This window comes from Pseudomonas fluorescens, assembly GCF_001623525.1.
Taxonomy (GTDB): Bacteria; Pseudomonadota; Gammaproteobacteria; order Pseudomonadales; family Pseudomonadaceae; genus Aquipseudomonas; species Aquipseudomonas fluorescens_Q.
Map to the genome: position 1 here is coordinate 1,143,988 of NZ_CP015225.1, position 56,567 is coordinate 1,200,554.

Sequence of the window (56,567 nt, forward strand, 5' to 3'; positions counted from 1 at the left end):
GATCGGCCACGGTGTTGTCCTCGCATAGGCTTGGACGGAAACGTTGCGACAGATGATGGTCAAGGACAGCCGAAAAGCTGAATGCGGTCTGTTCGGTTTGGTTCGAAATGGTTGATTTAGAGACGCTCGACAATGATGCCAGTGGCATCAAATCTACTGACGTCCAGGGCGTTTGCCACGTAGCTGGCGCAGTTCATCCAGGCACGCTTGGGCGAGGGCAGAGGCGGGTTCGCCCTTTTTCCTAAGTTGGCGCGGGGGAGCGGGTGGCGGTTCTGCAATGGGTAACGATTCAGCCTGACTTGCCCAAGGGTGGAAATCGCCTTTCAGCGCCCGCTGGATCAGGCCCATCAGATACGCCGCGGGTTTGCGGACGCGTCCTGCCGCACAGCGTGCGCCCGCTTCGTTGAGCACCGCCTGCCGATCTGTTGGTTTAAGCTTGTTCAGCGTCATGGTGACGGCCTGCCGCTCGCTCGGACTTAGGTGCAGCGGATCAGGCCAGTGCAGGTTATCCACTGCTGGGGTCGCGCGCGGTACAGTACGTATACTTTCTTTTAATACAGTACAGGCGGCATTCGGACTCCGAACGGTGCCAGAAACATGGGCGTTCAGACCCGGTTCGGAATCCGAACGAGGTCCCGCACGATTCCGAACGGGGTGGTCGCCACCCAGTTCGGAATCGTGTAACGCTTCATCGGTAGCCTGATCCAATCCTTGTTGTGTCCAATGTTCATTCCAACTGTCGAGCCGGGTGGGGAGTCGACCCAGATCGATATCGGTGTCTTGGCGGATTTCTTCCAAAACATGCTGAGCGACAATTCGCACCGCCTTGGTTGCATGATCGAGGGCGTGTCCTGCGAGCTCCAGGTAATCCTGATCCAGCTCCATGGCTTCGGCGGGGGTTAACGGTTCATCGTGCAGGACGTACAGAGAACCTTGTAGGCGCCCGCTGAGCTGATCGCGGCCACGAGTTACTAAACTGAGCCAGCGAGTCAGCCTGAGCATCGTCAAGACGCGAGCGATGGTTTCACGGGAGGCTGACGCACCGTAGGGCACGCTCGACAAGTAAGGCTGCAGATCTTCATAGCGCGGCGTGACCACGCCCTGACCTTGCAGCATGAGTCGAAATACTTGCCAGGCATTCCGTTCCAATGGCGTCAGCCGACTATCCAGCAGCAGCCGACGCGGCACGACTTCGTGAGATTGACCACTGAACAAAAAGCCCGCCTGCAGGGCCTGGTTGGAAGGAGGTTCAGTGGTGGGGCGTGCGGGCCAACGTTCACTTAGTTGTTGGGTGCATTGCTGCAGGACACGTTGCCAGCGACCGGACGGGACAGTGTTCATGTCCTGTTACTGTAATGGTCGATCTGCTGCCAAACGATGGTCAAGCTGATCTGTTGCTCCTCCGCCAACATCATCATGGCGTCGAGTTGATTTTCAGCACCGTCCTGATCGCGTAGTTGGCACCAACGCTGCCAGAGCGCATGTTCCTGCGCTTCACTCAAATTCTGTGGGCGGCCCTTACGGGTTTCTATCTTGAGCAGACGTCGGCGCAGGGCGGTTTCCGAATGCGCCAAGCCGAAGCACTGATACATGATGGTACTGCTAGCACCGAGCTTTAGCGCTCGGTTGATTAAGCGCTCGTTATGTTCGTCGCGTTCGGCCTGGTCGATCAACCGATGCAACACCGGCGAATCAATCTTGACCTCAACCCAGGGGACGGTGGCATGGGCCAGGCGTGACAATGTGGTCGGCGGTAATGATTGCAGCAGGTAGATGTCCTCTTCACCCAGTCCGAGTGCTTTGCAGCGTTGCAGATTACCCAGGCGCAACTCGTGAAGGACCTGAGTCAACATGGCCTGGTTGAGCACATTGAAGGACAGGTTCATGGCAACTCCTTCGTTGAATCGTCTTCATGAGTAAGCGTTAGGTCAATCAGACGACGGGCCAGACGGATCAGGCGATACAGTTTAATTAACAAGCTGTCGGGCAATCGCTCCAGTCCTACGTCCACGGCGGGACGATCGGCCAGCGGGAGTTGATAGACTCCCAATAGCAGTTGCCCGAACAGGGCTGAGGGCAATTGCTTGCGATCCTCCCAGTTCACTTCGTCTTGGGCACGCAGCAGGGCCAAGAGCAATAGGTGAACGCCGGCCGCACGAGGCGCTGCAAGATCAAGTTGCTCGATGCTGAGGGCGAAGCCCAGGCCGTGCTTCTGGTCGATGATGCTCTCGGGGCGTCCGGCATAGGCCGCCATTTCCCGAGCCAGGCCGGCAATGGCCAAGCGCAGTTGTTCGGGGGTATCCAGTGTTGGTGCGATGATCCAGATGTCGTCGATCGGACAGGTTACGACGGTTTTTGTTGGTTCGGAGGCAGTGGCGCGATCAATCTGCCCGCGGATCTGCTGGACACGTGACGGAGGGCTGACTGCTGATACGACATTCGTTACGGGCAGCGTGAGCTGTTCCTCTCGCTCTGTTTCGGTCTGCGTCCAGTTTTCAGCTGATTTGGGTTGCGGCTCGGATGGAGGAGGCTCGGCCGCGGGCTCATCAACGCTCGGCAGAAGGTTGTTCTGCGGGGGCGTGACGACTACGCCGGGCGTCTGGATAACCCGTTGGGTATCGCCCAGCTCCAGGGCCAACATGCGGTAGGACTGTCCGAGTAAGCGACTCATGCGTTCGAGCAGTTCATCCTGGATTTGCTCAAGGTCGAAAGACTCTGGGTCGGCATCGAATTGCCCTAGGGTGTCGAGCCAAAGCTCGGGAAAAGCGATGGTGTCGGTTAGATAACGATTCCAGGTTCGTTCCGCCTGGCTACGCAGACCAATCAGGCGTTCAATTTTTGGTTTCCCTAATCCGGCGTACAGGGTTTGTGGAATGGCGGGCAGTAGGTGTTCGAGGGTGTCGAGCATCCGGCTGATGTGCGACTGAGAAATCGGATAGCCTCCAGCGGCAAGACGTCGTGCCAGCTCACGTTGCGAGAGTGTTGCTCCATCTAATTCGAGCATGGTCTTGAGTTTGGTCACTGCCAGAGCACGTTCGATGAAGGTGAGCTGGCCGTGCAGATCGCTTTCGGCAAGATGGCCGAGTAGGGCACTGATTTCATCAGTCCAGGGGCGGAACAGGCAATTGATGCGGAAGAAACTCTCGTCGCGGGTTTCCTGCCACAGCTCGCCGAGAATCGCCAAGCGCGTATTGCCGCCGTTTCGGATGATGAAATAGGCTTCTCCCGGGCGGCGAGTAATCGGCGGCGGTTGATCCAGCCCGCGTTCACGGATTGATGCCTTGATATCGTCATAAAGTGGGTTACGGATGAACCGCGGGTTGTGTTCGTAGGGCCGCAACTGCTCGAGCGTGACCAGCATAGGCGTATCAGTGAGTGGATCGGACAACCGCCCCAGTTCTGGACCGCGAGGGAAGTGGTCCTGGTGCAGTTTTTCTGTGATTTCCTCCTGAGTGAGCTTCTTCATTGGAGCAACCTCAGTTAACGCCGGGTGCGCAAATGGTCACCAACCTCGAACTTGACGATTTCGGCAGTGCAAGAGCCTTCGAAATAACGAGACAGTTCCGCGAGGAACCAGCCCATGGCTGAGCGCCCGTCTTGTAGACGAAAGACCACTGTGCAGTACTCCTCGCTAGGTGGGCAGCAGGGGTGGATGGATGGTTGAACAATGATAGGAAGCTGGTCCAACATCAAAATACTCCTTGCCAAACACAGTTGGCCTCAACGTCGATCAGACAAAATTTCGTATTGAGAACTATGCCTTGGCGATTCATTTCATCGAGCCTCCGTGCACTTGGTCAAAGTAGAGATTGCTGTGTGCCATTCCGGGAACAATTCGATGGCCAGTGCTTGCATGGTTTCCAGTGCCGATGGCGAGCGTCGTTTTTGGGACCGGCGCGTTTCGATCCGGTGGACTGGCAGACCGAGGGAGGCAGCATTGAGATACGCCACTGCGTTTGGAACTACGGTGTCTAGCACCGAGATGTTGGTAGCCCCAGCGAAGGTCTCGCGCAGACCGCTGATGATCATCCGCGTGTCAATCCTAATGGCGTTCACCTGGTTCAGTAGCAGTCGCAAGGAGGGTAGTGGCATGCCCAGGTGGCGGAACGGCTCAAGTTCGTTGAGCAGTTTCAAGGTGCCACGGCGCAGTTCACGGGCGGCGAGCATTTCCGGTGTAATGGGAGAAAGGGCAAGATCGGAGGCCAGGATAGCCGTTTCCAGCAGTACGCTACGTGCGCCTTGGGTGTCGATCAACAACAGGTCGTAACGGGGGCGGAAATGGTCGAGCACATTCCGCAGCCGTAATCGCCCGTCAGGGGCGTGCAGCAGCAAAGTGGTCAGTCGGCCTTGATCGTCGTTGGAGAGGATCAGGTCGAGACCGACGACCACGGTCGTGGAAATTATTTGCGCAGGATCTGTCTGGTTGAGCGCGATGAGTTCGTACGCACCGGCAATAGCCTCGTGATTCAAGGCGTAATAGCTGGAGAGGGTCGGTTGGCTATCCAGATCGAGCAGCAGGACGCGTAAGCCCGCATCCGCCAGCAGACCGCCGAGATTGGCTGCCACTGTGGTTTTGCCTACTCCACCTTTGGTGGACACCACTGATACCACACGCATCTCATCAGGCCTGCTGCGCCAAACGCTCAGTTATCCACTGCTCGATCTCCAGCGAGTCCCAACCGACGGCACGCATGCCAATACGTTTCGCTTTAGGAAATTGCCCTTCCTTCATTAGGTTATAGATGTGAGCACGTTTGAAGCCAGTTCTCCGCTCCACCTCGTCACGGCGCATGATGTGACGCTCAAGCAGTGGTGGATTATTTTCAGGAGAAACTGGGAATTGAGACGACATGGTGGTCACTCCTAGCGCTAGTTGGCTTTTGATGGGAAGTGACGTGATTCAATTACAGAAAGAGGAGGGCGTCATTGCGCTGCAAGTGAGTAGATTGCAGCGCAATTTAACTCATTGGTTGGAAATACTGCGCTTGGCAGCCGCGAACTTTTCATCCAAGGTACGCTTGGAAAGGCCAGGAAGATCCGTAAAATTAGCCGTCAAGGCGTCAACGATCGCTGCCTGGGTGCGAAAAACCGAGTGAGGTTTTCCCGCTGGGGAGTTAGCTAGAAATAGACTGACCATTGCGCCAATTATGTTGAGGTATACGGTTTCGCTCCGGTCGCTCACCTTAGTACTTGTCTTGATCAGGTGGTCAATTTTTTCCTTTTCAAGTCCCACTGCCTCAAGCTCACTAAGCAGTTTTTGGTAATCTGCTTTTAGATTCCGCACCTGGAGCTGTAAGGCGTCTCGATCCGCCTGTAAGGCCAAATAGGTACCGATACTAATCGCTTCAAGTTGGTCTGATGGCTCGAAAAGAAAAGCTGGTTTCTGATTTGGATGAAAGTGTGCCATCCAGCGTCTTAGGTCAGTATGACGTATTGTTAAATGGAGGTGATCGACTGGGGTTCCCGCGACTACTGGTATGCCCAAGCAGCCGTAGGGCAGTTCTTCATATTGGATAGCATCAAAAATCACCTCTGTATTAGCGTGTAAACATGGCCATTGCGGAAAAGCTGATTTTAGACTGTTGGGCGCGCGCCAAGCCACTTCAAGAATTCTTGCTTCGTAGGCAGTCAGATTGCACCAACGTATTGCTGCCTCTATAGGGCGATAGAAAGTTTTGGCGTGGGGATTGAAAAAATGGCCGAACATAATCCTGATGGACCTCCATTCCAATGGATAGATCTCTCACCAGGTTTGTGTCGAAAACTAGCTCTTTATTTTAGCGATCTAGTCAAGTCGGTGAGCGGCATTCCATTTTCAGTTATATGGACCAACGTGCCCCCGCTTTGCATTGTTCCCGGTCCAACCAGTCCAAGGAGGTGGTACGTTTGCCCGGCACGGCAGTACTTGCTGGCTCACCGCATGGATCAGCGAAGACGCCCGGGATATCGCCCCATGTCCGTCGCGTAAGCGAACTGTCAGGGCGAGAATACCGGCGTGCATTGAACTAGAGGTGCAGCCCGTGATCGTAAAAATCTAATTCCACTGACTATCATCAGCGCACCGGCGGGGACGGAATCCAACTGGTGCTTCGGAAAATTAACCGGTGCGCGTTATGGGAGCACATTTTTTTTAGGAAAAACATGCACGAAATGAAATTCATATTTTCATCTGTGAAGGAATATAATAATTTCCTAACTGCAGCTGGTAGCGTATCACTTCGTTAGGTTAAGTGTCTTTATATCCATGCCGCAGTGTACAATCGCTTAGCTGCATTGATCAGGAAAGTATCTAGGTGTCCGTTACGTCTGCTGTGTGGGCAACGTTTTCGGGCAGTGGTATTCATGTTGGCAGCTGTTTTGGAAATAATGATGTCTAAGAGTAACCCTATTACCGTTCTGAATCAGACGGATGCTCTCTAATAATTGGACTACGTTAGGCAACATAATCCGTAGTAGGCGAGGTCGAGCATCTTGGGGTTCCGTTCGTTTTCTATGGGCAAACTCGTGAGCGGGCAACTACTGTCATCGATCTTTCACCATCCACTGCAACTACGGTGACCGACCGGCTGCTCTGCCTGGGAAAGGCAAAGTGGATGGGCATGCCCAACAGTTCGGATCATTTCCCTACTTGGCTTTTGGTAGCATGCAGGAGAGTACATGGTCTTTATCGACCCAGTGATGCTTGAGCGCCATAGCAATGTGGCCAAGAACCAAAGCCACTGAGCTCCATGCGAAAGTGACGTGTATCCATTTGGCAAGATCGTAGGCATCTGGCTGTGGTTCTGTAAGTGGCGGGAGCTGGAAAATCCCGAGCACCATGATTGGCTTATCGGCGATTGAGCTCCACACCCACCCTGAAATCGGCAATGCAGTAAGGGCCAGTACATAGAGCAATAGGTGTCCAGCCTGCGCTGCACGCTGCATTAGAGCGGACATCTGATCTGGCATGGGAGGTGGTCGATGCGCGACTCGCCAAGCCACCCTCAAGACTAGGAGCAACAGCAGAGCACTGGCGAAAGCTTTGTGCCAGTAAGTCAGCCCGTGCGCCGGATTTAGGGTGTCGCGGAAATACACCGCAAGAAATCCAATCAACCAGACCGCAATCCAAATGATGCCCATAGACCAATGGAAAAACTTCGCAGGGCTGGTGTAAGACTGAGGAGTTTTATTCATGGTTGGACCTTTAGTTCGAGGGTGCATAGAGTCTCATAAACTAATGCGGTGATAATGGATTGTAGGTTTACTATGAATATCCTTTTGCTCTACTTGCGCAGTGGGTTAATCGTCCGTCTCTAAACTGCTATTCAACTCCTTGATGTAAGGGCAACCTTAAGCCTTGCTGTAGCCGAACTTCAGTCGGAAAAAATATCTGCATAATAGGCGCAGAGACGATTGAGAGTGTCTCCACTCAGGGCCAACGGCAAGGAGAATCAACGGGAGCAGTGAGATGTTAAAAATCAGTGTCTCAGTCTTCTCTTGGACAATTGTATTCACGTTGTCAGGATGCTTTGGCAATACTGAGACGCATCAAATGAGGGAGCCGGATGCCGGAGCCTCAATGCATAAGAGGGAAGAAAATCGATCAGGCACTACGATGAGCGGCATCCTCGATGATTGAGCCACTTCTAATGAGGTGCTTGAAAAACGAGGCTATTAGCGCTGCTATTTTTTAGCAGGATGCCGATATAGATAGCAAGCAAACATCAAGCTCTTAAACGGTTTACAGCGAAGCGGAGCTACTGTGCTTACCATCCAGCGCGCCTGATGCCAAGGCTAGCAAGAGCGCAATCAGTGAGAGCAGGGCGCTTGCCCAGTTAGGTGCAGCCAGACCCAGGCCGGCAGCGATCACAATGCCGCCCACCCTAGCACCGATCGCGTTCCCGAGGTTGAACAGGCCGATGTTTACCGCAGATGCTAGGGGCGGCGCGCCCGCCGCTCGTACCTTGTACATGACGAGTTTCTGGATGGGGGAAACGGTTGCGAAGCCACTCGACTCGTCCCTTAAGCGAGCTGATCAGCGAGCGCTTGAGCAGCAATCTCATAGGATTTACGCCGCGCTGCTGGGTCGAATATTCGGGCGTCGACCATGAGTTCATCAGCACCTGTGAATTCGATGAATTCCATCATCGTCGAGCGCACGTCCTCCTGCGTACCGATTGCTGTGAAGGCGAGTTCACGGTCAAGACTTGCTCGAAGACTCGGCGCAATGCCCTGCATATAGTCTTCAACAGGCGCCGGCAAGAGGGTGATGTCCCCCGTGTGGACGCCTGCGACCCACTTCCGATGGGAGCTGGCGATGAATTCCGCTTCAGCGCGCGTTTCGGCAGCAAAGACGTTGATCCCGGCCATCACGTAGGGCTTGTCCAGGTAGTGGGATGGCTGGAATTGCGAGCGATAAACTTGCAGAGCTTCCTTGATCAACCTCGGAGCAAAGTGGGAGGCGAAGGCATAGGGCAATCCCAGGTGTGCGGCTAGGCTTGCCCCATAGGTACTGGAACCAAGAATCCAGACAGGAATGTCTTGCCCGGCACCAGGGACCGCGCGCACAGGCTGGCGACCGTTGTCTTCGAAGTAGTCGAGAATCTCGACGACGTCACGTGGGAATTGGTCAGCGCTGGTTTCAGTGGATCGCCGCAAGGCTCGCATGGTCACGCCATCTGCGCCTGGCGCCCTGCCGAGCCCGAGGTCGATGCGACCAGGATAAAGTGTTTCCAAGGTACCGAACTGTTCAGCCACTGTGAGCGGCGAATGATTCGGCAGCATGATTCCCCCAGAACCGATACGGATTGAGTTGGTGTTTGCGGCGAGATGGCTCATTAGCAGTGTGGTTGCCGAGGAACCGATGCCTGGCATGTTGTGGTGTTCGGCGAGCCAGTACCGCCGGTATCCGCATGCCTCGGCATGCTGAGCAAGCTTTACTGAGTTCTCATAGGTTTGAGCCAGGGTGCTGCCGACGTTGATGGGGATGAGGTCAAGGATAGACAGTGCAGTCATGGGTTCACGCTCCTAACAAACATGGTACCCAGTGTTTCAGTTGAACGAATGTTTATAAACGCCATGCAACTCGTTTCAGAGTTGAGTAAAGCGCTACATGATGAGTAAACCCTGGCTACTTTACCCAAATGGAAAGTGGCTCTGGGTTTACTCATGTCGGTGTTGCTCCACAATGCTTTCTATAATTCAGAAAGAAGGTGTGACGACTTAGTCGCCACACCTTTGGCAGGCCTCATGCCTTGTGCAGCGCAGCCATTTTGCTCAGGGCAGCCAGCTGATTAGCAACGAAGTCACGGGTCGCGGCGTCGCTGATCTCGTCTTTTTCCTGGTCGACCTTGCTGGGGATCTGGCCCACCATCACCTCAGGTTTGTTGAGCACGAGTGCATCAAAAAACACTAGGATCTGCCGCAGGTGATACTGCGCGCGGGCCCCGCCGATCAGGCCAGGTGATCCTGTTTGAATCGCAACGGGCTTCCCGGCAAATGGAGTGTCGGGGAGACGCGAGATCCAGTCCAAGGCATTCTTCAGTACGCCAGGCACTGAATAGTTGTATTCGGGAGAAACGATGATGACGGCATCGGCCTGTTTGATGGCCTTGCCCATCTTCACTACTGACTCCGGAAAACCTTCGGCTTGAACATCCGCATCGTAATGTGGGATGTCACCCACAGATTCCAGAAACTCAATCGAAACGCCTTCAGGCGCCAGGGACGGTAACGAACGTGCCAGTGTGGCATTAAACGAGGCTTTCCTCAGGCTACCGAGGAGTACGACAAATCGCAGTGGTTGCATCTTGAAGTCCTTATAAGTGGAGATGAAGAAAGAGTCAGCCGGCTTGTTCTCCGACTGGGTGTGGCTTGACTGAGCGGTGGCCGATCAAGAAAGTCAGGGCACCCAACACCGCACACGCGAGCATCACACCCGCCATGGCATGAGATGTTTGGCCGTCATAGAACGCGCCGGCCAGCAGGCTTGCACAGGCCCCGCCAAGCATTTGAGTGGCACGTAGTAGAGCTGCACCCGCCCCGGCAGTTATAGATAGATCCTCAAGCGCCGAGTGAGTGGCGTTTGGCATGACAATGCCGGTACACAAGTTGCTCATGACAACCAGCGCAGTAAGGATGTAAATCGGGTAAATGGCCAGTTGGGACTCGACCACCAATCCCAGGCTGATCAGCAAGCTGGCGAGCAAGGCCCCGCCAAGCACCCGGTGCTCTGCAAAGCCTGCGTGTATCAACCTCCCATTGACCCAAGAGCCTGCGATTGTGCCCATGGCTGTCAGAGCAAATAGCACAGCAAAGCCAGCGCTGGTCATGCCCAGGTTGTTCATGAACACCAAGGGCGAGGCTGCGATATAGGCGAACATACCTGCGAAGTTGAAAGCCATGATCAAGGTCGAAACCAAGAACCTCCTGCTCTTCAGAACGCTCAGGTAGGAAGTGAGGAGTGAAGCGGCGGCATTGGAGCTTTTGCGCGTAGCGGTTTCATCAAAACTCGTTTGGGCACGGAGCCAGAGAATCACACCACATACCGCCAGCGCGGCATAGATCCACCGCCAGTTACCCACCACCAGAATCGCTGAGCCGAGTAGTGGTGCTATCAGCGGCGCAAGGTTGTTGACCAGTGCCAGATGGCTTTGCAGCTTGCGCGCTTGAACACCCTCAAATTGGTCTCGGACAATGGCGATGGGTAGTGTTGCGGCAGCTCCGGCTGCGCATCCTTGTAGGAAGCGCGCACTGAGCAACAGGTTGATGTCCTGGGCAAAGGTGCAGGCAATGCCTGCGATGGTGAACACCACTAAGCCGGCAAGAAGGATAGGGCGTCGACCGATCCGGTCGGACAGTGGCCCAAACAACAATGGCCCCAGCACGAATCCGAAGATAAACACGCTCAGGGTTTGAGAGGCGAACGCTAGAGAGACACCAAGCGCGTGACTGATGTCGGCAATGGCCGGCAATCCCATATCGATTGAGAGTGGTGGGAGCGCTGTGATGGCACCCAACAATAAAATGTAAAGCCACAGAGGGCGTGACACGGACATCAATCAGTACTCGTAGGCTTGAAGCCTAGTGGCTAGGGAAATGTGGAAGGACAAATTCGGCGAGCTCTTCCATGACCTCATCTGCCGGTCTTGAGCCATATTTGAGGTTTAACGCCATATGCGAAACGCCGATACGCTCATCCTCTTCTAGGAACTGAATCAGCGCATTTCGGCCCATCCGATAGCCTGAGTGAATCTTCTGGGGCATCTCATTCGGGTTCGCTGCCAGGTCGAAATTCATACCCTGAAGCAGAGGCTTGAATTTGCCGGGGCAATACTCAGCAACAAGCGTTTGAGGCGCCCTTGCTGAAAGGCGCGCTCGAATCCAGTGTGGTGACTCAGGTCGACGCCAAAACTCATTGGGCAGCCACTGCAACGCCGTAGGAGTCTTCGAAGAAGCGGTAGCGCGTGATCAGCTCGTTGATGACTTCAAATTCGATCGCGAACTCGCTGGTGATGGTTTTGCCAGTACGAATTACTTGGCACTGCAGTGAACCCAGTGCGACACCACGTTCATAATCGGCCATTAGCGACTTGATGTTGAATTCTTTGGGTTGCAGGCAGGTTCCAAAGTCGCGATAGAACGCAGCCACTGCAGCGCGGCCTTTGCGCTCGCCAACCCAAGGTGCGATGTCAGAGGCTCCAGGAATGCTCCAGTCCACATCTTGGCTAAAGCACTCCGCAATGGCTTCCGGACTCTGTCCGGACGAGATTTTTGCAAAAAGGGTGCGGATGACTTCGATTGTTTTTTCAGTGCTCACAGTGTCCCGGCTCCGATTTAGAAAAGGGGGAAGGCTTTCAGCTCCGTGTGGAGAGCTGAAAGCAGGTGCGGCGAGTGAGTTACTTGCCGAATTGGCTGATGGTCATTTCGTAGGCGCGATTGGCCATCTGCTCCAGAGGGAGCTTGCGGTGGGTGTCGGACAACACTTCTAGGCCCCACGGGCCTTCATAGCCAGCAGCCTGAACAGCCTTGATGAATGCTGGGACGTCGAAGGTGCCGTCGCCCGGCAGGACGCGTTTGTGGATGGTGTCCATCCACAGTGGCTCAATGGCGTACTTGTGTGCATCGTTGAGCTCGATCGACTTGATGAAGCGAGCCGGAATCTTGGAGATATCGTTGAAGTCGATTCCACCACGCTGCAGGTGCCAGATGTCGAGCAGCAGGCCGCCGTTTGGCTGGTTGGCACCTTCCACGATGGCCAAAGCGGTTTCAATGGTGCGCACGTTGCTGAAAGGCATGATTTCCAGAACGACGTTGGCACCGACTTCTGCAGCCTGTTGGCTGAGCAGGGTGAACTCTTTGACCATCAGGTCGATGTCCGCAGTGTCCTCACCGATGCCAGGGCCGATCTTGATGGAGCGAGCGCCCAAGGCTTTGGCTGCTTCGAGCAGTTCCTGGCGAACCTTGTCCGACTGACGACGACGTTCGCCGGTGTGATACCAGTCCACCAGGAATTCCAGCTCGACATGCTTGATACCGTTCTTTTCGAGAATGGCTTTCATGGCGGGATATCCAATCTTGTCGACGGTATCCATCATGCCGTTGTGAACCAGGCCGATGCCTTTAAAGCCCGCGTTGCCGGCAGCTTCCATCCGATCCTCGAACGAGTACGGGCTGACCTCGGTCGGGCCCATCGGATAGATGTCACCTGCAATAGTCCAATACGCAGCAAGCAGCTCAATGTTTTGAGTATTCATTTCTCTGTCCTCATTAGGGTTGGAATCAACTTGAGAACAGACTAAGGTAGAGCGTTGTTGCGATAAACCTCACTATACTCCTTTCATAGTGGAGAAAAGGTGGACAATGGCACAGGTTGAACAGGCCTTAAGTGGTGTGCTGATCTTCGTGACGGCCGCACGGGCTGGAAGCTTTACAGTGGCTGCTGATCGGCTTGGCATTACTAAGTCAGCGGTGGGGAAAAGCATCGCGAAGCTCGAAGAAAGGCTCGGATGCAAACTCTTTCATCGAACAACACGAAGCTCGGGCCTGACCGTAGATGGGGAGGCCTACTTCGCAAGCTGCTCGGCTGCGGTAGATGAAATCCTCGCCGCAGAGGCATCATTGACCAGCCACCAACAAACGCCCAGTGGACGTCTGAGGGTTGACCTGCCTGCCGCCTATGGCCGGAGCGTTGTGCTGCCGGTGCTGCTGGAAATCCTGGATGCGAATCCTGACCTCAAATTGACGGTGACCTTCGCCGATGCCGTCATTGACCTGATCGAAGAGGGGATCGATCTCAGTATCCGCTTTGGAACATTGAAGGATTCTAGCGGCCTTGTAGCTCGTCGACTGACCGTGCAGAAGCAGATTATATGTGCCTCGCCCAAATATCTGGCTAAGCACGGCTGCCCTGAATCTCTGGAGGAGCTGCAGAACCACAGTTGCATCGTCAACTACCGACGTGGGCAGCGGACGAGTTGGAGCGTTCTGGATGGGGACGGAGAACTCACACGCATCACTCCACCCGGAACTCATGAAGTTGGAGATGGTGATGCCATCGTTTCCATGACGGTGGCTGGGCAAGGCATTTGCCAGATGCCAAGCTCCTTAGTTCGAGATCATCTTGAGGCGGGGCGGCTCGTTCAGGTTCTTGAAAAATACAATCCAGGTGACGTGGAGATCCATGCGGTATGGCCCCAAACACGTCACCTGCTACCGAAGGTTCGGCGTGTCGTGGATGAACTCGTACTGCGGGCAGAGCGTGGGGCGCTGGATTAAATAGATGTTGTGCGGTCACGAGTGCGCGCCAGCAGGAAAGCCCTGCTGGCGTTTACCGATCGTTTAGATCGAAGCGCCTTCTTCGCCGGTGCGGAAGTCGAAGCTGGTGGTCAGCCCGCCATCGGCAGTAATTTCCGACCCAAGCAGTGCTCCAGCCCCACTCGACAGAAGGAAGAGACCCGCCATGGCAACATCGCGCGCGGAAGTGATGCGACCCACCGGCTGACGTTTCGCGCGAGTCTTGTGGAACAGGTCAGGATCCGCTGCCGACTCCAGGTGACGTTGGAACAGCCCCGCCATCATGGCGCCAGGGCTAAGCACGTTTACCCGGATGCCTTCTCTTGCGTGATCTAGCGCTGCGGTTCGAGCGAGTTGGCGGACTGCGGCCTTTGACGCGTTGTAGAAAGCCAGTTGTTGTTCGGCGAAGCTGGCGTTTACGCTCGCGACTGCGACGATCGAGCCGCCCCCCGTTTCGACCATCAACGGGATCAACGCTTTCATTGCCAGGGCAGTCCCGACTACGTTCACATCGAATGTACGCAGGATCTCCGACCTGATGTTTTCAGTTACCAGCCCCACGTCCAGAATCGCCGCTGAGGTGATCAGCCCATAGGACTGGGAGCCGCTGTCTTTGAGGCGATCGACGACTGCCTGCCAAGTGAGTTCATCTGTGACATCCCCCGTAACGTGATGATAGCCATTGGCATCCTTCAGTTGTGATGCGGCATCCGTAAGATCTACGCCAACGGTGTAGACGCCATTCTCGACCAGCAGTTGGCAGATTTCCGAGCCCAGACCTGAGGCCGCGCCCGACACGGCGACAGCGTGTGGCAGTTCAAACGAGATTTGTACAGGCATTTCCTTCTCCTTTAGATCTTGTGGGAATCAGCGGCCTATTGCGGTATTGCAGTCGTTGACGTTGGCTTTGGTGATGATTTGCTGGGGCAGGTAACGAACGTTTTCGGGCTTCTTGCCATCCAGGAGCTCTGCAACAGCTCGCGCCGCATACTCTCCGTCTTGAACGGGCGATTGGAGAACTGTGGCGTACTGGGTACCGGACTCGATGGCTGTCACGCCTTCGATGCTGCAGTTGCTGCCTACGAGCACGAGCTTCGAAGGGTCAATGCCTGCACGTTGGGCTGCGACGATGACACCCGCCATCATGTTGTCCGCCTGTGCATAGACCCCTTTGACGTTGCTGCCAAATTGAGTGAACAGGGCAGAGGCCGCTTCCGAGGCCTTGGTCTGATCCCAGTTGCCTGGCTGAGCGCCTTTGATCTGGATTCCTGGAACGGAGGACGCCAGACCTTCGCGGAAGCCGGTCTCGCGGCCAATCTGAGGGGGGGTTCCAGGCACACCGAGAACAAGGAATACGTCTCCGCCATTGCCGTAGCCTTTGTCCTTGAAACCCTGTTCCATGGCTTTGGCTGCAGATGCACCGGAAGCTTTGTCGTTCGGCCCAGTGTAGACATCCCAGAACTTGGAGTACTTCATATCTGGTAGTGAGTTGGTCACCACGAGAGGGATGCCTGCGGATTTGATCTTGCGTAGCGATGGGACGATAGCGCTGGCATCAGCAGGCCACAGTACGATCGCGTCTGGGCGTTCCGCAATGGCCTGATCAACCTGGCTTGCTTGCTCTGCAGGGTCGAAGTTGGTGATTTTGACCTTGAGGGAGATTCCTTCTTCCTCGGCCTTTTTGCGGAACGACTGCAGGTGGCGAGAGCAGTACTCGCATTCCTCGCTGACCGTCAGCAAGATGACCTTTGCATCTTTAGCCGCTGCTTTTGCAGGCAAACTCGTGGCAATGCTCGCGGTGGCCGCTACCATCAGCCAGGCCGAGAACATAGCGAGCTTGTTCAACCTAGTGAGGTGTTTTTGGGCGAAAATGGTCGCAGGGTTCATGATTGAGAGCCTCTCTAATTGTGATTGTTGTATGGGCTACTGAGAGCAGGTCAGCCTTGGCGGACCAGGCTTTTTGAGCGGAATATCTGGAGCATTGCGCCTGTCTTGCCGTCGAGCACGACAACGATCAGTAACAGGACTCCATTGGTAAGTAGGATCGCAGCTGATCCAGCGCCGAGCAGACTCATCCCATTGTTTAGAATTGTCAGGATGAGCACGCCGAACAGCACGCCGCTGGGTTTACCTATGCCTCCGGCGAGCGCAATACCGCCGATGATGGCTGCTGATACAGCCTGCAGGAGAAGGTTGCTCCCCATGGTTGCAGATGCGGTTGCGAGGCTGATCGACAGCAGAACGCCAGCAAGGCCTGCGCACAGGGACGAGAGCACGAAAGCGAACAAGTGAATTCGTCCAATGGGTACTCCGCAAGCCTGAGCGGCATGAGCTCGGCTACCTGTTGCCACCATGTCACGACCGAGCCGGGTAAACTTGAGAACGCCGGCCATCAGCCCGAAAGCCAAAATGGTCAGTAGGCTCCGTGCCGAGAAAATTCCGAATATCGAATCGTCCCACAACGCGCCGGCATCGAAGTTGTCGGTGTTGACGATCTTCCCACCTGCCAGCCAGTAGGCGAATCCGCTGAGCGCGATCATCGTGCCAACAGTGACGACGAGCGAGGAGAGACGCAGCCATACGAAAATGAGTGCGTTGACCATGCCTACCAAGAGCGCAAAGGCCATTGCCGCTAACGCTCCCGTCACCAAGTCGTCTCCGCCGACCTTGAGCGTGATAAGTCCGGCAACAGCGACCATGGAGCCCACGCTGAGGTCAAACTCCCCCACCAGCATGGTCATTGACAAACCGAGGGTGATGAGGCCGAGTAGGGCAAATGACTGGAGAATCGCGTAGGTGTTCTGCGTGCTGGCGAAGTTGTCCAGGGTTACAGTGAAGGCTGCGAACAGAGCAACTGTGAGTACCAGCGGCAGATTTGTGGCCAGAGAGATGATCGGGGATTTCATCAGTGCACCCTCCCACGGGCAATCAGGGCAGCAAGTATCACGGCCAGGACGACAACAGCACCTTTCACCATGAGTTGAATTTCAAAGGACAATCCGTGGACGAGCAGTAAATTCCCAATGAGTGCGAGGAAAATTGCTCCGTACACGGCGTCGATGATTTTTCCTTGTCCACCTCGGATGGATATCCCGGCTACCAGCACCGCCGCGATGGCGTCGAAGTCGAGCCCCGCTGCCAGCTTCAGGTTTCCCTGGCCGGCCTGGGAGGCGAAGAGGCCACCGGCCAGTGCTGCCGAGAAGCCCGCGATCACGAATGCAATCACCAATGTCCGAGGAACGCGAATGCCGGAGTAGGCGGCGGTTACCGGATTCAAGCCAATCAGCCGTAGTTCACGACCGAAGCGCGTCCTTTCAACCCAATAGTTCGCGGCGAGTGAGAAGGCCAGGAAAATAACGAGCTGGTTCGGTACGAGCGATGCGAATTTCCCAATGCCGAGCCAGGACGCATCTCCTTTGCCAACGACCGTCATTCCACCCGACACGTAGGAGCCGACGCCCATCACGATCGAGGCCACAGCAATGGTCGCGATGATTGGATTAACCCGTGCAGTACCTACGACCACCCCTTGGATTGAACCGATCGCGATGCCGAGGACGCTTACTGAGAGTAGGGCCACTGGGAGGCCGAAGTGTAGGGTGCTTGCGAACACGATTGTGGACAGCGCGGCGGTCGCGGCCATCGAGAGCATGAAGAGATTGCCACTCAGCGTGATGAAGGCCATGCCGACAGCTGCGATACCAATCGCAGAAACCGAATACATGATGGCGTTGAGGTTGGCCGGGGTGAGGAAGTTGTCGACTGACAAGTGGCCCCAGATGATCAGAAGTATCGACACCACCTTGATGCCATTAACCTGGATCCTGTCCGCCTGAACAGAGTCCCGTACAAAATCCCCAACGGCGGAGGTCATTGTCTTTGTTCTAGATGGCGTGCTCGATGCGAGATGTGAGGTTTCACGTGCTTGTCTCATGCGATTTTCTCCTCGCCGCGCCCGTGAAGGATGTCCATCAGGATGGAGGTCATGGAGCAATGCTCGATGACTCGGTCATTGACCGTTTCTCCTCTGAAGACGGTGATAACCCGGTCTGCTAGTTCGAGCACTTCCTCAAAGTCGGTGGAGAAGAAAATAACGGTGAGCCCAGTCGCTGCCATCGATCGCAGCTGAGCGTAAATCTCTGCCCTCGCGCCAACATCTACACCGCGCGTAGGCTCATTGAGGATAAGAATCTTGGGTGAGATTGCGGCGGCCTTGGCCATGGCAACTTTCTGCTGATTACCCCCGCTCAAGCTCGACACCTTGCTACCTATGCGCGTGGTGTCGATCGTGAAGCGCTTCATCAGATCTAGAGCAGCATCGCGTTCTTGCGAACGTTCGAGCCGTCCAAAGCGCGAAAACTGGAAGAGAATCGATGCAGTCGAGTTTTGTCCGATATTGGCCTCAAGAAATACACCTTTGCCGGCTCGATCCTCGGGTACATAAGCGATGCCCTGTGAGATCGCTTTTCGCGGGGACTGAATATCGACCTGCTGGCCATCGATCGACAGGTTGCCGGTATGAGATCGAACGCCCGCAATCGCTTCTATCAGACGGTCAGCACCAGAACCAAGCTGACCAACTACGCCGAGAATTTCGCCCGCTGGTACTTCCAGGTCAAGCGATTGGCAGGCGTTTGGCACCCCGAATCGATCAAGCTTCAGTCTTATGAGATGCGCGTGTGGATTGATCGCGTCGAGCGTCGAGCGTCGCTCCACTTCATGTCCCACCATCGCCAATACCAGCGACTCTGTGGTCATCTCTGATGTGGGAGCAGTTAAGACTCGTTCACCGCTGCGGAAGATAGTAATTCGATCCGTAAGATCGAAGACCTCATTGAGACGATGGCTGATGAATACCACCGTCGTACCCTGATCACGAAGCCAACGCACAGCGGTGAAAACACGCGCAATCTCACTTTCGGCCAACGTTGCGGTGGGCTCATCCAGAATCAGGACTTTAGCGCCGTGGAGCACGCAGCGGGAGATCTCTACCAATTGCCGCTCCGCGAGCGAGAGCTCGGAAGCCGATTGATCCAGGGTAACGTGGGACAAACCAATTGAGTCGAGCTGGCGTCGCACGTCATTTTTGAACCGTCCCCTCAGATAAAGCCGGCCAACCTGGGCATTGCCCATAAGCACGTTGTCCAATACAGACAGCGCTGGGATGATGGACAGCTCTTGATGGACGATGGAAATACAGGAAGGGTCGGTGCGTCGGCCAGGCCGTAGTACCGCTCCGTCGAACAGGATTTGACCTTCGGTTGGCTGCACCAAGCCACCAAGAATTTTCACGAGCGTGCTTTTACCGGCGCCGTTTTCGCCGCAGAGGCCATGGATTTCCCCGGCATTCAACTCAAAGTCTATAGACTTCAACGCTGTAATACCGCCATAGGTCTTATGTAGCCCAGTTACCTGGACAATTTTTTGAGACTGCATGGTTGAGTCCTGTCATTGTTATGATTGTGAACAGATATCTACTAGCAGTGAAACTAAGTACTTCGAGGCTGCGCGCCGGATTTAACTTCTCTTAAGTGCTTGCTGACGTCCTAAATTTTCCGATTTTCGAGTATTGAATTCATAAAAACACACATACCTCCGGCAGAAAATGCATGAAATGGAATTCACTTTTCAAATGATGAAAAAATGCCTTTCACTGGAAATGCGAGGACACCTAATTGAGGTGCCTTTCAATGCTGAGTGGAATAATTTGCTGCCCAGACTAGATCTGGGCAGCAAAAAATAATTTCAGATCAGGGAGACTTCTTGCCCGAGAAGTTCTGACGATTTGAAAAGCGCCTCGAGGATCAGGTTGATATTGTGTGCCTGAGTTGCGGGAACTTGAGATGGCAAGCCTTCAGTAAGCGATTTAACGAAGGCGGCAGCTTCTCGATCAAAATAAACCGGGTTGCCAATTTCAGCGATCTCCGGTGAATACACGGTTTTTCGCACAGCCCATACTTCGGGGAAACTCGTTTCGTTCCAATGCGTCCAGCCTTGCGAGTGACCAATCTTTCCATCGTGATACAGCTTGTAAGAGGCGGGCATTGGGGTGGAGTGCATCACACCGTGCGTACCGTAGGCTGTCACGTCCCAGCTTTCCGTCCAGGGCATGGGATCCCATGACATGAAGTCGATAGTGACGACTTTGTCATCGTAATTCAGTATCGCGACGGCGGCGTCTTCGCGCGCAGAGTTACTCATTTGACCTGCAAACTTGGTGATCCTGGCGTTCACGAATTTAGGCATACCAAAGTGCAGCAGGATCCGGTCAATGGTGTGGCAGCCAATTACGTAGAAGGCGCCACCCAGGTCGCCTGGCTGTTTCATGTGGTTGGTGTCGGCCTCGTCGTGCGAGCAACCTGCATGAGCCCGCACCTGAAGTACCTTGCCGATCTCTCCGCTTTGGAGCACTTGCTGCATTTTTTCCACTGCCGGCGAAAACCTCCAGCAGTAGCCGACTTGGAACAGATTGCCAGTGCGCTCAACCGCTTCCACGATGCGCAAGGTATCGGTCGAGTGGCGACCTGCAGGTTTCTCACACAGCACCGCCTTACCTGCTTCCAATGCCTCGATGGCCCAGTCAGCCATCAAATAACTTTTGGGATGCACCAGGACGATGTGTACGTTGGGATCGCTTAAAATGTCTTCCTTGCTGCGCGCCTGAAGGCCCAGTGCGTCGGCAAATGGTTCGAGCAGCGGACTGTCGTCGTAGGCCCCGAGAAACTCTACACCCGGGATACGCTGGAAGGCTTTTACCCGCCCTGACGTGTGAGGGTGGGTGATCCCCAGGCATGCCACGCCGAGCTTGGTTTGATTGTCGATCTTGGTAGTCATTTTCTATTCCCTTGTTTTTGTAGTCAGTACCGATGCCACGTGCCACAGACGCTCCCAGGATTCTTGCTCCAAGGGCAGACATGCCAAAGTAGGCGCGCGGTCATATCAACGAGCGGATGCTGCCACCGTCGACACCCCAAACACTGGAGGTCACAAAGGACGCCAGATCAGACGCCATGAAAACTATTACGTTGGCCACCTCTTCGGGAGTGCCAAGGCGATTAAGAGGAAGCTGGCGTAGCGACATTTCATGCTCCACGGCGGCTTGAGGGTCCATGCCGTGGACCTTCGCCATGGTTTCAGCAAAACCGCCGGACTTCGTCCAGAACGGCGTCCAGATAGGGCCTGGCGCTACAGCGTTCACTCGAATGTGCGGGCCTTCACTGCGGGCCAAGCCTTTGGTTACGGCCAGCACAGCAGCTTTAGAGGCGGAGTAGTCAAGCGGGCAGGGTTCTGGCTGTCGGGCAAGGTCGGAGGCATTGTTGATGATGACGCCGCTTTGTTGAGCGCGCATCACAGGGAGGATTTTGCGACAAGCTCGCACGTAGCTCATGAAATTGAGCTGCATGGTTGCTTCCCAGTCTTCATCGGTCAGGTCGTCGAACATCCGCACGGCACCAGAGCCTACGTTGTTGACGAGCACATCAACTTTGCCGTCGTAGATGGCCAAAACGCTATCGATGCCATCGTTCACACCACTCAAGGTGCTGAGGTCAGCTTTACTGACAGCAGCTTTGGCGCCCAGGGCCTCAACTTCGTGCTTCAGTTCTGCGAGGGCTCCTTCATCCCAGTCCAGCAACGCGAGCTGACTGCCTTCGGCCGCAAATGCCAGCGCCGTGGCACGACCGATACCTTTCGCTGCGCCGGTGATGAGTACGATTTTGCCGGCAAGGTTAGTTTTCATAGCTGAATACCTTCTTTTTTGAGCTGATGAAGCACAAGGTGCTCGTTTCTTATTGAATAGAAGTTCAGTGTTGTAGCAGGTGCTATTACATGAAGTAATCAACCTGGTGCCTGGCGGTGCGCACGTTTCCGAGTTCTTCGCGAACTCGCAAGTGAGCAGGGTGCGTGGCATAACTTTGCAGCGCCTCCATGGAATCGAATTCCGAATACAGCACCACATCGCAGGCATAATCGATCTTGCTGAAGTCAACGCCGATCTCTAACTTGAGAAGGCCAGGAATTACGCTGCGAAGACCTTCGAAAGCACTTTTGAGCTTTTCAATATTGGCTGAGCGCTCATGCTCAGTTTCGCCAAGCAAGTTCCACATGACGATATGTTTGACCGGTCGCATAGTCCTCTCCGAGGTAGATGTGCGAGTACTGGCTATGGCCTGCACACTGCAAGCCTGGTAGACAAGAAATGTATGTGGGCTATGTGTTGTGGAGGATGAAGTCAAAATCCAGGGTGTAATACAGCGAGTCAATCGAGTTACCGTACGGATCGATTCCACTCTCGTGGCGAACCCAGTCTGCAATCAGTGACGAACGGACACCGAATACCGCATCCGAATCCAGATAGTCGCCACCCTCCCGGAACACGTGGGTGACTAGACGCTGATATCCAGGAGCAGTGATCATGAAATGCAGGTGGGCAGGACGCCATGGATGCCGATTTAACGCCTCCAGCATCTTGCCAACCGGGCCGTCATGGGGGATGGGGTAGCACTCAGGGACGATGGTGCGGAAGTAGTAATGGCCATTGGCGTCGGCCTGTATAACCGCACGTCCGTGATAGTCCCCCATATCAGGCTTCTGAACGTCGTAGAAGCCCGCGTCGTCGGCTTGCCAGACTTCAATGGTCGCATTTGGGATGGGGGTGCCATCTTTGGCTGTAACAGTACCCTTCACAAACCACGGAACACCTGGAAGCCCACCACTGATGTCTTCGCCCAAGTCGTAACGAGGGGCGTTGGCGACATGGAAGGGGCCGAAAACCGTGGCTTCAGTGCAGCCTTCTGGCTTCTTGTGATTCTGGGCGATGACCAACGTCGACAGCCCCAGCGTATCGGACAGGAGGATGAATTCCTGTCGTTTGTCGGTCGTGATATGACCGATCGCGGTCAGAAACTCGATACCCTTTTCCCATTCTTCCTCGGTCAAATTGGTCTCCCGCGCAAATGCGTGGAGGTGCTGAACGAGTGAAGTAACGATCTCATGCAGGCGCTGATTCTCCGTCCCGGCATTTCGGGTGAGGACAGCTTGTGTGATCGTCTGCTCATCTAGGTTTCGCATGGAGATGCATCCTTTTTTATTTGAGTCAGGAGAGATCTGAGGTGATCGACTCCCGAGGGAACATTGACTGTTGGCCAGCAGATGCCTGTTCCCGAAACTATGGCGATACGCTAAAGTCACAGGCGGTGGAATAAAATACTAAAAATGAAAATCTTTATTTCACTATGGAAATAATCTTCCTTTTTTTGTGTGGATGCCTAAGGATGGATCGATTTACAGAGCTTGAGCTTTTCGTATACACGGCTGAGCTAGGAACGCTGAGTCGCGCGGCTGAAAAACTGGAAATTTCAAATGCCGCGGCCAGTCGTCATCTCGCAGCGCTCGAAACGCGGCTCGGAGTTCGGCTGGTGGAGCGGAGTACGCGCCGCTTATCCCTTACCAACTCAGGACATGATTTTTATGCCAAATGCAAAAGCCTGCTCGCTGAGCTGGCGGAGGCAGAGGCTACTGTCAGTGCGGCTCTGATTGAACCCACGGGCACTCTGACGATTAGCGCAACCATTTCTTTTTGCATGTTGCATATCGCGCCCATCGTGCCCGAGTTTCAGCGCCGCTACCCCGGAATCAAGGTCAAGATCATCGGCGCCAATCGGTACTACGACATCATCGATAGTGAGATTGATCTAGCTGTTCGAACGCGTGAATACGAAGCAGATTCGAACATTACTGTCCGTCGGTTGGCCGAGACCAGACGTGTACTCGCGGCTTCGCCCAAATACCTCCAGCGCAAAGGTATCCCTAGGACTGTGCAGGATTTGGCCGAGCATGATGTGCTGATTTATAGCCTCGCGAACCATCCCAACACGATGGAGTTCACTCGAGATGGGCAGCATGAAAGTATCAAAGTGCAGCCGGCCCTGGAGACCAACGATGGTCAGATCGTCAGGGCAGCAGCACTGGCGGGGGCAGGGATACTGGTACAGCCCAAGTACATCATCTATGACGACCTGGTAGCCGGCAGACTCATACCCGTGATGGATGATTGGGATCTGCCTCGATTGACCATCAATCTTGCGTTTCAGGATCGACGTCACATGCCGGCGAAGACTCGCCTGTTCATCGACTTCTTGCTCGATCACTTCAAGCGTAACGATTACGAACGCTACTGGACGCGATGAAAAAAGCCCACTCGACTTCCTGCACGGTCATCGAGTGGGTGAGGCAATAGGCGGCAGTTAAGCAGGACGTTTTCCTTCATACGCATCTTGGAGCAATTGGCGAATCCCATCGCGCTCGATCGGACGCGGGTTCCAATAAGGGTTGCTGAGAGCAATGTCTGTCGCGCGATCAAGATCCGCCTCGGTCAGCCCCAGATCTCGCAGCTTCATGGGTGCGCCGAGTTTTTCCGCGAGATCGAATAAGGCGCCACCGGCTGAATCGTGTTTCCCGCCCAAGGCTCGAATGATGCGCGCGGCTGCGTCCGGAGCAGCACTGGCGTTGTAGGCTATCGCGTGGGGCAGCACGATAGTGTGTGTCTGGGCGTGGGGGAGGTTGAAGCTGCCACCCAGCGTGTGACACAGCTTGTGATGCAGGGCCATGCCTACATGACCAAGCACGGTGCTGCACAACCAGGCGCCATACAGACAATCGCTGCGAGCATCCAGATCGTCAGGAGTCTGGTTGATGCGCTCCAGTCCCTCGGCCATCGCACGAATGCCTTCTTCTGCAATCAGCGACATCACAGGGTTCCCATCTTGGGAATAGAGACCTTCTGCAGCGTGAGCGATAGCGTTCATGCCGCTCATGATCGACATGCCCAGGGGGAGGGTGGCCGAAAGCTCTGGGTCATAGATCACGGTTTTCGGCAACACTCGTGGGTCTTTGCCAGTTTTCTTGATGCCGTTTTCGGTCAGGCCATACACGGGCGTCATTTCCGAGCCAGCGTATGTTGTGGGGATCGCCAGGATTGGCAGGCCTGATTCCAGCGCGATTGCTTTTCCCAGACCGGTAGTGGAACCGCCACCAATGGCAATGGCGCAATCCGCCCCCAGTTCTTTCGCAACTTCTCGCGCTTCACGAGCGGTTTCGATTGGGACATGCATGACTGCTTTATCGAAGATACCGGCAGCACGCTTACCCAGGATGTCGGCGATTCGCTCAGCCTGATCGCGTTGCTCGGGTGTGCACAGCACAAGGGCGCGTCGGGATTCGAGGCGGTCAATCTCTGCCTCCAGCTGTTGAAGGGATCCTTTGCCAAAGATCACGCGAGCTGGCAGGCCGGTGTAAGTAAAGTTTTTCATTTTGTCAGGTGTTCCTATCGTTGAGAGTTGGCGCGGCAATCTCTCGGGCAGTAGAGATCCGCTCTGGCGGTGCGCGTTTACGTTGGAATCGGCGTCGGCTGATAAGCGAGAAGCTTCCACTCGCCGTCGCGCTGTTCCCAAACGGCCAGGGCTTTATTACGCAGCGTCTTCTGGACGCCGCCTGCCGTGATCTCACCGTTCATCTCGCCGAAGACGAGCGCAATGTCCCCAACGACCTTGATGGACTCGATCGGATGTTCGATATGGTGATAGACATAAAATCCACCCAGGCACTTGTCGAGGTAGCTCTCAAGCGTATCGACGACTCCAGTGGAGTGGGCATAGCTCAGATCAGGATGCGCGTAAGCTTTGAAGGCGATGTAATCTCCAGCGATGATCGCTTCGTAGCGTTTGCTTTCAAGCTCACGAATCAATTCTTCCACTGCGTTATGGTTTTTCATGCTAGGCCTCTTGGGGTCTCTCGTGGGCATGTAAGCGAGTGTCGAGGCATGCCCTTTTCTTTTAGCCACCTGAAGCTGCTATTCCCAGCTTCCGATCAGGTCCAGCCTATAATTACGAATGGGCTTATAAAACCTCGCTTTTGGAAATCTTTATTTCATAGGTGGAATAATATCCTTCGAGCCATCTCATTCTGATTCCTGATGGAATAGACGTGTCCGAGGTCGGCCCAACTCTCCCCCCCAAAAAAGATGAGCAACGGTTCCATCAGTCCCCTTCTATGGCTTGGATTCTTCCACTGGGTGAAAAAGAGATTTCACTTTCTGGTATTTTTCTTCCTAAAACGCATGCCTAAGATCGTTCCCATAACGACAGCTCCTCAAGCTGCACTAAAACAAGAACGGAGACATAGCTATGTACTTGCTCCTTGCCTTCCTCCACATCTTCATCGACACCGCGAAGGCGTTGCTGATGCTTGTCTTCAATATGCATCACGCCGCGTGGACGGCTTGCGCTAAGTCGGTCGAAGCAGCGCAATCCCTATTCAATATCAGTCTTTTCCCTTGGCATAAGTCGGGATATCCCTCGGGTTTTTCCCGGGATGCGTCGAGCCCGCTTAGCGGAAGATCGCATCCGCGAGCGCCTCTCCAGTACCCGATTGGCATTGAAGTGCCATAACTGGAAACGCGTTCCCTTATTACAGCTTGTCCTGGATCTAGCAGGGCTCGCACGCCTCAATCTTTGCAACTGCATCTCAGGAGTTACACATGAGCAATCAAAACGTCGAATTGTTGGCCGCCTATTTCACCCTGTCGGGTGACGTCTACCCGTTCGGCCCAACCGAAATCAGCCCATTCGCGTTCCGGGATCGTGTAGAGGCAGCGGCTCAGGCTGGTTACAAGGGTGTGGGCCTGATTCACGTTGACCTGATGTCGACAGTTGATCGCATCGGTTTCCGCGAGATGCGTCACATCCTCGAAGCAAATGGAATCAAGCACATCGAGTTTGAGTTCCTGACCGACTGGTACCTGGATGGTGAGGCTCGCCGCGCCTCCAATAAGATGCGTGCAGAGCTTTTCAACGCAGCCCAGGAGTTGGGTGCTCGTGCGGTCAAGACCGCCCCAGGCCTACACCAGGAAGAAGCGAATATCCCTTTGATGGTTGAGCACTTTGGAAACCTGAGCGCTGAAGCCGCAACCTACGGTACCGACATCGTCTTGGAAATCATGCCGTTTAGTAACGTGCGTACGATCGATACTGCGCTGGCTCTGGTTCAGGGCGCGAACCACGACAACGGCAAGCTGCTGCTGGACATTTGGCACTTGGCGCGTGGTGGCGTCGACTTCAGTGAGATTGCTCGTATCCCAGGAAAATTCATTGGCTCTGTCGAGTTGGACGACGCTGATAAATACGCCGTTGAGCCGCTGTGGCAAGACACTATCCATCGCCGTCGTCTGCCGGGCGAAGGCGTGCTCGATGTGCCTGGATTTATTAAGGCTATTCAGGCTACCGGGTACGCCGGTCCATGGGGTGTGGAAGTGCTGTCGGAAGTCGTGCGCAAGCTGCCTCTGCAAGAGATGGCTCAGCGAACCTTCGAAACCACCATGTCTCAATTCAAGTAACGCTAAGAGATCCGCATGTTTTTGCGCGGGGAAAAATCTCCGCGCCCCGCCTAAAAATAATAGGCAGCTAGGCTGTCAAGGGAAGAACTATCATGTTGCGTATTGCCGTATTGGGTGCTGGGCGTATCGGAAAAATCCACGCCGCTAACGTCGCTACAAATCCTCGTACCAAACTGGTTGTGATAGCTGATCCGTGGAAGGAGGGGGTCAATGCGCTGGCTATGCAACTGGGTTGCGAGGCAGCCTACGACTATGCTTCGGCCATTGAGCGTACTGACGTCGATGCTGTTTTTATCGGCACTCCCACTGAGTTTCATATCGAACTGATGCTACAGGCGGTGAGGCTGGGCAAGCCAGTTATCTGCGAAAAGCCAATTGATATGGATTACGAGCGCGCGAAGGCTGCTGTCGATGAGCTTGAACGCCTGAATGGCCGTGTGATGCTGGCATTCAACCGCCGATTCGACCCCGACTACCTGCGCCTGCGTCGGGCGATCGACGATGGTGAAATCGGGGTGGTTCGACAAGTCATTATCACCAGTCGTGATCCAGCGCTGGCCGCAAGGGCCTACCTGGAAACGTCTGGGGGCATATTCCGTGACATGACTATTCACGACTTCGACATGGCTCGGAGCCTGCTTGGCGAAGAGCCAGTCGAGGTTTTTGCGGTGGGTAGTCGACTGGTGGATCCGACGCTCGAATCGATTCCGGATTACGACAGTGTCATGGTGCTCATGCGTACTGCTTCTGGTCGCCAATGCCACATCAACTGTTGCCGTGAGGCTGTATATGGCTTTGATCAGCGCCTGGAGGTTTCCGGTTCCAAGGGCATGCTGTTGAACGAGAACCATCGTACGAACAGTGTCCGTCGTTATGGCGCGGAGGCAACTGACGTGGCGGATCCTCTTCTCAACTTCTTCCTGGAGCGTCACGCCGACTCGTACAAGATCGAGCTCAACAGCTTCCTGGATGCGGTTGAGAATAACAGCCCGATGCCAGCAACACCGCGTGATGGCCTGCGGGCGCTTCGCTTGGCGAACTGCGCGAGTGAGTCGGCTGAGACGGGCAAGGTTGTAAGGGTAGGCGATCATTAATTTATCCAAGTCGTGAGCCCCAGCTCTTGCTAGGGGCTCCGTCTTACGGAGCACCAGAACCGAAAAGGATGTTTGAAGTTGACGTAGCAAAACATAGTTGCAGGGGCTGGCATCCGGCCCTGGCCCAGGACTTGAACATGGCCTGGCGTGCACTGATGACGGTTAACACAAAAATAAAGGTACCGGTCATGAACACAAATACAAAAGCCCTGAGCGGGCTTACTCATAACCACGAAAAGCTCTCCTCGACCCGGCTGGCATTTATTTTCGTGACAAGTCTGTTTTTCATGTGGGGCCTCTCCCATGGACTTCTCGATGTGCTGAACAAGCACTTCCAGGACACCCTTCATATCTCTCGCGGGCAGTCAGGACTGGTTCAAACGGCCTACTTCGGGGCGTACTTCATCATTGCCCTGCCAGTCGGTCTGTTCATGGAACGCTTTGGTTACAAGGCTGGGATTCTGGCAGGGCTCGCATTATTCGCCATCGGAGCGCTGCTGTTCATTCCGGCTTCGATGGTCGGAACATTTATGCCATTTCTGGTTGCGCTGTTTGTCCTGGCCTGCGGTTTAGGCTGCCTGGAAACCGCCGCAAATCTGTATGCGGCGGCCCTTGGCGACCCTGCAAAATCAGAGCAACGCCTGACATTTGCTCAGTCCTTCAATGGCTTGGGAGCGTTCATAGGGCCGGTCATTGGTGGCGCGGTCTTCTTCGCCCCGCCCATCGAATTCAACGGCAACCGCGTTGATCTGGTTTCGGTGACGTATGCGGCGTTGGCCATCATTGTGATGTTGATGTTCGTCGCCTTTGCTCGAATTCAACTTCCTGAAATTCGCAACGAAAAATCCTCTGACGTGCTGTTGCCAAGTGCGGGGGAAGTAAGCCTCTGGAAGAAAAGTAACTTCACCGGCGCGCTCGTCGCTCAGTTCTGTAACGTCGGTGCTTACGTCGGTATTGGTGCGTTCTTCATCAACTACGCGATTGATCACTGGCAAGGGATTTCTGCTCAGAAAGCCTCCTACCTCCTTTCGCTCGGGATGCTTGCCTACATGGTCGGTCGATTCGCCGGTACATGGGTAATGCGCTACGTTCCTGCACGTTCGTTGTTGATTCTCAACAGCCTGGTGAGCATGGTGCTGTGCATCGTTGCCATCGCCGGATTTGAGCGGATCTCAATCTTCGCGGTTGCCGCCATCTATCTGTTCATGTCGGTGATGTACCCAACGATTTTCGCGATGGGCATTCGTGGACTCGGCACGCAAACCAAGAAAGCCGGCTCATGCCTGGTGATGACGCTCGTGGGTGGTGCGTTCGTTCCATTGCTGATGGGAGCACTCGCCGATCACTTCGGCATTGCTGCGGCGTTTTATGTACCGCTGGCATGTTTCGCTGCCATCGCCTGGTATGGGCTGAGCCAGCCACCCGTGACGGCGAGTATTAAAGCTCACTAACTCAAATTTCGCGCAATGACGTGTGGTAGGCCCCGCATGGCAAGGCCTGCTGCAATGGATTCGGCTTGCCCGAAAATCTTGATAGCTGGTGATCGGCAAGTTTCAGATCAGGAAAATCAATATGAAGCGACTACATAACAAAGTGGCATTGGTGACTGGCGGTGGGATGGGGATCGGACGTGCGATCGCCGAGCTTTTCGCCGAAGAAGGAGCCACCGTCATTGTTGGCGATGTGCACCAACCTGAGCCTTACAAGAACGATAGCGTCGTTGCCAAACACCTGGATGTTTCAAAGCTGGAGGACTGGGAACTTCTCGTTGCGGAGGTAGTGCGTGAGCACGGCAAGGTTGATGTACTCGTGAATAATGCGGGGCTGGTAGGTTCCTACCTTCCCATCGATGAGATCACCCTTGATGACTGGAACCGGGTCATTGATATCAATCAGAACGGTGTGTTCTACGGGATGAGAACCGTCGTCCCCGTCATGAAGCGTCAACATGCGGGCTCCATCGTTAACGTGTCTTCGATCTGGGGCATCGTCGGTGCCAGTGGTGTGTCGGCGTACCAGGCTAGCAAAGCTGCGGTGCGCATGATGAGCAAAAACGCAGCTCTGTCCTACGTGGCCAATGGTATTCGCGTCAACTCGCTGCATCCGGGGCTGGTCGAAACACCAATGATTGATCGACAAGCCGCTGATATCACGGCAGCCGTAGTCGCAGCGACACCTATGAAACGTGCTGCGGATCCTAAAGAAATTGCCTACGCGGCTTTATTTCTTGCCAGTGATGAAGCGAGTTTCATCACTGGGGCAGAACTCGTAGTCGACGGAGGTTACACAACCCCCTGAGTGCTCTGTTCGCGCATCGAGCTTGCATCGCAGCACTGGCAACCCGTGTTGTAGTTTTGATACCCCTCTGAGGAGAACAAAAATAATGAAAGCGCAGAAAGGTGGTTTGTTGTGCAGCGCTGTTTTGGCAGCAGGTTTGACGTTCCAGCTATCACCAGCATTCGCAGCCGGTGAGAAGATTCTCATCAATTTCCAAACGTTATCCATTCCCTACTTTATCTACATGCATGAACAGGCCTCGCAGGAAGCCAAGGTTCTCAATGTAGAACTGCTTGTGCAGGATGCTCAGTCCTCTTCGACCAAGCAGTCCTCTGATGTCGAAAACGCCTTGACTCAAGGTGTTGATGCAATGGTCGTCGCACCCAATGATGTGACCGCCTTGGCACCTGCCTTGAACGAAGTGCTATCTGAAAAAGTACCCTTGGTGACAGTCGACCGCCGTGTCGAAGGAACCGATACCCCAGTGCCCTACGTCACTGCGGACAGTGTCGCAGGTGGCCGACTTATGGCCGAGTTGGTCACATCCAACATGAAAAACGGTGCTCGTGTAGCGTTCATCGGCGGTACCCCAGGCTCGTCGACAGCCATTGACCGCGCTAAAGGCGTCCACGAAGGACTCAAAGCTGGCGGGGGAAAATTCCAACTCGTGGCTGAGCAGTCAGGGGAGTGGGAGCGTGCCAAGGCCATGTCGGTGGCAGAAAACATCCTGACTTCTCTGAGTGCGAACCCTCCGGATGCAATTATCTGTGCGAGCGGCGACATGGCTCTGGGCGCTGCGGAAGCCGTGAGGGCCACGGGGCTGAAAGGCAAGGTCAAAGTTATCGGATTTGACGCCTACCCAGAGGTGCTGCGAGCCATCCGAGACGGAGATATCGCCGGTATCGTGGAGCAAAGCCCGAGCAAACAAATCAGAACGGCCCTTCGGATGGCGGTGAAGAAAGTACGCGGCGAAGGTGAGCTCGAAACGGTCATCGTTCAGCCATTCATGATCACCCCGGAAAACCTGAGTCAGGCAGAGCAATACAGCGCCATTCAATAGCCGGGCTTTTCTACGCCCAGTCAATCCGAATGCTTGATGTACCTATGCAATTTGAGGAATTCGAGAATGAAAACGAACAATAAACGTCGAATGCTAGCTACCGCAGTGGCCGCTGTCTTGCTGACGTCGAACGTATCCACGTTTGCCGCTGGCGAAAAGATTGCGGTCAGCTTCCAGACTCTTTCAATTCCCTTCTTCATCTTCATGCACGAGCAGGTTGTTCAAGAGGCTAAAACATTGGATGTCAAGCTGCTTGTCCAGGATGCCCAGGCTTCATCTTCCAAGCAGAGTTCTGATATCGAAAACTCGCTGACGCAAGGCGTCGCCGCAGTTGTATTGACGCCAAACGATGTCACGGCACTCGCACCGGCGATCAACGAGGTATTGGACGAGAAAGTGCCGGTAATCGCAGTTGACCGCCGCGTGGAGGGAACCTCTTCACCGGTGCCTTTTGTCACAGCAGACAACGTGGCAGGTGGTCGGCTGATGGGCGACTGGGTAGTCAAGAACCTGCCCACGGGAGCCAATGTGGTGCTGATTACCGGTCAGATCGGTTCCACCACAGCGATGGATCGTGCAAAGGGCGTGCATCAGTCACTGACCGCGGCCGGCAGCAAGTTCAAGCTCGTCGCTGAGCAGTCTGGGGAGGCTGATCGCGCTAAAGCGATGTCGGTCGTAGAGAACATTCTCACCGCTTCGGCGGGTAATCCACCTGATGTGATCATTTGCTCCACCGGCGATATGACGCTCGGAGCAGTCGAAGCCGTGCGAGGCATGGGGCTCAGCGACAAGATCAAGATTATTGGCTATGACGCCTATCCTGAAGTGCTCAAAAGCATCAAGGCCGGTGAGATTACGGGCATCGTCGAGCAGAGCCCAAGCAAGCAGATCCGCACTGCTCTGCGTCTGGCTGTGGAGAACATCAGAAACGGCACCAAGATCGAGTCGGTGACCATTACACCATTCATGGTCACTCGGGAAAACCTGGATCAGGCCGAGCAGTTCAGCGCTATCAAGTAATCCATAGGTTCGCCTTTTGAAGTGATGGGGGACGGGGTAATGCTCCCTCCCGTGTTTAGCGAATCCAGGGCTGGGAGGCATCGAAATGAACGATAGGCTGCTGCAAGTTCGCAATATCAAGAAAACCTTTCCGGGTGTCGTCGCGCTCAACGGCGTACAGCTCGAAGTCGGAAGAGGTGAAGCCCATGCTTTGCTCGGTGAAAACGGGGCAGGCAAGTCGACCATCCTAAAGATCCTGGCCGGAGCTCAGCCTGCGGACGCTGGTCAAGGCTCACTTGAATTCAATGGTCACGTGCTTGGGGAGCATGACACCCCCATACGTCGCCAGGAGGTAGGCATCATTACGATCTACCAGGAATTCAATCTTATCGCCGACATGTCAGTCGCCGAAAATATGTACCTCGGCCGTGAACCACTACGACATGGTTTCGTTGACTGGAAGCAGATGTTCAGTGACGCGCAGCATGTTCTGGACGATCTTGGTCTGCACATTACGCCAAGGACAATGGTTCGCAAGCTGAGCGTGGCAGAGCAGCAAATGGTCGAGATCGCCAAGGCGCTCACCATGAATGCAAAGCTCATCATCATGGATGAACCTACTGCTGCGCTCAGTGGCCGTGAAGTCGACAAGCTGCACGAAATCATTACAGATTTGAAGGCTAAAGGGATCAGCATCATCTATGTGTCGCACAAGCTCAACGAAGTGAAGGCTTGTTGTGATCGCTATACCATTTTTCGCGACGGAGCCTACATCACCTCTGGCGACGTTTGCGACGTTAGTGTTGATGACATTGTTCGACTGATGGTTGGCCGGGACGTGGAGTTTGTCCGCAAACCGCTCACGGGAGCACCAGGTGAGGTGATGCTGAAGGTGCAAAGTGTTTCCAGGACAGCCGCTGGTGGAGGACGGAGTCTTCATGCGACGCCATTGCTCGACATGTCCGTCGATGTACGGGCGGGGGAAATTGTTGGTTTCGCTGGGCTGGTGGGAGCAGGCCGCACAGAGTTGGCTCGCGTGATTTTCGGTGCCGACGGATGCGATGAAGGGATGATCTACGTCAATGGGCGCCAAGTCTCTCCATTCAAATCTCCCAGAGAAGGTATCGCCGCTGGCGTTGCGCTTGTTCCTGAGGACAGGAAGCAACAGGCCTGCTTTTTGAGCCACTCAATACGCTGGAATATGAGTTTGCCGAGTCTGGGCGGATTGCAGCGTTGGGGCATGTTTATTGATGACCGGGCTGAAACCCAGCTCATCCAGGACTACCAGAAGCGACTGCGCATCAAGATGTCTAACGACAGCGTTGCCATTGGAACGCTGTCTGGAGGCAACCAACAGAAAGTGATCCTGGCTCGCTGTATGGCCCTCAAGCCGAAGGTGCTCATCGTCGATGAGCCAACGCGCGGCATCGACGTAGGGGCCAAGGCGGAAGTTCATCAGCTTCTGTTCGACATGGCCCGTGCCGGCGTCGCTGTGATAGTGATTTCTTCCGAGTTACCTGAAGTCATGGCGGTCAGCGATCGGATTGTCACGTTCCGTGAAGGACAAATAACCGGAATTGTCTCCGCTGATGAGGCTACTGAAGAGCTTCTCATGGCGCGTATGGCTCAAGGAGTGAGTTCATCGTTTTCGCAGCAAGGCGTGGCCTGAATGGGCCGCACCCGCATCATCTATCGAGTAAATAAAAATGATCAAGCCAGCATCGAGTGAATCAGTCGTGGAACGCCGGAAAAAGATTGAGATGGTCGGGTTCTTCGAGAAGTATGGCGTGTTGTTGTTTCTCGTCGCACTTATCGTCATTTTCACCCTTTACAACCCGATGTTCCTGTCTGCGCGAAACATCAAAAACATCCTTACCGAAGTGTCGATCTACGGGATCATAGGTGTGGGAATGACCTATGTGATTCTCACCGGGGGGAATCGATCTTGCAGTGGGATCGTTGCTCGCATTCGCAGCCATCAGCGGTGCATTTTTGATGCAGGCATTGGGGGGCGACTTCTTCATGGGGTGGCTCGTTGCGATGCTCGCAGCGTGTGCTGTCGGCACAATGGCGGGCTACCTCCATGGCAAGGTGGTGACGCGGTTCGGCGTACCCGCATTCATCGTGACGCTTGGCGGTTTGACCGTATGGCGCGGTGCGACACTCATTGTGAATGATGGCGCGCCTGTGAGCGGTTTCAATGAAGCCTTCCGCTGGTGGGGAAGAGGGGGACGTACTGGGCGTACCGGTTCCTGTCCTGGTCTTTCTGGTTGTCGCTCTAGTGGGATACGTAGCTCTGCGCTACACCCGATATGGCCGGCAGGTATATGCCGTTGGCGGTAACCCCGAGGCAGCGCGACTCTCAGGCCTGAGTGTTCAATCCGTCGTTCTGAGTGTTTATGTAATCACCGGTTTCCTTGCAGGGCTGGCTGGATTCCTGCTCTCTGCCCGACTTGGATCGGCTGAGGCTGTTGCCGGCACGGGTTACGAACTGCGCATTATCGCTTCAGTGGTGATCGGCGGCACCAGTCTGTTTGGTGGTTTAGGCGGCGTCGGCGGCACGATTGTCGGAGCGTTGCTCATCGGCGTACTCATCAATGGTCTCGTGATCATGAACGTGTCCGCTTACTACCAGCAAGTGGTCATTGGAATCATCATCGTGCTGGCGGTCGGTTTCGATACGTATGCCAAATCCAGAGGCAAATCTTGATTTGGCTGAAACACTGGAGAAAGTGATTTGTAAGCGTCCCACTGGAGCCGTACCTGTAAGTGTCTTTACCGGTCCACCTCGCAAGGTTGGCTCCAGGCTGTAACCACACGATGTAACTTGAGAAAAAACCACGTCGCTGGAAGAGGAATCTTCCGGACAGGGTTCGGCTGTCCCGAGAAAAACCCAATAAAAATAAGAAGTGGAGGCGCAATATGACGTTCAAGAATGTTTTCTGGAGTGTAGGTGTGGCTGTAGCGATGCCCCTATCTGCAAGTGCGCTGGACTTCAGCGGCTATCTTCGTACTGGGACAGGTAACGCCCTTGAGGGCGGCAGTCAGTCCTGCTTTCAGCTTCCGGGAGCGCAATCCAAGTATCGGTTGGGTAATGAGTGCGAACAGTACTTTGAACTTGATCTGCGGCAAGATCTTCTCAAGCTTGATGATGGCTCCGCCATTAGCATTGAGGGCATGGCTCAGTTGTACAACCAGTACGGCCATACACCGAAGTTTACGGGGAATTATGGCTTTGCACGCATGAATCAGATGTATGCGGAGTGGAGCAAAATGCCCGCTCTTAACGGAGGGTCCTTTTGGGCGGGCCGCCGTTACTACAATCGAAACAGCATCGAAATGAGTGACTACTTCTATTGGAACCAGAGTTCGAATGGTTTCGGCTTCGATGAAGTGGGTATCGGTGATCTCAAGTACAGCTACGTTTTTTCGCGCAAAGACAACTTGTTCCAAAAGGACTACATCAACCGCCACGACTTCACTGTCAGTGGCTTCGATACCAACCCCGGTGGAGCCTTGCAACTGGGAGTGAGCTTTCTCGACAAGCCGGATAGCGAGGATGATTCCCATACTGGTTGGTCGGCCATCGCCCAGCACAAGCAGAAAGGCTTTCTCGGTGGGCTCAATACCTTCGCGGTGCAGTACGGACGGGGTCCGGGAACGGCTTTGGGTTACACCGGCGACCCAACCTTGGACAACGCCAACCAGAGCTGGCGCGTGGTGGAGTACTTCGACTGGCAAATGACTCCGCGATTCAGTGGGCAGCTCCAGGTCGTCTATCAAAAGGACAAACGTCCAGACGGTGATGACCAAAACTGGCTTTCTGTGGGGGTACGCCCGGTCTATGCATTCACTGAACAATTCAAGTTGAGCACTGAGATTGGCCGAGACCAAGTGGAGGCGCCTGGAGGAACGCGCAAACTGACGAAATTCACCATTGCGCCAACTTGGTCTCCTGCTGGGCCTGGTTACTGGCATCGTCCAGAGTTTCGTCTGTATTACACCTATGCGTCCTGGAACGAAGCAGCTCAACGCGCAGCGAGTCAAATGGCTGCTGGGTCAGCGCTTTCGGATACAGGTGCCTTTGGTAATGCCTTGCATGGCTCGAACGTTGGTGTGCAGCTTGAGTATTGGTGGAAATAGGCGAATCAACCAACAGGGTTAAGTCAACTGACCTCCGGGAAGCCCTACCACCAGCTATGTCTAGGTAGGGCTTCGACTATCGAGTTGTAAGGGAGACCTGCACATGGTTCGCAACCGCATTGTTTTAGTGTTTTTACTGCTTGGGTTTGCGACACAGGCCATGGCGGAAAAGGTCCCAGCCGATGGCTGACACAAACACCAAAAGCAGATACCGATAGGGCTTCTGAGGTTGGCGTTTTCTCTGAGCGAAAAGTACTACGACTTTGCACTCCTTCCCGATTCACCTACGGTCAAGCGCCAGGAAGAAATGGTTCGGGAAGGAAGCCTGAATATTTTCTGGACAAGCACGTCCAAGGCGCTTGAGGCGCAATATCAATCCATTCGAATTCCGATGTACAACTGGAGTGATACGAAATCCTGCGAAACGCAGGGCTTGCTGTAGCGACCTTCTCCTCGCCGTCCTGTGCCTGCCCTCGCGCGGCTCTTGTATCCAATATGGATACTAATATAGTATCTAAGGATGGCATCAGTAAACACCCAATTTTCGATTGCCGTCCACGTAATGACGGCAATCGCACATCACGACGGAATTTTTGCGTCAGAAATTCTCGCGGGCAGCGTTAATGCGAACCCGGTCTTCGTTAAAAGAATCCTTGTTAAACTCTCCAAGGCGAAGCTGGCTAAAACCACTGTTGGTAAGTCGGGCGGTTATGGCTTGGCACGTAGCCCTAAAAGTATTTCGCTCTTAGATATCTACTCTGCGGTAAACCCTCCAGATGCTTTTGCCATCCACACTTATCCCGTAAGAAAGGAGTGTGTCGTGAGCTCTAACATCAAGGAAGTCATGAGCGACATCCTGGTTGATACTCAGGAGGCCGTCCATAGGGAGCTGAGACAGACGACGTTGGCGGATGTGGTTGCCAAAATCAGAGCCAGGTCCGATTAGCTTTTTTTTATCTTCAATAGATACTTTTATAGTAACCAATAAGCATAGACAGGACACGAGATGACGCAACTAAACGGAATGCCCCTTGTGACTACCGGCGGCGGCACTGGTAAAAATGCAATTCAATATACCTGTGTGACCTGTGGTATTTGCTGTAAAGGAAGGCTGATTCCTTTAACCGTGAAAGAGGCTGAACAATGGCTGGCACGGGGAAATGATGTTGCGATATTACTTGAGGCGTTCAGTCTCTCCTCGGGGGGGGCACAATCACCTGAGTACCAGCATAACGCGAGTAGAGCAGGCAAAGTGACAGCAGGCGATAATAACCTTAACGTTATTGCCATATTTGCAGGAAACGCATTAAATCAATGCCCGAGCCTGCGAGAAGATAACTTGTGCGGGATCTATGAAGAGCGACCACTGGTTTGTCGAATCTACCCCATGGAAATAAATCCGTTCATTGAATTAAAAGCAGAGAATAAAATTTGTCCTCCTGAGTCTTGGGGAAGTGGTGAAATCATTTGTTCCGACGGCGAAGCAAATCCGCCCTTGAAGTTACTGATTAATCAATCAAAACAGGCCGATGTTAAGGACGCTGCCGTTAAGGTGGAGATCTGTGAGTTTTTGGGGATGACCGTTGCAAGCTGGAAGGGCGATGGGTTGGCGGTGTACTTCCCGAAACGGGATGTGCTCCTCGCCGCGATCCTGGCCAGTGGTATGCGCCCCGCGCGTTCGAAAAGCCAATGGGCAGTTCGTACTGATAACCTTGAACTACGTCATCAACTTCAAGGCGCGGGCGTTCCGCTGGCACATGAAGACGCAAGCGACTATATCTATCAAGCCTTGTAGCGCTTCATGGCTGTTTTCTAGCCATTAGGAACAATGGAGTTTTTGCCAGCCCGAAAGTTTGTGATGGTGCGCGCCAAGTGCGCGGCATCGGAGAACTCGCTCACCGTTTGCTGCAACAGAAAGTTGATCCTTACTGCCGAAGTGCCGGTAGAGCGATGTCTTCGCCGCGTCGGCCTAAGACAGCACGCAGTAGATACGGCCCGGACACTCTCCTGGCAGAACAGCTGATCGGTGGCCAGGCGGCGGTCACGGACGCCAACTTCGATGGCTTTCGGCGGTTTACTCGCATTTTGTGCACCCTTTGACATTACAGAAAGCTCGGTCTAGCGTCAGCCGGATGAATAGACAGAACGCTCTAATCTGAACTCCCCTAATGGTATTAGCACTTTTCTCGGAAGGAACAGGAAGACATGAGCGAATCCGCAACGGATACGGCGCATCAGCCGGTCCGCGCCCAGCATCTCGGCCCCGGCTACTGGCGGGTGACCTTCGACAACCCTCCGCTCAACCTCTACACCCCCGAGGTCGAGGCGGGTTTAGTTCGGATTGTCGCCCAACTCGAATCCGATGCCGAGGTCAAGATCGTCGTCTTTGATAGTGCCCTGGCTGACTTCTTCATAGCACATATGGACGTAAGCAGAATGGGGGAGTTCGGGGACGGCATGCCGAGGTGGTTCGATCTCGTCGACCGCCTGGGCAAGGCCCGCTTCATCACCGTCGCGACCATACGAGGCCGTGCGCGCGGCATCGGCAACGAGTTCCTGTTGGCTCTCGACTTACGTTTCGCCAGCCGCGAGAACGCGATCTTTGGCCAACCCGAGGTGGGTATGGGGATCATCCCAGGCTGCGGCGGGATGGAGCGGCTGTCGGTGCTTACGGGCCGAGCCCGTGCACTGGAAATCGTCGCCTCGGGGGAGGATTACGACGCGGACCTGGCCGAACGCTACGGCTGGATCAACCGCGCCGTTCCCGACGCAGAACTCGACGCCTTCGTCGACCGTTTTGCGCAGCGGATCGCATCCTTTGACGCCGAGGCCCTGATCGCAGTCAAGACGACCCTCAATAATGAGAACCCCCCGCCCCACGGCGACAGCCTCAAAGCGACATACGCACGCTACAGCCAACTGCTCGCCCGTGATTCCGTGCAGCAGCGTTTTCAGGGCGTAGCGCAGGCGACGCCGGAAATGATCCTCGATCTGGAACTCAACATGGGCGAGCGCATCGGCCCTCGATAGCTAGGCCATCGATGAGGATCCCTCGCGTTTGGCTCGATGGTGTAGACGAACAGCGCGCAAGGGTTGCACGGAAGCGGACTAGGTAGACGAGCGGCACACCGCTCTCGCTGCGTGTACAGAAACCATGGCAGAGGCAAATCACGCCGTAGAAAATATCGCTCAGAATTTGGATGGCGGGCGCGGGAGATACGCGCTCAAGGCTCCCATTAACGATGCCACACTCGAAGGCTGCTCAGTGTTCATAAGTATCCTTCCCCAATGGCTGCTGAGGGCCCAAGGACTGAACGGCTTGCAGGGTAGCCGCTCCGTGCGGCACTCCGGCGCCTGATCCCGGCGTTGGTGCCGATGGCGAGGCAATACCGCTTCGTTTATCGACGGAGCTGCAGCCATGGACACGATCATCCAAGCGGTCACGTCCGCCAAAATGAGTCTAGAGTTAAGTATTTTCCTGCCTCAGCAAGAAAAGAAACCCTTTGATTTCAATGGGTCGGACACCAGATACGAGTCTCGTTTTCCCGCTCCAATTATTTTTCAGGTACAGAATCACTGCTGGGAAAAAACCGGCTTCCGCCACCCCCAGCAAAAACCTCAGCGCCAGGAAACTCTTGGGCCCCTCGACAAAGGCCATGCAGGTGGCAATCAAGCCCCAGGTGAAAAAGGATGCGGGCAATCCAACGCCGCGCGCCGACCTTGACCATCATCAGGTTGCTGGACACTTCAAACAGGCAATAGCCAATAAAAAAAGCCCTGCCCCCCAACCGAAGACCACAGTGCTCAAGCCAATATCGGCATTCATGGTCCGCGCGGCGAAACCGACGTTGACCCGGTCGAGATAGGAGATGATGTAGAGGGAAATCTACAGCGGGAGTAGTCGCCAGAAGATCTTGTCCATGACTTGTTTTTCAATATCCGTGTTCATGCCAGGTCCTGCCTCCATTGCTGGAATAGTTGTTTTTATTCTGTTGGCCCAGTAACGGCCTCGCAATCAAAAACACCAGCGATCGTTCCTGCGTCGGGCTTTTTCACGTGTGTGTTGTTGGCTTGTTATAAGGTGGCGTCTGTATGTCAGCTCAGGCTGGGATTGGTTGACTACTACAATCTTCAACTGGAGTACCGGGTCGGTGCCGTAGCTCTTCAGTCCTGGCCCACCTTCACCGGCCGACCGTGCAGCCCGCCCCAATCAAGGGTTAAGAAAGTCCTGATAGTTGGCCTTGGTAATCAGCTGATAGGGAATGGTCAACTCTGCTGCAAAGGGTTCTTTCCTGATCATCTTCAGTGCCAGGTCAATGGATCCGATGGCCTGGCCTTTGTTGTCCTGGTAGACGGTTACGAGCAATTGATCCTTCTTGATCGCGTCCAGGCCGGCGGGGCCACCATCGCTGCCACCGACCAGAATGTCCTTGCCTGAGCGCATGCCAGCCTGGTTGATGGCCATCGCCGCGCCAATGGCCATTTCATCAGCGTTGGCGGCCACGGCATCGATTTTTTTGCCTGAGAGAATCCAGTTATTCATGAGGTCCATGGCCTTGCTGCGCTGCCACTCGGCGCTCTGTTCTTCGACCACGTGGATGTCCGGATAGCTTTTGAGTACTTCCTTCACTCCTTGGGTGCGGTTGTGGGTGGCGTTGTTGGAGAGCAGGCCGAGCATGATCGCCAGATTGCCCTTGCCGCCCATTTTTTCTGCCAGATAGCGCATCTGCATTTCGCCGGCCTTGATCTCATCCGAACCCACATAGCCGACGCCCGGCGGCAGTTCGGCCTGGTCGGGGCGGCGGTTGACATAAACGAGGGGAACGCTGGCCTTCTGGGCGTGGGCGGTCATTTTTTGCGTGGCGGCGGTGTCCACCGGGTTGACGATGATCGCGTCCATGCCTTGGGCGGTGAAGTTCTGCACCTGGTTAAGCTGGCGCACTACATCGCCTTGGGCGTCTTCGAATTGCAGGTTCACGCCCGGCAGATCCTTGGCGTGGGCGGCCATGTAGTCGCGCATCTGCGCCAGGAACACATCGTCCACCTGGGCGATGCTGACGCCGATACGAATATCGGCCAGAGCCAAGGGGGCGAAGAGGGCGACAAAGAGGTAGGTCAGAAGTCGTTTTTTCATGGTTTCAGTCCGGTTTTGTTGTTGTTTTTAAACACGTTTGAAATAGGCTCATGCCTGGCGCTTGGTGCTTATCTGCATTACGCGCTCGGCAAAGGTCGCGTAGGTCCAGCGTTCTGTCAGCGCTTGGAACATCAGTTGCTGCCCGGTTTGTGGGGCCAGGCCGTGCAGCGGCGGGTCGGTGTCCAAGTTGGTGGGAAAGGAGTAGCCGTCGGCGGTGCAGGCAATCACCGCATCCAGCTCTTGTGCATCCAGTACCTGATCCGCCAACCGCTGCAGCAGGCAGGGGTAGAGCGCCAGCATCATGCGTTCGCGGTTCACGGTTTCCATGGGCTTGCCGAATGCCGAGGAGATTTGCAGCAGGTTGGCCATGCGCCGGCGATCCGGCGTGTGATTGGTGCCCGCGGCATGAAACAGCGCCGGGTTGAAGAACAGCAGGTCGCCCTTGTTCAACGGCAGCTGAACTGCGTGATGATGGAAGTAGTCGATGAACTCCGGACGGCGCCAGGCCAGGTAACCCAGTACGTATTGCTGGGAAAACGGCAACAGCAGAGTCGGTCCGGTTTCCAGCGGCATATCGGAGTGGGCGACAGCCCCTTGCAATGTCAGGTACTGCGACAACGCATGCAGGGGCAACGGGAAGCGCTCGACGACGTCCTCTGTCTGAAAACCCAGGTGGTAGTCACGATGGGGCTGTTGCGCCTGGCCGCCCGGGTGCACCACGTTGACCTGGGCCGTGACTTGAAAGCCGGGGCCCAACCAGGCCTCGGCAATCAGCCCCAGCAGCGGGTTGGCGTAGTACTCGACAAAAGACGACGGAGATTGCAGTGCTGCCTTTTGCAACGAATTCCAGATGCGCCCGTTGGTACCGGCCTTGGCGAAGTGATCGGCGGAGAGACCCTGGGCGGCTTCCTTGGCGAAGATGGCTTCGAACACCTGGCTGTGGCGATCGACCACGTCCAGGTCTGCATAGCCCTGGCGCACAACCATGACCCCTGGGCCGTTGCGAAACAGCCGGTGCAACTCGCTCTGCAGCTCTGCGCGATTGCCATCGCGCAAGGTCTGCGCGTGATAGATCGGCACATTGTTTTGCACGTCGCTGCAGTGGGGATATTCCTCGGCATTGACCTGTTGTTCGCAGAGTCGGGCGAAGTCCTGCAACTGCACTGAATCAGCACGCATAAACGCTGACAGCGGCTGATTCATAGCGCGTCTCCCGTCAGACTCAGCGGGCTGGCGGGGCGCGGAGCGGTGTCGTCGCCGCAGCCGATCACGCCTTGTTCCAGGTCGATGACGGTGCCGGTCATCATTCCCGATTCGCGCGACAGCAGGAACGCAACACTCTGCGCCACTTCCTCGGGTTTGAGCAGGCGGCCAAAAGGCTGCGTGCGCTCGACCGTCGCCAGCCAGCCATCCTCGGCACCATGGTAGCGGCGCTGGATCTCATCTTCATGGGGCGTGTCCATCCAGCCGATGTTCAGGCCGTTGACCCGGATGCGGTTGTGCAGGGCGCTGAAGGCCACGTTTTTGGTCAGGATCGCCAGGGCACCCTTGGACGCTGAGTAAGCGGTCAGATACGCCGGCCCGCCGTGGCTGACGATGCTTTGGATGTTGACGATGGCGCCTTCCACGCCTTGGCTGATCATCAGTTTCAGCGCTTCCTGCATGAGGAAGAACGGTGCGCGCACGTTGACCGCGAAAAGGCGATCGAACAGTTCAGGGGAGGTGTCGAGGACGCCGCCGCGATCAGACATGCCGGCGCAGTTGACCAAGCCATGGAGGGTGCCGAAGCGGGAGCGGGCGGCCTTGATCACCGCACGGCAATCCTCGACTCGCTCCAGGTCAGCCTCGACGAAAAATGCCTGGCAATCGAGTTCCGCCAGCTGGCGTACCTGGGCCTGGCCCTGATCTGCGCGGCGCCCGCAAATGATCAGGCCGGCGGCGCCTCGGCGCGCCAGAGTGTGGGCTACGGCTGCTCCGAGGCCTTGGGTGCTGCCGGTGACGACAAAGTACTGGCCACTGAACGAGGTAGTGAGGTCGGTTTGAGGCATGGGCTTCCCCTGGATTATTGTTGTTGTCCTTGCGCCGGCTCGACGCCTGGCGAAACTGAGACTAGCATTGGGAAAGCCTCAGTAATGCCCAAAAAGACCTCAAGAAAACCTCAGGCTTAAAACGATGCTCGAACGTGCCAAACACTTTTCCATCAAGCAGATCGCCACCCAGGCGGGCGTCAGCAAGGCGACGATCGATCGCGTGCTACACCAGCGCGGCAGCGTGCATTACCAGACCCACCGCCGCATCGAGCAGGCCCTGACCGAATTGGAGGCTCAGGAAAAGAATGGTCTGGCGGCAGGGCGTACTTTCCATGTCGACGTGATCATGCACACGCCGCAACGCTTCAGTGCGGCGGTGCAGGCGGCGATGACCGCGCAACTGAGCAGTCTGGCGCCGTTTCGCATCGCGCCGAGGTTTCACCTGTTTGAAGAAGTCGAGCCACAGGCGATGCACGACCAGTTACTGCGCTGCGCAAGCACTGGCAGCCAGGGCGTAGTACTCAAGGCCGCCGACGAGCCGGCGGTAAACCTGGCGATCAAGCAGCTGGCTGCGGCCGGCATTCCGGTGGTCACGCTGGTCACTGACCTGCCGCACAGCGAACGCATCGGCTATGTCGGCATGGACAACCGCACGGCCGGGCAAACCGCCGCGTATCTGCTGTCGCGGTGGTTGGCGCCACAGTCTCAGGACGTCGCCGTGGTCATCGGTAGCGAGCTTTTTCGCGGAGAAGAAGAGCGGGAAATGGGCTTTCGCATGTGGTTGCGCAGCCGTGCCGCGCATTTGCGGGTGCTCGACATCAGCGGTGGCTACGGGGCCTACGAGCGCACCTTCGAGCGCGTGATCGAGGTGCTGAAACAGCACCCGGACCTCAAGGCGGTCTACAGCGTGGGCGGGGGCAATCGGGCGATTGTCGATGCGTTCGCCGCACTGGATCGGCCGCTTGAGGTGTTTATCGGACACGACCTGGACGAGGAAAACCGCCAACTGCTGGCCGAGGAAAAAATCGCTGCGATCATCGATCACAACCTGCAGATCGATGCTCGCCACGTGTTCCTGCATATCCTGCAATTTCATCGCCTGTGGAAGGCCGGGCCGATTACGCCTTCGCAGGTGCAGATTGTCACGCCGTTTAATCTGCCTTACTGATACACCCTGCTTACGCCGGGCGAAGGCCTTCGACGCAACCCGCTATGGTGAGCAGCGTGGGACTGGGTGGCTTTTAATCGGGTTTAGGGAGCTATTCGATTACCAGGACGTATCCATATTCACCATATTGGCCATGAGCGATGGGTATTGTCCGGCCTGCTGTTTGCCTATGTATTTCATGGATTCGCGTAGATCTTTATTACCCTGGACTCGACCGTCTCTGGTGTGATCTTTCATCGACTGTTCGTAAGTCTTGTCTCTTGATAGCGCCATCAAGCCATTGACGACGATATCGTTGTCGTCGTGTGAGTGCTTTGACGTCTCTTTACTGGGGTAAGGAAAGTGCCAGTAGACCGGTGTGTTATCTAGAAGTACGTCATTCAAAAAGGGACTGCACGTACCGCAGGGTTATCGTTCGGTATAGACCGCGTGAATCACGGTGCCATCGAGCGCTTGAGCCTGGGCGGCAGTTAGCCGCGGCAACCCACCGGCGTTGCCCTGTCCTACGATCCAATTGGGAATGCTTAGCCGGTTGAGTGACGGGACACCACGTATCGCCAACCACACTTGTTTTTCCGAGTGATAGTTGTCGCTCGGCTGCGTGATGATGAGCGGACCGGGGATGCCTGCGTTAAATGGGTTGGGGGCGGTAAAGAAGAATGTCGCGTAATTGACGAGGGTAAAGTCGCCATTGGCCCCACGCATGGCACGGGCGGCGGCTGACCATGGGCTGTTCAGGTACGCCTGCACTAAGGTTGGGTGTCCCTGATAACCAAGCCAAATCGAATTGAAGGCCAAGGTGAACTCCTTTTCACAAACAGGTGGCAGGGCATCGCCACACCCAGTCCAGCTAAGTCGAGGATCCTTACCCTGTCAATCAGTGGTGATATCCCGATGCCGCCGCCGTCTGGCAGCTAGCTCAGTCTCATCGATGATGGGTTCGAGTTGCAGTTGCCGGCACTTGTTCGGGAAATCACACAACTGCAACTCGCTTATTCGCAGAGCTTTCGCTCGTACACGGTACTTGAGCTGGCGCGACGTGGTCGACGGATTCGTATATTGCCAAGTACCTACAAACCCGCTCCAAGATTCAGAAAAAAGCCACACAGATGCGCCCCCAGCGCGGGCGCGCTTGGGTCATGGCGCCCATATCTGCGCATCGCGGGCATCCACCGCCTTGGGCAACAACCCCGCCGCAAAAAACGCATCGGCGATTTTCTGCTGTTCCCCGAGCTGATCGGCTTTTACCGGTTGGACCTGATAGCTGCGATGAGCGTTGGCGGCCTCGACCGTTTCCACATCCAGATTTCCCCACAAAGGCCCTAGAACCTGAGCCGCATCGCGAGGATGGTTCTTGACCCATTGCCCGGCCTCTTCAAGTTGCTCGTAAACCAGCTTGAGCACTTCGGGATGCGCCTTGGCGTAGGCATTGCCGGTCAGGTAGTAACGTTTGTAGCTCGCCAGCCCGGTTCCGTCAGCCAAGGTGCGTGTCGGCAGTTGACGTTGCACGCCACTGAGGAAGGGCTCCCAGGTTACCCAGGCATCGACTTTCCCGTTCTCGAACGCGGCTCGGCCATCGGCGGGCGTCAGATACGCCGGTTCTATGTCGGAGAACTTCAAACCGGCCTTTTCCAGGGCCGCAATCAATAGATAGTGGGCGCCCGCGGCCTTGGTGACTGCGACTTTCTTGCCCTTCAAATCCGCCAGTCGCTGCAACGGTGAATCCTTGCGCACGACGATGGCTTGGGCTGAAGGCGAGGGCGCTTCCTGAGCGAAGTAAGTCAGCTTGGCTTGAGCGGCCTGGGCAAAGATCGGCACGGTATCGGCCACGTCGGCGCTGACGTCGACATTGCCGACATTCAGTGCTTCCAGCAGTGGCAAGCCGCTGGGGAACTCATGCCAGCTCACGTCGATGTTGGCTTCGGCGAGTGCCTTGTCCAGCTTGCCTTGGGTTTTGAGCAGCGTGATCAGGGTCGACGACTTCTGATAGCCGATGCGCAGGGTTTCCCGCGCCTGGGCCGGGAGCGCAAGAGCCGACAAGAGCAATACAACGACCGCGCCGGCCAGGGCGGGACGACGGAATATCGCCCCTGGGTTCTTGATCAGTCTGGACATGGCATTCTCGACATTGACTAAAGATGGGGTTAACACCCAAGAATCCTATTGTTCTAAAAAACAATTTATAAATACTTTTTGAGTATTAGCTTAAGCGGTTTTTCAGGTGTCAGAGGTCGTAACGCACAGACAGCAAGAGGGTTCGCGGGTCGTTGACGGAGTAGTAGCGGGCGCCGCTGGAGGGCACGTAGCCGACGGCCTGCGGGTAGGCGCGGTCGAGCAGGTTCTTCACCGACAGCGTGGTGGTCCAGTGGCCGTCGCCGGAGATGTAGCGGGTGTTGGCGTTCCAGAAGGTCTGCTGGGGGATTTCCTGGACGTCATCGTTCAACGCGTTGGCGTAGGACTTGGTCTGGAACTGGGCATCGGTGCCGGCCAGCCAGGTGCCGGGCAGACCGGCCGGGATGGTGTAGTTCAGGCCGACACTGGTGTTCCAGCGCGGCGAGTACACCAGTTGCTTGCCGTTGGCATCGGCCCCGGCGCCACTGGCGTTTTCGAAGTCGTCATACTGGCTTTGCAGGTAACCGAGGTTGAAGGTCAGTTGCAGGTCGTTGGTCAGTGCGCTGAGGGTCTCGAGTTCGACGCCGTAGGTGTGCGCCTGGCCGACGTTGGTCCGCAGGCTCACGCCCAACGCGGGATCGTAGGCGTTGGTCTGCAGGTCCTTGTAGTCGTTGTAGAACAGCGCGAGGTTGGCGCGCAGGCGGCGGTTGAAGAAGTCGCCTTTGAAGCCGGTTTCCCAGGTGGTCACGTCTTCCGGAGAGAACGCCTGCTCGGCGGCGGCCTGGGTGGGCGCGCGGTTGTCGTAGCCGCCGGCCTTGAAGCCTTTGGCGACGTAGGCGTACTGATTCAGATGTGGCGTCCAGGCGTATTCGAAACCGAGCTTCGGGCTGGTGGACTGCCAGGATTTGCTCGAGTCTGCCGTGAAGTTGGTGCCGGTGATCTGGCGGTTGGTGGTGACGGCGTAGTTGGTGTAGTCGAAATTCTTGTGTTCGCGAGTAAACCGTAGCCCGGCGATCAATGACAGTTGCTGCGTGACCTTGTAGCTGCCCTGGCCATACAGCGCGTAGCTTTCAGTATCGGTCGTACTGTACTGGCCCTGGCCGATCACTTGGTTGCGGGCGATCGAGTAGGTCAGGCTGTCACGCTCGGCGTCGAATTTTTCGCGGTACAAGTACAGGCCGGTGCTGAAACTGAAATCCTCATAGTCGCCGTTGAGCTGGAACTCCTGAGTGGCGTAGTCCTGCTTGTAGGTGATCAGGCTGTTCTGGATCAGGGCCGCCTGGCCCGAGTTGTCATAGTCCACCGGCTGGTTGAACGCGGAGTAGGCGGTCACCGACTTGAAGTTCAGATGGTCATCGATGCTGTAGATCGCCCGCAGCACCGAGCTACCCTGGTCGAGACGGTTCTTTGGATTGAGACTGCTGTAGCTTTTGAACTTGTCGAAGCGGCCGTCGGCGTCGAAGGGTGTGTAGCTGGTGGTGTCGCCACGGTCGAAGGTGCCGGCCAGGGTCAGTTGTACATCCCAGGGCGAATCGATGGGGTTGAAACGCAACTTGCCGCGGTACGACTGGAGGTCGACGTTGTTCACATCCTCGCCACGCGTGGGGTTGGAAACCGTGCCGTCGCGGGTCAGGCGAATCGCCGAGAAACTGCCGAACAAGGTGTTGTCCACCAGTGGGCCGCTGATCAGCAGGCGAGCGTTCTGGGCGTTGTAGTTGCCGGCGCCGAGTTCGAAGAAGCCGCGGGTTTCCTGGGTCGGGTCGCGGGTGATCACGCGGATCGCCCCGGCGCTGCTGTTGCGCCCGTAAAGCGTGCCTTGCGGGCCGCGCAGGACCTCGACGCGCTCGACATCGTTGAAGTCGAGCATCGAGGAAATCGCCCGAGGGATGTACAGGTCATCGGCGTAGACCGCCACGGCCGCTTCCTGGATCGGATCGGTTTCGCCTATGCCGCGAATCCCGTAGGTCTGGGCGCTGTAGGAGATCGATTGGCGGCTGAGGGTCAGGTTCGGCACTTGTCCGGAGAGGTCGCGAATGCTCTTGATCTGCTTGTCTTCCAAAGCATTTTCGTCGAACGCGGAGATCGCCAGCGGCGCCTTCTGCAAGTCCTCGCTGCGATGTTCCGCCGTGACGGTGACGACGGGGAGGGCCCCCTCCTGGGTGTTGTCTTCGGCGTGGGCCGATAACCCGAACAGGGCCAGCGACACGGCCAGCGTCAGTCGGTTAAAAGTGAAGGTGTCGTGCATGATGAACCCCAAGTGTGTGCAGTGGCTGCGTTGGCGTTGTTTTTTCGGGCAAGGCGTTGCCACAGTCATGGCTTGGAAGGCATGGCGGCGTTGGCTTGGGCCGGTTTCGGGTTTGGGTGTCGCATTGACCGTGGGGTGGTGTCGGCCGGAAAAACCTACAGTTCCGAGAGCCTCCACCTGGTCAGGGCTCGGTGATGGGTGTAACAGTATTTGTATAACTAGGCGCTGTAAAAGTCCGATTTGTTATAAGTTAATTATAAAAAATAGACATTAATATTTTTATTAAAATGCGTAATGTTGATGTTGTGCACGATGCGCACATACACAAAACCTGTGGGAGCGAGCCTGCTCGCGAAGACGGTGTGTCAGTAAGCGATGATGTCGACTGACCCAACGCTTTCGCGAGCAGGCTCGCTCCCACAGGTTACTTTTTCCCAAGGGTTTCCTTTCGCCAAGCCGAGCCGGGTCAATACCCGCGCTGTACATTCGCCAGGTTCTCCGGCACCCGTCCGGCCAGGAAACGCTCCAGATTCGCCAGGAAGCTGTCAGCGATTTCGTAGCGACTGTTGCTGGAGATCGCCGAGGTATGGGGGGACAGGCGCACCCTGGGATGGGTGTAGAACGGATGGCCATCGGGCAGTGGTTCGGGTTCGGTGACGTCCAGGGACGCGAGGCCAATGAGTCCGCTGTCAAGGGCCCCAAGCAATGCGTCCTGGTCCAGCAAGCCGCCCCGCGCGATGTTGATCAGGTGCAGGCCCGGCTTGGCGCTGGCGAGAACGGTGCTGTTGACGATATGCCGGGTTGCCTCGGTCAATGGCGCGGCCAGCACGAGGTGATCGGATCGGGAGAACAGCGCATGGATATCCCGTGCGGCCTCGATGCCCTCGACGTCGAAGGGTGTCTGGCTCTGACGCAACGCCAACACCTTGATGCCCAGGGCATGGGCCTTGATCGCCAGGCTGCGGCCAATTGCGCCAAAACCCAGAATCCCCAACGTACTGCCCTTGAGCGGTGCCAGGGCGCTGAAATTCCATTGCGCGTCGTGTACCCAGATATCCGGCAGTCGCTTGGCTGCGGTAAAGATCGCGGCCAGGGCGAATTCAGCGATGTTCTCGGCGGCGCTGCCCCGGGAGGTGCTCACGGGTGGGCCGTCGAAAAACCATCTGGGGTAGAAGTCGATACCGGAAGACACCACCTGGACCCATTTCAAACCGTATGGCCAACCCGGAGGTGGCGTGTCCGGCGCCAGGTAGCCGCGTACATTGATCGGTCGCGCCAGCAACACAGTGACGGTGGCCGGCAGATCGCTGGGAACACCGGCCGGTACGGCGAGGACCTCGGCGCCAGGGTGTGTCAGCGCGAGGCGCTGGCGAATCACATCGTTGAAGTCTTCATCCAGTTGGCTGGCGATCACAAGCGTGCTCATGAAATGTCCTTTTTCTGGCGTTGGGCGAACACCGCCTTGCCGACGCCTTGCAGCACGGCGTCGTTTTGCGGGGTGTGGACGCGGCTGCACAGCACATCGCGGTAATGCCGTTGCAGCGGATTGTGCCGTGACAGGCCGGGATTGCCGGACGCTTCGATGGTGAGCTCGACCGCACGGATTGCGTTGCCAGTCACCAGGTACTTCAATTGCGCGGCGTGTTGGGCCAGGGTGAGCCCCTCGGCGGCGGCATCCAGCAGGCTGCGGTTGGCGAACAGCAGGGTATCGAGGTGTCCGACGGTTTCCTGGAAACGCGGCAACGTCGCCAGCGCGGCGCCCAGGTTGGACGGCTTGCGTTGTTCCAGCCAACCGACAAACCAATCACGCGCGGCTTGGGCGACACCGTCATAGACCGCTGCCAGCAAGACCGCCATCCACAGGAAGCCCTCGCTGTCGAGTTCCGGTTGTGGCGCACTCCAGGGGCTGACGCTGACGGCGTGATCCAGCGGCACCAGCACGTTGTCGAACAGTACTTCGTGGCTGCAGGTGGCGCGCATGCCTAGGTGGTCCCAGTCCTCGATGATGCTGATGCCTGGCGTATCCCGGTGGACCAGCCAGGCGCCCACCAGCGGGTCTTCATCGGTGCTGCGGGCCCAGACGCTGAACCAGGTCAGACCATGGCTGCCGGTGGAATAGATTTTTCGACCGCTGATTCGCCAGCCTTTCGAGGTGCGCCTGGCAACGGTCGCCGGCAAACCGCCACGGGCCGGAGTGCCCAGGTCGGGTTCGACGCGCAAGGCATTGATCAGCGCACCGTCGCGAACGGCATCCTGGGCCACGCGCAAGCGCAATGCTTCGGGCCAGCTCCGGCTGTCCTGCAGGCGCGAATGCTGGAGATACTGCATCACCAGAATCAGCGCTGTTGAGGGTTCGCCTTTGGCGACCGCCGCAATGACCTTGCGTGCCTGCGCCAGGCTGGCACCACCGCCGCCGAGTGCCTTGGGCACCGTCAGGGCCAACAGGCCGTGTTCGTGCAACAGCTTGAAGTTCTCCAGGGGGAATTCGCCGCTCTCGTCATAGATGTGGGCGGTGGCGCCCAATTGTTGGCTGAGGTGTTCGAGCACTGTGTCGAAGTCGGCAACATCGACCGATTGCAGCAAGGGCGGACGTAAAGAGGAAAGACTCATGGCGGGTTCACTCGATCAAAAAATAAGAGCCAGCTACAACCCGGTAGGGTTCACAGCGGCAGCAGGCGGAAGTTGCGGTCCCACAGCGGGCTCACGTCGAGCCGTTCGTTCAACACGCCGGCCGCGAAGAACAGGTCGGCGACTTCCTGTTGCGAGGCGATGGCCTGGTCATTCACTTCGACGACTTTCGTGGGCTGGCTACGGTTGTTGTACATGTCGAGAAACACCGCTTTGTCGACGCCCAGCAATTGGGCCGACTTGGTCGCCCACGGCTCGGGATTGTTGTTGATCCATTCCCAGGTGCGCGCCTGGCGCTGGATGTAATCCTGGATCGCCTGTTTGCGCAGCGGGTCTTCCAGGGCCGCGGGTCGTGCGGCGATCAGGTAGTTGCCGGACAGATAGCCCAAGGCGGTCTTCAGTACCCGGGCACCACTGCGGAACTTCGCCAGTTGGATGAACACGCCATAGATCACCCAGGCATCCAGCTGGCCGCTCTGGAATGCGCTGAAACCGTCTTGGGGCGTCAATGCCACCGCGGTGATGTCGTTCATGGTCAGGCCTTGTTCCTTCAGGGCCTTGATCAGGAAATAGTGGGAGGTGGTCGAGCGCACATAGCCGACTCGCTTGCCGCGCAACTGGCCGATCGACTCGATGGGCGAATCCTTGGGAATCAGGAACACCTGGTTGTTCACGTCACTTTGCAAGACGGCGATCAGGCGCGGCTGGCGATGGCTCTGGATGGAAAAGATGGGCGGGATCTCGCTCATGCCGCCGACATCCAGGCTACCGGAGGCCAGCGCTTCGACAATCAGGTTGCCGCCGGCGAACTCGGAATATTCGACTTTGTAGGGCGTGTTACCGGTGCCGGCATCCTCGACGAAGTAGGAGTCCTGTCCGCGGTAGGTGGCGACTCCCAGGGTCAGGTCCGCCAGCTGCTTGCCTTGGGCGAAAACACGCGGGGCCAGACCCAGTGAGGACAGCCCCAGCGCACCCAGGGCGAAGGAACTGGCTGTGAGGAAGTCGCGACGATTGAGTAAGTTCATGCCACGGCCTCGCGGGTCTTTTCTGTCGACCGGTGTGCCTGCGCGTAGCGGTTGGTCGGCACCTGCAAGCCCAGGTTGTCCCGCAGCGTATGGCCGCTGTATTCGCTGCGAAACAAACCGCGCTGTTGCAGGACCGGCACGACCAGTTCGGTGAAATATTGCAGGCCGTCCGGCAGCAAGGAATTGATGATGAAGCCGTCGGCTGCGCCATTCTCGAACCAGGTCTGAATCGCGTCGGCGACCTGTTCGGGTGTGCCGACAAAGTCGCTCCGTGGCTGGGAGAAACGCAGGGCAACTTCACGCAAGGTCAGGCCTTCGTCGCGGGCCAGTTGTTTGATTCGGTCCGAGCCGCCTTTCTGGCTGTTGGCCCCCAGGTCGCCCAGTTCGGGGAAGGGAGCGTCCAGTGGGTACTGACTGAAATCATGGTCGTTGAAGGGACGGCCGAGGGCGACGATGGCGTCTTCGATGCTCACCAGTGACACCGCCTGCTGGTAGCGCTCTTCGACTTCGGCTTCATCGCGACCCACGATTGGCCGGATCCCGGGCAGGATCGACAGTTGCGCCGCATCGCGGCCAAAGCCCTTGGCGCGGCGTTTCAGGTCCTGGTAATAGGCCTGCGCTTCTTCGAAGCTTTCGGCGCCGACGAAAATCGCATCGGAATTTTCGGCGGCGAAGTTTCGTCCGTCCTCGGAAGTCCCAGCCTGGAAAATCACCGGTTGGCCTTGGCGGGAGCGGGCGATATTGAGCGGGCCCTTTACCGAAAAGAACTCCCCCTTGTGCTCCAGCGCGTGCAGCTTGCCGGGGGCGAAGAATTCCCCGGTTTGCTTATCGTAGGTGAAGGCGTCGTCTTCCCAGGAGTCCCATAACCCCTTGACCACCGCCACGTGTTCCTTGGCGATCCGGTAGCGCACGGCATGGGGCGGGTGCTCGCTCTTGCCGAAATTATCGGCGGTGCCACTGAGCCACGACGTCACCACGTTCCAGCCAGCGCGCCCGCCGCTGATGTGGTCCAGCGAGGCAAATTGACGCGCCACCTGGTAGGGCTCCGTGTAGCTGACGGTCACGGTGGCCACCAGGCCGATGTGCGACGTCAGTGCCGCCAGGGCCGAGAGAATGGTCAGCGGCTCGAAGCGGTTGAGGTAGTGCGGGCTGGATTTTTCATGGATGTGCAGGCTGTCGGCGATGAAGACGAAATCGAACTTGGCGCCTTCAGCCAGTTGCGTCTGGTGCTTGTAGAAACCGAAGTCGGTACTGGCATTGGGTTGCGCCTGCGGATGGCGCCATTCGCCCCAGCCGTGACCGACGCCATGGACCATTGCACCGAGTTTGAGTTGGCGTTGCTTGCTCATGGTTCTGCTCCTTTAACGCGAAGCCTGGGTGAGGGGGGCGCGCAGGGTGTTGAAGCTCTTGTCGAAGCCTTGGGAGACGTCGATGTGTCGCGTCAACAAACCTTCTTCCTGATAAATGTCGGCGGTTGTCTGCAGGCCGCTGACCACCGCGTCGTCAATCGCTACTGGCTGCATGTGGGTCGCGTTGGCTACCGCCAGGTGCACGTCCAGGGGCAAGCCAGTGATCTTGGCCTGTGCAGCGGCGTATTCGTTGGGGTGGTCATTGCTCCAGCGATAGGCGCGGTCGACCCGGGCGACAAAATCGTCCAGTTGCTGGCGCTTATCGGCAATGGCCTGGCTGGTGGCGGCGAGGTAGAGATGATTGCTCAGCAGGTTGCTACCGCTGACCAAAACCTTGGCCTGGCTTTGCGCCGTGACGACAGTGGTAAACGGGTCCCAGGTCGACCAGGCGTCCGCGGTGCCGTTATCCAACACCAGCCTGGATTCGCTGGGCAGCAGGAAAACGAATTCCACGTCTGCGGTACTCAGGCCTGCGCTGCGCAGGGCCTTGATCGCCAGGTAATGTCCAATGGAGCCGCGCGTGGTGACGATGCGCTTGCCCTTGAGGTCGGAAACAGCCTTGATGGGCGAATCCTTGGGCACAAGAATGGCGGTGGTATTGCGTCCTTCAGCGTGGATGATGCTGACGACCTTGAGCGATGCACCGGCGCCCAGGGCGAACACATAGGGTGCATCACCGAGGGCGCCGATGTCCACGGCCCCGGCGTTCAGCGCTTCGCCCAACGGCGCGGCGGCGGGAAACTCGGAAAACTGAATGTCGTAGGGCACGTCCTTGAGCTCGCCGGACACTTCCAGCAGGGCCTTGATGGTGGACTTCTGATTGGCGACTCGCAGCGGTTGCAAGTCGGCGGCGTGGACCGAGCCAAAGGCAAGGGTCATCAACAGCAGGGTGAGGGTCAGGCGCATTGCGGGGCTCCAGGCTGACAGTGTTGCGTTCAGTCGCCTCCGCCTGGAGAAGGGGTCGGCTGGTGTAGAAGGGGTCGATCGTTCGACCCCCTCGTGCGTTCAGATGACGAAAAATCCATGGGTGCCGTCGCGGGCCAGTTGGTCGACGAGGCCATACTCCCAATCCAGATACGCCTGCATGGCTTCCCGAGGGTTATCAGTGCCCTCGTAAGGCCGCCTGTAACGGTCGATGCGCGGCGAAGCGAGGCGGGTTTCGCCATGCTCCAGCGGCAATTGCGCGGCGATCCAGGCGGCGGTGCCGTCGCGCAGCAGGAACACGGCCTTGCCGGTGATGGCCTCGACTTCGGCGACCGCCAGTCGTGCCAACTGGCTGCTGCCGCAGGTCAGCACATAACGTTGGGCGGAGGGCACTTTGCCGAGGGCTTCGCTCAGTTGCGCGCGCAACACCCACCAGGCGCCCGGGATATGGCGCTTGACGTAGTTGGCGCTGCTGGTGAAATCCAGGACCACCGTGTCACCTTCGTCCAGCCACTGAGCAAGGGTGTCAGGGCTGATTTCCTCGGCCTGCGGCGGTACAGGAACGGGGGCTTTCCACGGGCCCCGCTCACTGAAGTGCGCCGGCTCCAAATCATCCAGCACGTACACGTCCCAACCCAGTTGCGCGAGCCAGGAGGCGGTCATGTTCGCCCGCACGCCGTCATCATCGACCAGCACCAGGCGTGCACCGCGAACACTGGCGAAGTGATCGGTTTCCTGCACCAGTTGCCCGCCGGGGGTGGAGCGGGAAGCAGGCAGGTGGCCGGCTTCGAATTCCTCTGAGGTGCGCACGTCGAACAGGTAGGTGCTGCGTGCCGGTTCCTGTTGCCAACGCTGCAGGTCGGCGAGGGTGGCGCGACCGACTTGCGCCCTGTCGGCAACTCGGCGGGCATCGCGGGCGGCAATGTCTCGATGCTCCTCGCCAGTGACGGTGAACCGGCGTGACTGGCCATGCTCCAGCGTCTGGCCGGCCAGGGTCCAGCCGATGGTGCCGTTGCGCAGGGCGGACACCGGGTTGGCGATACCCGCATTGATCAGCGACTGGGTGCCGATGATGCTGCGGGTACGCCCGGCGCAGTTGACGATGATTCGGGTTGATGGATCCGGCGCCAGCTCCCGGGCACGCAACACCAGTTCC

General features: G+C 56.3%; 55 protein-coding genes and 2 pseudogenes (2 of these 57 only partly in view). 17 read left to right on the plus strand and 40 right to left on the minus strand.

All coding sequences use genetic code 11. The annotated features are described in order from the left end of the window. From TK06_RS04890 to TK06_RS04965, 15 genes are all read right to left on the minus strand, one after another. A protein-coding gene (locus TK06_RS04890; protein WP_063325064.1) for a PFL_4669 family integrating conjugative element protein crosses the window boundary here: on the minus strand, window positions 1–10 show its start. The gene continues 746 nt to the left of window position 1, outside the view; only the first 10 of its 756 coding nucleotides appear in the window; it begins with the start codon at window positions 8–10; its stop codon lies beyond the left edge, outside the window. Window positions 11–153: 143 nt separating this feature from the next. Continuing rightward, on the minus strand, window positions 154–1,341 hold the full coding sequence (locus tag TK06_RS30605) for an STY4528 family pathogenicity island replication protein (RefSeq protein WP_086936572.1): 1,188 nt from the start codon (window positions 1,339–1,341) through the stop codon (window positions 154–156). Beyond that, window positions 1,338–1,886, minus strand: coding sequence for a DUF2857 domain-containing protein (locus tag TK06_RS04900; protein ID WP_063321076.1), 549 nt, complete (start codon window positions 1,884–1,886; stop codon window positions 1,338–1,340). Before TK06_RS04900 ends, TK06_RS30605 begins: the two co-directional genes overlap by 4 nt. Next, window positions 1,883–3,466, minus strand: coding sequence for a ParB family protein (locus TK06_RS04905; RefSeq protein ID WP_063321077.1), 1,584 nt, complete (start codon window positions 3,464–3,466; stop codon window positions 1,883–1,885). Before TK06_RS04905 ends, TK06_RS04900 begins: the two co-directional genes overlap by 4 nt. A gap of 14 nt (window positions 3,467–3,480) precedes the next feature. Beyond that, window positions 3,481–3,690 (minus strand): hypothetical protein, encoded by a 210-nt coding sequence (locus TK06_RS33260; protein WP_063321078.1) that lies wholly within the window; start codon window positions 3,688–3,690, stop codon window positions 3,481–3,483. 84 nt (window positions 3,691–3,774) lie between these two features. After that, window positions 3,775–4,617 carry a ParA family protein gene (locus TK06_RS04915; RefSeq protein ID WP_063321079.1) on the minus strand — a complete coding sequence of 281 codons (843 nt, stop codon included), beginning with the start codon at window positions 4,615–4,617 and terminating at the stop codon, window positions 3,775–3,777. Window positions 4,618–4,621: 4 nt separating this feature from the next. Beyond that, complete coding sequence (locus TK06_RS04920) at window positions 4,622–4,852, minus strand: AlpA family transcriptional regulator (RefSeq protein ID WP_063321080.1); 231 nt, start codon at window positions 4,850–4,852, stop codon at window positions 4,622–4,624. A gap of 111 nt (window positions 4,853–4,963) precedes the next feature. Then, entirely contained in the window at window positions 4,964–5,707 is a 744-nt protein-coding gene (locus TK06_RS04925; protein ID WP_063321081.1) for a hypothetical protein, read from the minus strand. Window positions 5,708–6,624: 917 nt separating this feature from the next. After that, window positions 6,625–7,173: a cytochrome b gene (locus tag TK06_RS04930; protein ID WP_063321082.1), complete on the minus strand. Its 549-nt coding sequence runs from the start codon at window positions 7,171–7,173 to the stop codon at window positions 6,625–6,627. Window positions 7,174–8,001: 828 nt separating this feature from the next. Further along, window positions 8,002–8,994 (minus strand): LLM class flavin-dependent oxidoreductase, encoded by a 993-nt coding sequence (locus TK06_RS04940; RefSeq protein WP_063321084.1) that lies wholly within the window; start codon window positions 8,992–8,994, stop codon window positions 8,002–8,004. 232 nt (window positions 8,995–9,226) lie between these two features. Further along, window positions 9,227–9,787: an NADPH-dependent FMN reductase gene (locus TK06_RS04945; protein ID WP_063321085.1), complete on the minus strand. Its 561-nt coding sequence runs from the start codon at window positions 9,785–9,787 to the stop codon at window positions 9,227–9,229. 34 nt (window positions 9,788–9,821) lie between these two features. Continuing rightward, a complete protein-coding gene (locus TK06_RS04950; protein WP_063321086.1) occupies window positions 9,822–11,036 on the minus strand; it encodes a multidrug effflux MFS transporter in 1,215 nt (404 codons plus the stop codon). Between the two features lie 25 nt (window positions 11,037–11,061). Next, window positions 11,062–11,277: a hypothetical protein gene (locus tag TK06_RS04955; protein ID WP_153044822.1), complete on the minus strand. Its 216-nt coding sequence runs from the start codon at window positions 11,275–11,277 to the stop codon at window positions 11,062–11,064. 115 nt (window positions 11,278–11,392) lie between these two features. After that, window positions 11,393–11,797, minus strand: a complete 405-nt coding sequence (locus tag TK06_RS04960; RefSeq protein WP_063321088.1) for a nuclear transport factor 2 family protein — start codon at window positions 11,795–11,797, stop codon at window positions 11,393–11,395. 79 nt (window positions 11,798–11,876) lie between these two features. Further along, window positions 11,877–12,734, minus strand: a complete 858-nt coding sequence (locus tag TK06_RS04965) for a sugar phosphate isomerase/epimerase family protein (RefSeq protein WP_063321089.1) — start codon at window positions 12,732–12,734, stop codon at window positions 11,877–11,879. A gap of 106 nt (window positions 12,735–12,840) precedes the next feature. Here TK06_RS04965 and TK06_RS04970 point away from each other — a divergent pair, with 106 nt between their 5' ends. Next, window positions 12,841–13,755: a LysR family transcriptional regulator gene (locus TK06_RS04970; RefSeq protein ID WP_063321090.1), complete on the plus strand. Its 915-nt coding sequence runs from the start codon at window positions 12,841–12,843 to the stop codon at window positions 13,753–13,755. A gap of 63 nt (window positions 13,756–13,818) precedes the next feature. Here TK06_RS04970 and TK06_RS04975 read toward each other — a convergent pair whose 3' ends face one another. The 9 genes from TK06_RS04975 to TK06_RS05015 all read right to left on the minus strand — a co-directional run bounded on the left by TK06_RS04975 (window position 13,819) and on the right by TK06_RS05015 (window position 22,842). Next, window positions 13,819–14,613, minus strand: a complete 795-nt coding sequence (locus TK06_RS04975) for an SDR family NAD(P)-dependent oxidoreductase (RefSeq protein WP_063321091.1) — start codon at window positions 14,611–14,613, stop codon at window positions 13,819–13,821. 27 nt (window positions 14,614–14,640) lie between these two features. Next, complete coding sequence (locus tag TK06_RS04980) at window positions 14,641–15,660, minus strand: sugar ABC transporter substrate-binding protein (protein ID WP_203417401.1); 1,020 nt, start codon at window positions 15,658–15,660, stop codon at window positions 14,641–14,643. 50 nt (window positions 15,661–15,710) lie between these two features. Then, complete coding sequence (locus TK06_RS04985; protein ID WP_063321092.1) at window positions 15,711–16,679, minus strand: ABC transporter permease; 969 nt, start codon at window positions 16,677–16,679, stop codon at window positions 15,711–15,713. Beyond that, window positions 16,679–17,707, minus strand: coding sequence for an ABC transporter permease (locus TK06_RS04990; RefSeq protein WP_063321093.1), 1,029 nt, complete (start codon window positions 17,705–17,707; stop codon window positions 16,679–16,681). Before TK06_RS04990 ends, TK06_RS04985 begins: the two co-directional genes overlap by 1 nt. After that, window positions 17,704–19,209, minus strand: coding sequence for a sugar ABC transporter ATP-binding protein (locus tag TK06_RS04995; protein WP_063321094.1), 1,506 nt, complete (start codon window positions 19,207–19,209; stop codon window positions 17,704–17,706). The genes TK06_RS04990 and TK06_RS04995 overlap by 4 nt, the downstream gene beginning before the upstream one ends. Before the next feature lie 309 nt (window positions 19,210–19,518). After that, entirely contained in the window at window positions 19,519–20,607 is a 1,089-nt protein-coding gene (locus TK06_RS05000; protein ID WP_063321095.1) for a Gfo/Idh/MocA family protein, read from the minus strand. A 100-nt stretch (window positions 20,608–20,707) separates the two neighbouring features. Next, window positions 20,708–21,511, minus strand: a complete 804-nt coding sequence (locus TK06_RS05005; protein WP_063321096.1) for an SDR family NAD(P)-dependent oxidoreductase — start codon at window positions 21,509–21,511, stop codon at window positions 20,708–20,710. An 85-nt stretch (window positions 21,512–21,596) separates the two neighbouring features. Continuing rightward, the gene (locus TK06_RS05010; RefSeq protein WP_063321097.1) at window positions 21,597–21,902 is read right to left on the minus strand and encodes a Dabb family protein; all 306 of its coding nucleotides are present in this window, start codon (window positions 21,900–21,902) and stop codon (window positions 21,597–21,599) included. 79 nt (window positions 21,903–21,981) lie between these two features. Then, the gene (locus TK06_RS05015; RefSeq protein ID WP_063321098.1) at window positions 21,982–22,842 is read right to left on the minus strand and encodes an intradiol ring-cleavage dioxygenase; all 861 of its coding nucleotides are present in this window, start codon (window positions 22,840–22,842) and stop codon (window positions 21,982–21,984) included. Between the two features lie 203 nt (window positions 22,843–23,045). On the opposite strand from TK06_RS05015, the gene TK06_RS05020 reads away from it, so the two are divergent. Further along, window positions 23,046–23,960, plus strand: coding sequence for a LysR family transcriptional regulator (locus tag TK06_RS05020; RefSeq protein WP_063325066.1), 915 nt, complete (start codon window positions 23,046–23,048; stop codon window positions 23,958–23,960). Between the two features lie 57 nt (window positions 23,961–24,017). On the opposite strand, the gene TK06_RS05025 is transcribed toward TK06_RS05020, so the two are convergent. Further along, entirely contained in the window at window positions 24,018–25,082 is a 1,065-nt protein-coding gene (locus TK06_RS05025; RefSeq protein WP_063321099.1) for a maleylacetate reductase, read from the minus strand. A gap of 77 nt (window positions 25,083–25,159) precedes the next feature. Continuing rightward, window positions 25,160–25,543 (minus strand): nuclear transport factor 2 family protein, encoded by a 384-nt coding sequence (locus TK06_RS05030; RefSeq protein WP_086936574.1) that lies wholly within the window; start codon window positions 25,541–25,543, stop codon window positions 25,160–25,162. 765 nt (window positions 25,544–26,308) lie between these two features. On the opposite strand from TK06_RS05030, the gene TK06_RS05040 reads away from it, so the two are divergent. From TK06_RS05040 to TK06_RS05070, 7 genes are all read left to right on the plus strand, one after another. Then, window positions 26,309–27,163, plus strand: a complete 855-nt coding sequence (locus TK06_RS05040) for a sugar phosphate isomerase/epimerase family protein (RefSeq protein ID WP_063321102.1) — start codon at window positions 26,309–26,311, stop codon at window positions 27,161–27,163. 92 nt (window positions 27,164–27,255) lie between these two features. Then, window positions 27,256–28,257, plus strand: coding sequence for an inositol 2-dehydrogenase (iolG, locus tag TK06_RS05045; protein WP_063321103.1), 1,002 nt, complete (start codon window positions 27,256–27,258; stop codon window positions 28,255–28,257). 137 nt (window positions 28,258–28,394) lie between these two features. Then, a complete protein-coding gene (locus TK06_RS05050) occupies window positions 28,395–29,708 on the plus strand; it encodes a sugar MFS transporter (RefSeq protein WP_238992586.1) in 1,314 nt (437 codons plus the stop codon). 121 nt (window positions 29,709–29,829) lie between these two features. After that, window positions 29,830–30,555 (plus strand): SDR family NAD(P)-dependent oxidoreductase, encoded by a 726-nt coding sequence (locus TK06_RS05055; RefSeq protein WP_063321104.1) that lies wholly within the window; start codon window positions 29,830–29,832, stop codon window positions 30,553–30,555. 85 nt (window positions 30,556–30,640) lie between these two features. Further along, a complete protein-coding gene (locus TK06_RS05060; protein ID WP_063321105.1) occupies window positions 30,641–31,594 on the plus strand; it encodes a sugar ABC transporter substrate-binding protein in 954 nt (317 codons plus the stop codon). A 66-nt stretch (window positions 31,595–31,660) separates the two neighbouring features. Continuing rightward, the gene (locus tag TK06_RS05065; RefSeq protein ID WP_063321106.1) at window positions 31,661–32,614 is read left to right on the plus strand and encodes a substrate-binding domain-containing protein; all 954 of its coding nucleotides are present in this window, start codon (window positions 31,661–31,663) and stop codon (window positions 32,612–32,614) included. A gap of 85 nt (window positions 32,615–32,699) precedes the next feature. Then, on the plus strand, window positions 32,700–34,262 hold the full coding sequence (locus tag TK06_RS05070) for a sugar ABC transporter ATP-binding protein (protein ID WP_063321107.1): 1,563 nt from the start codon (window positions 32,700–32,702) through the stop codon (window positions 34,260–34,262). A gap of 61 nt (window positions 34,263–34,323) precedes the next feature. Here the strand turns inward: TK06_RS05070 and TK06_RS32670 are convergent, their stop codons facing one another. Further along, window positions 34,324–34,617 (minus strand): hypothetical protein, encoded by a 294-nt coding sequence (locus tag TK06_RS32670; protein WP_203417455.1) that lies wholly within the window; start codon window positions 34,615–34,617, stop codon window positions 34,324–34,326. Between TK06_RS32670 and TK06_RS33350 the strand changes: the two are divergent. From TK06_RS33350 to TK06_RS05095, 7 genes and pseudogenes are all read left to right on the plus strand, one after another. Next, window positions 34,544–34,714, plus strand: a pseudogene (locus TK06_RS33350) (hypothetical protein); the annotation flags it as partial. The gene TK06_RS32670 and the pseudogene TK06_RS33350 sit on opposite strands and share 74 nt — an antisense overlap. A 79-nt stretch (window positions 34,715–34,793) precedes the next feature. Further along, window positions 34,794–35,303, plus strand: coding sequence for an ABC transporter permease (locus TK06_RS32680; RefSeq protein WP_238992587.1), 510 nt, complete (start codon window positions 34,794–34,796; stop codon window positions 35,301–35,303). A gap of 212 nt (window positions 35,304–35,515) precedes the next feature. Next, complete coding sequence (locus tag TK06_RS05080; RefSeq protein WP_063321108.1) at window positions 35,516–36,736, plus strand: maltoporin; 1,221 nt, start codon at window positions 35,516–35,518, stop codon at window positions 36,734–36,736. Window positions 36,737–36,965: 229 nt separating this feature from the next. After that, complete coding sequence (locus tag TK06_RS32545; protein ID WP_161951726.1) at window positions 36,966–37,178, plus strand: hypothetical protein; 213 nt, start codon at window positions 36,966–36,968, stop codon at window positions 37,176–37,178. Between the two features lie 78 nt (window positions 37,179–37,256). Next, on the plus strand, window positions 37,257–37,682 hold the full coding sequence (locus tag TK06_RS05085; protein ID WP_063321109.1) for an Rrf2 family transcriptional regulator: 426 nt from the start codon (window positions 37,257–37,259) through the stop codon (window positions 37,680–37,682). A gap of 60 nt (window positions 37,683–37,742) precedes the next feature. After that, on the plus strand, window positions 37,743–38,531 hold the full coding sequence (locus TK06_RS05090; protein WP_238992588.1) for a YkgJ family cysteine cluster protein: 789 nt from the start codon (window positions 37,743–37,745) through the stop codon (window positions 38,529–38,531). Between the two features lie 410 nt (window positions 38,532–38,941). Then, window positions 38,942–39,766, plus strand: a complete 825-nt coding sequence (locus TK06_RS05095) for an enoyl-CoA hydratase/isomerase family protein (protein ID WP_086936575.1) — start codon at window positions 38,942–38,944, stop codon at window positions 39,764–39,766. A gap of 535 nt (window positions 39,767–40,301) precedes the next feature. On the opposite strand, the pseudogene TK06_RS33355 reads toward TK06_RS05095, so the two are convergent. From TK06_RS33355 to TK06_RS05120, 4 genes and pseudogenes are all read right to left on the minus strand, one after another. Further along, window positions 40,302–40,622 (minus strand): annotated as a pseudogene (locus TK06_RS33355) (MFS transporter); the annotation flags it as partial. Between the two features lie 324 nt (window positions 40,623–40,946). Then, window positions 40,947–41,870 carry a sugar ABC transporter substrate-binding protein gene (locus TK06_RS05110; protein ID WP_063321112.1) on the minus strand — a complete coding sequence of 308 codons (924 nt, stop codon included), beginning with the start codon at window positions 41,868–41,870 and terminating at the stop codon, window positions 40,947–40,949. Window positions 41,871–41,918: 48 nt separating this feature from the next. Continuing rightward, window positions 41,919–43,073 carry a phytanoyl-CoA dioxygenase family protein gene (locus TK06_RS05115; RefSeq protein WP_063321113.1) on the minus strand — a complete coding sequence of 385 codons (1,155 nt, stop codon included), beginning with the start codon at window positions 43,071–43,073 and terminating at the stop codon, window positions 41,919–41,921. Next, on the minus strand, window positions 43,070–43,918 hold the full coding sequence (locus TK06_RS05120; RefSeq protein ID WP_063321114.1) for an SDR family oxidoreductase: 849 nt from the start codon (window positions 43,916–43,918) through the stop codon (window positions 43,070–43,072). Before TK06_RS05120 ends, TK06_RS05115 begins: the two co-directional genes overlap by 4 nt. A gap of 124 nt (window positions 43,919–44,042) precedes the next feature. Between TK06_RS05120 and TK06_RS05125 the strand changes: the two genes are divergently transcribed. Then, complete coding sequence (locus TK06_RS05125) at window positions 44,043–45,068, plus strand: LacI family DNA-binding transcriptional regulator (RefSeq protein ID WP_063321115.1); 1,026 nt, start codon at window positions 44,043–44,045, stop codon at window positions 45,066–45,068. A gap of 408 nt (window positions 45,069–45,476) precedes the next feature. On the opposite strand, the gene TK06_RS05135 is transcribed toward TK06_RS05125, so the two are convergent. The 9 genes from TK06_RS05135 to TK06_RS05175 form a co-directional block, all read right to left on the minus strand. Next, entirely contained in the window at window positions 45,477–45,866 is a 390-nt protein-coding gene (locus TK06_RS05135; protein WP_063321117.1) for a hypothetical protein, read from the minus strand. Between the two features lie 339 nt (window positions 45,867–46,205). Next, the gene (locus tag TK06_RS05140; protein WP_063321118.1) at window positions 46,206–47,183 is read right to left on the minus strand and encodes an aliphatic sulfonate ABC transporter substrate-binding protein; all 978 of its coding nucleotides are present in this window, start codon (window positions 47,181–47,183) and stop codon (window positions 46,206–46,208) included. 109 nt (window positions 47,184–47,292) lie between these two features. After that, the gene (locus TK06_RS05145) at window positions 47,293–49,425 is read right to left on the minus strand and encodes a TonB-dependent receptor (RefSeq protein ID WP_063321119.1); all 2,133 of its coding nucleotides are present in this window, start codon (window positions 49,423–49,425) and stop codon (window positions 47,293–47,295) included. A gap of 466 nt (window positions 49,426–49,891) precedes the next feature. Then, window positions 49,892–50,851 (minus strand): D-isomer specific 2-hydroxyacid dehydrogenase family protein, encoded by a 960-nt coding sequence (locus tag TK06_RS05150; RefSeq protein ID WP_063321120.1) that lies wholly within the window; start codon window positions 50,849–50,851, stop codon window positions 49,892–49,894. Then, the gene (locus TK06_RS05155) at window positions 50,848–52,035 is read right to left on the minus strand and encodes an acyl-CoA dehydrogenase family protein (protein WP_063321121.1); all 1,188 of its coding nucleotides are present in this window, start codon (window positions 52,033–52,035) and stop codon (window positions 50,848–50,850) included. The genes TK06_RS05150 and TK06_RS05155 overlap by 4 nt, the downstream gene beginning before the upstream one ends. 50 nt (window positions 52,036–52,085) lie before the next feature. Then, window positions 52,086–53,078 carry an ABC transporter substrate-binding protein gene (locus TK06_RS05160; RefSeq protein WP_063321122.1) on the minus strand — a complete coding sequence of 331 codons (993 nt, stop codon included), beginning with the start codon at window positions 53,076–53,078 and terminating at the stop codon, window positions 52,086–52,088. Further along, a complete protein-coding gene (locus TK06_RS05165) occupies window positions 53,075–54,427 on the minus strand; it encodes an LLM class flavin-dependent oxidoreductase (RefSeq protein ID WP_063321123.1) in 1,353 nt (450 codons plus the stop codon). Before TK06_RS05165 ends, TK06_RS05160 begins: the two co-directional genes overlap by 4 nt. Window positions 54,428–54,439: 12 nt before the next feature. Next, window positions 54,440–55,393 (minus strand): ABC transporter substrate-binding protein, encoded by a 954-nt coding sequence (locus tag TK06_RS05170; protein WP_063321124.1) that lies wholly within the window; start codon window positions 55,391–55,393, stop codon window positions 54,440–54,442. Between the two features lie 99 nt (window positions 55,394–55,492). Further along, window positions 55,493–56,567, minus strand: partial view of a rhodanese-related sulfurtransferase gene (locus TK06_RS05175; protein ID WP_063321125.1) — the 3' portion only. It continues 509 nt past the right edge of the window; only the last 1,075 of its 1,584 coding nucleotides appear in the window; its start codon lies beyond the right edge, outside the window — the gene reads right to left on this strand; the stop codon is at window positions 55,493–55,495.

Bases quoted from the DNA above. Each gene is read 5' to 3' on its own strand.
- TK06_RS04905 (WP_063321077.1), bottom strand. From the start codon at position 3,466: ATGAAGAAGCTCACTCAGGAGGAAATCACAGAAAAACTGCACCAGGAC.
- TK06_RS05030 (WP_086936574.1), bottom strand. From the start codon at position 25,543: ATGAAAAACCATAACGCAGTGGAAGAATTGATTCGTGAGCTTGAAAGC.
- TK06_RS04950 (WP_063321086.1), bottom strand. From the start codon at position 11,036: ATGTCCGTGTCACGCCCTCTGTGGCTTTACATTTTATTGTTGGGTGCC.
- TK06_RS05040 (WP_063321102.1), top strand. From the start codon at position 26,309: ATGAGCAATCAAAACGTCGAATTGTTGGCCGCCTATTTCACCCTGTCG.
- TK06_RS05120 (WP_063321114.1), bottom strand. From the start codon at position 43,918: ATGCCTCAAACCGACCTCACTACCTCGTTCAGTGGCCAGTACTTTGTC.
- TK06_RS04930 (WP_063321082.1), bottom strand. From the start codon at position 7,173: ATGAATAAAACTCCTCAGTCTTACACCAGCCCTGCGAAGTTTTTCCAT.
- TK06_RS05165 (WP_063321123.1), bottom strand. From the start codon at position 54,427: ATGAGCAAGCAACGCCAACTCAAACTCGGTGCAATGGTCCATGGCGTC.
- TK06_RS04965 (WP_063321089.1), bottom strand. From the start codon at position 12,734: ATGAATACTCAAAACATTGAGCTGCTTGCTGCGTATTGGACTATTGCA.
- TK06_RS30605 (WP_086936572.1), bottom strand. From the start codon at position 1,341: ATGAACACTGTCCCGTCCGGTCGCTGGCAACGTGTCCTGCAGCAATGC.
- TK06_RS05080 (WP_063321108.1), top strand. From the start codon at position 35,516: ATGACGTTCAAGAATGTTTTCTGGAGTGTAGGTGTGGCTGTAGCGATG.
- TK06_RS32680 (WP_238992587.1), top strand. From the start codon at position 34,794: ATGAAGCCTTCCGCTGGTGGGGAAGAGGGGGACGTACTGGGCGTACCG.
- TK06_RS05150 (WP_063321120.1), bottom strand. From the start codon at position 50,851: ATGAGCACGCTTGTGATCGCCAGCCAACTGGATGAAGACTTCAACGAT.
- TK06_RS05000 (WP_063321095.1), bottom strand. From the start codon at position 20,607: ATGACTACCAAGATCGACAATCAAACCAAGCTCGGCGTGGCATGCCTG.
- TK06_RS04955 (WP_153044822.1), bottom strand. From the start codon at position 11,277: ATGAATTTCGACCTGGCAGCGAACCCGAATGAGATGCCCCAGAAGATT.
- TK06_RS05145 (WP_063321119.1), bottom strand. From the start codon at position 49,425: ATGCACGACACCTTCACTTTTAACCGACTGACGCTGGCCGTGTCGCTG.
- TK06_RS04915 (WP_063321079.1), bottom strand. From the start codon at position 4,617: ATGCGTGTGGTATCAGTGGTGTCCACCAAAGGTGGAGTAGGCAAAACC.
- TK06_RS05155 (WP_063321121.1), bottom strand. From the start codon at position 52,035: ATGAGTCTTTCCTCTTTACGTCCGCCCTTGCTGCAATCGGTCGATGTT.
- TK06_RS04925 (WP_063321081.1), bottom strand. From the start codon at position 5,707: ATGTTCGGCCATTTTTTCAATCCCCACGCCAAAACTTTCTATCGCCCT.
- TK06_RS05095 (WP_086936575.1), top strand. From the start codon at position 38,942: ATGAGCGAATCCGCAACGGATACGGCGCATCAGCCGGTCCGCGCCCAG.
- TK06_RS04995 (WP_063321094.1), bottom strand. From the start codon at position 19,209: ATGCAGTCTCAAAAAATTGTCCAGGTAACTGGGCTACATAAGACCTAT.
- TK06_RS05005 (WP_063321096.1), bottom strand. From the start codon at position 21,511: ATGAAAACTAACCTTGCCGGCAAAATCGTACTCATCACCGGCGCAGCG.
- TK06_RS05020 (WP_063325066.1), top strand. From the start codon at position 23,046: ATGGATCGATTTACAGAGCTTGAGCTTTTCGTATACACGGCTGAGCTA.
- iolG (WP_063321103.1), top strand. From the start codon at position 27,256: ATGTTGCGTATTGCCGTATTGGGTGCTGGGCGTATCGGAAAAATCCAC.
- TK06_RS05090 (WP_238992588.1), top strand. From the start codon at position 37,743: ATGACGCAACTAAACGGAATGCCCCTTGTGACTACCGGCGGCGGCACT.
- TK06_RS05015 (WP_063321098.1), bottom strand. From the start codon at position 22,842: ATGCGAAACCTAGATGAGCAGACGATCACACAAGCTGTCCTCACCCGA.
- TK06_RS05115 (WP_063321113.1), bottom strand. From the start codon at position 43,073: ATGAATCAGCCGCTGTCAGCGTTTATGCGTGCTGATTCAGTGCAGTTG.
- TK06_RS05085 (WP_063321109.1), top strand. From the start codon at position 37,257: ATGGCATCAGTAAACACCCAATTTTCGATTGCCGTCCACGTAATGACG.
- TK06_RS05110 (WP_063321112.1), bottom strand. From the start codon at position 41,870: ATGAAAAAACGACTTCTGACCTACCTCTTTGTCGCCCTCTTCGCCCCC.
- TK06_RS05055 (WP_063321104.1), top strand. From the start codon at position 29,830: ATGAAGCGACTACATAACAAAGTGGCATTGGTGACTGGCGGTGGGATG.
- TK06_RS05065 (WP_063321106.1), top strand. From the start codon at position 31,661: ATGAAAACGAACAATAAACGTCGAATGCTAGCTACCGCAGTGGCCGCT.
- TK06_RS04900 (WP_063321076.1), bottom strand. From the start codon at position 1,886: ATGAACCTGTCCTTCAATGTGCTCAACCAGGCCATGTTGACTCAGGTC.
- TK06_RS04990 (WP_063321093.1), bottom strand. From the start codon at position 17,707: ATGAGACAAGCACGTGAAACCTCACATCTCGCATCGAGCACGCCATCT.
- TK06_RS05140 (WP_063321118.1), bottom strand. From the start codon at position 47,183: ATGTCCAGACTGATCAAGAACCCAGGGGCGATATTCCGTCGTCCCGCC.
- TK06_RS05160 (WP_063321122.1), bottom strand. From the start codon at position 53,078: ATGAACTTACTCAATCGTCGCGACTTCCTCACAGCCAGTTCCTTCGCC.
- TK06_RS33260 (WP_063321078.1), bottom strand. From the start codon at position 3,690: ATGTTGGACCAGCTTCCTATCATTGTTCAACCATCCATCCACCCCTGC.
- TK06_RS04920 (WP_063321080.1), bottom strand. From the start codon at position 4,852: ATGTCGTCTCAATTCCCAGTTTCTCCTGAAAATAATCCACCACTGCTT.
- TK06_RS04985 (WP_063321092.1), bottom strand. From the start codon at position 16,679: ATGAAATCCCCGATCATCTCTCTGGCCACAAATCTGCCGCTGGTACTC.
- TK06_RS05125 (WP_063321115.1), top strand. From the start codon at position 44,043: ATGCTCGAACGTGCCAAACACTTTTCCATCAAGCAGATCGCCACCCAG.
- TK06_RS05060 (WP_063321105.1), top strand. From the start codon at position 30,641: ATGAAAGCGCAGAAAGGTGGTTTGTTGTGCAGCGCTGTTTTGGCAGCA.
- TK06_RS32670 (WP_203417455.1), bottom strand. From the start codon at position 34,617: ATGAAGAAGTCGCCCCCCAATGCCTGCATCAAAAATGCACCGCTGATG.
- TK06_RS04970 (WP_063321090.1), top strand. From the start codon at position 12,841: ATGGCACAGGTTGAACAGGCCTTAAGTGGTGTGCTGATCTTCGTGACG.
- TK06_RS05070 (WP_063321107.1), top strand. From the start codon at position 32,700: ATGAACGATAGGCTGCTGCAAGTTCGCAATATCAAGAAAACCTTTCCG.
- TK06_RS05050 (WP_238992586.1), top strand. From the start codon at position 28,395: ATGGCCTGGCGTGCACTGATGACGGTTAACACAAAAATAAAGGTACCG.
- TK06_RS04940 (WP_063321084.1), bottom strand. From the start codon at position 8,994: ATGACTGCACTGTCTATCCTTGACCTCATCCCCATCAACGTCGGCAGC.
- TK06_RS04975 (WP_063321091.1), bottom strand. From the start codon at position 14,613: ATGCCTGTACAAATCTCGTTTGAACTGCCACACGCTGTCGCCGTGTCG.
- TK06_RS04945 (WP_063321085.1), bottom strand. From the start codon at position 9,787: ATGCAACCACTGCGATTTGTCGTACTCCTCGGTAGCCTGAGGAAAGCC.
- TK06_RS05025 (WP_063321099.1), bottom strand. From the start codon at position 25,082: ATGAAAAACTTTACTTACACCGGCCTGCCAGCTCGCGTGATCTTTGGC.
- TK06_RS04980 (WP_203417401.1), bottom strand. From the start codon at position 15,660: ATGAACCCTGCGACCATTTTCGCCCAAAAACACCTCACTAGGTTGAAC.
- TK06_RS05010 (WP_063321097.1), bottom strand. From the start codon at position 21,902: ATGCGACCGGTCAAACATATCGTCATGTGGAACTTGCTTGGCGAAACT.
- TK06_RS05170 (WP_063321124.1), bottom strand. From the start codon at position 55,393: ATGCGCCTGACCCTCACCCTGCTGTTGATGACCCTTGCCTTTGGCTCG.